This window comes from Fluviirhizobium alvei, assembly GCF_030551875.1.
Taxonomy (GTDB): Bacteria; Pseudomonadota; Alphaproteobacteria; order Rhizobiales; family Rhizobiaceae; genus Rhizobium_E; species Rhizobium_E alvei.
In genome coordinates, this window is record NZ_JAUOZU010000012.1 from 167,014 (window position 1) to 216,962 (window position 49,949).

45 protein-coding genes, 1 tRNA gene and 1 pseudogene (1 of these 47 running past the window's edge) are annotated in these 49,949 nt (G+C 58.3%); 22 read left to right on the forward strand and 25 right to left on the reverse strand.

What is annotated here, in order from left to right; genetic code table 11:
- A protein-coding gene (locus tag Q4481_RS16775; RefSeq protein WP_377352803.1) for a sensor histidine kinase crosses the window boundary here: on the reverse strand, window positions 1–166 show its 5' portion. Its footprint begins 1,337 nt before the window's first position; the window shows 166 of its 1,503 coding nt (coding positions 1–166); the start codon lies at window positions 164–166; its stop codon lies beyond the left edge, outside the window.
- A gap of 220 nt (window positions 167–386) precedes the next feature.
- Here Q4481_RS16775 and rpmH point away from each other — a divergent pair, with 220 nt between their 5' ends.
- The 6 genes from rpmH to yihA all read left to right on the forward strand — a co-directional run bounded on the left by rpmH (window position 387) and on the right by yihA (window position 5,994).
- A complete protein-coding gene (rpmH, locus tag Q4481_RS16780) occupies window positions 387–527 on the forward strand; it encodes a 50S ribosomal protein L34 (protein ID WP_304377554.1) in 141 nt (46 codons plus the stop codon).
- 20 nt (window positions 528–547) lie between these two features.
- Window positions 548–943 carry a ribonuclease P protein component gene (rnpA, locus tag Q4481_RS16785; RefSeq protein WP_377352805.1) on the forward strand — a complete coding sequence of 132 codons (396 nt, stop codon included), beginning with the start codon at window positions 548–550 and terminating at the stop codon, window positions 941–943.
- Window positions 927–2,705 carry a membrane protein insertase YidC gene (gene yidC, locus Q4481_RS16790; protein ID WP_304377555.1) on the forward strand — a complete coding sequence of 593 codons (1,779 nt, stop codon included), beginning with the start codon at window positions 927–929 and terminating at the stop codon, window positions 2,703–2,705. The genes rnpA and yidC overlap by 17 nt, the downstream gene beginning before the upstream one ends.
- Before the next feature lie 130 nt (window positions 2,706–2,835).
- The gene (locus tag Q4481_RS16795) at window positions 2,836–3,807 is read left to right on the forward strand and encodes a DMT family transporter (protein ID WP_304377556.1); all 972 of its coding nucleotides are present in this window, start codon (window positions 2,836–2,838) and stop codon (window positions 3,805–3,807) included.
- A gap of 104 nt (window positions 3,808–3,911) precedes the next feature.
- Window positions 3,912–5,255 carry a methyl-accepting chemotaxis protein gene (locus tag Q4481_RS16800; RefSeq protein WP_304377557.1) on the forward strand — a complete coding sequence of 448 codons (1,344 nt, stop codon included), beginning with the start codon at window positions 3,912–3,914 and terminating at the stop codon, window positions 5,253–5,255.
- Window positions 5,256–5,340: 85 nt separating this feature from the next.
- The gene (gene yihA, locus Q4481_RS16805; RefSeq protein WP_304377558.1) at window positions 5,341–5,994 is read left to right on the forward strand and encodes a ribosome biogenesis GTP-binding protein YihA/YsxC; all 654 of its coding nucleotides are present in this window, start codon (window positions 5,341–5,343) and stop codon (window positions 5,992–5,994) included.
- A 53-nt stretch (window positions 5,995–6,047) separates the two neighbouring features.
- Here yihA and Q4481_RS16810 read toward each other — a convergent pair whose 3' ends face one another.
- The 3 genes from Q4481_RS16810 to Q4481_RS16820 form a co-directional block, all read right to left on the reverse strand.
- Window positions 6,048–6,611: a fasciclin domain-containing protein gene (locus tag Q4481_RS16810; RefSeq protein WP_304377559.1), complete on the reverse strand. Its 564-nt coding sequence runs from the start codon at window positions 6,609–6,611 to the stop codon at window positions 6,048–6,050.
- Between the two features lie 114 nt (window positions 6,612–6,725).
- Window positions 6,726–7,448: an anti-sigma factor gene (locus tag Q4481_RS16815; RefSeq protein WP_304377560.1), complete on the reverse strand. Its 723-nt coding sequence runs from the start codon at window positions 7,446–7,448 to the stop codon at window positions 6,726–6,728.
- Complete coding sequence (locus Q4481_RS16820) at window positions 7,445–8,026, reverse strand: sigma-70 family RNA polymerase sigma factor (RefSeq protein ID WP_377352808.1); 582 nt, start codon at window positions 8,024–8,026, stop codon at window positions 7,445–7,447. Before Q4481_RS16820 ends, Q4481_RS16815 begins: the two co-directional genes overlap by 4 nt.
- Window positions 8,027–8,120: 94 nt before the next feature.
- Between Q4481_RS16820 and argB the strand changes: the two genes are divergently transcribed.
- Together argB and Q4481_RS16830 are read left to right on the forward strand one after the other, a co-directional pair.
- Window positions 8,121–9,008 carry an acetylglutamate kinase gene (gene argB / locus Q4481_RS16825; protein WP_304377561.1) on the forward strand — a complete coding sequence of 296 codons (888 nt, stop codon included), beginning with the start codon at window positions 8,121–8,123 and terminating at the stop codon, window positions 9,006–9,008.
- A 65-nt stretch (window positions 9,009–9,073) separates the two neighbouring features.
- Window positions 9,074–9,805, forward strand: coding sequence for a glycoside hydrolase family 16 protein (locus Q4481_RS16830; RefSeq protein ID WP_304377562.1), 732 nt, complete (start codon window positions 9,074–9,076; stop codon window positions 9,803–9,805).
- Window positions 9,806–9,828: 23 nt separating this feature from the next.
- On the opposite strand, the gene Q4481_RS16835 is transcribed toward Q4481_RS16830, so the two are convergent.
- The 3 genes from Q4481_RS16835 to mutS form a co-directional block, all read right to left on the reverse strand.
- Complete coding sequence (locus Q4481_RS16835) at window positions 9,829–11,319, reverse strand: MFS transporter (protein WP_304377563.1); 1,491 nt, start codon at window positions 11,317–11,319, stop codon at window positions 9,829–9,831.
- A gap of 2 nt (window positions 11,320–11,321) precedes the next feature.
- On the reverse strand, window positions 11,322–11,930 hold the full coding sequence (locus Q4481_RS16840; RefSeq protein WP_304377564.1) for a TetR/AcrR family transcriptional regulator: 609 nt from the start codon (window positions 11,928–11,930) through the stop codon (window positions 11,322–11,324).
- An 87-nt stretch (window positions 11,931–12,017) separates the two neighbouring features.
- Window positions 12,018–14,732, reverse strand: a complete 2,715-nt coding sequence (gene mutS / locus Q4481_RS16845) for a DNA mismatch repair protein MutS (RefSeq protein ID WP_304377565.1) — start codon at window positions 14,730–14,732, stop codon at window positions 12,018–12,020.
- A gap of 145 nt (window positions 14,733–14,877) precedes the next feature.
- Here mutS and Q4481_RS16850 point away from each other — a divergent pair, with 145 nt between their 5' ends.
- A complete protein-coding gene (locus tag Q4481_RS16850; RefSeq protein WP_304377566.1) occupies window positions 14,878–17,163 on the forward strand; it encodes an NADP-dependent malic enzyme in 2,286 nt (761 codons plus the stop codon).
- Here the strand turns inward: Q4481_RS16850 and Q4481_RS16855 are convergent.
- Entirely contained in the window at window positions 17,145–18,071 is a 927-nt protein-coding gene (locus Q4481_RS16855) for a LysR substrate-binding domain-containing protein (protein ID WP_304377567.1), read from the reverse strand. The genes Q4481_RS16850 and Q4481_RS16855 overlap by 19 nt on opposite strands.
- A gap of 99 nt (window positions 18,072–18,170) precedes the next feature.
- On the opposite strand from Q4481_RS16855, the gene Q4481_RS16860 reads away from it, so the two are divergent.
- A complete protein-coding gene (locus Q4481_RS16860) occupies window positions 18,171–18,425 on the forward strand; it encodes a hypothetical protein (protein ID WP_304377568.1) in 255 nt (84 codons plus the stop codon).
- Between the two features lie 31 nt (window positions 18,426–18,456).
- Here the strand turns inward: Q4481_RS16860 and olsB are convergent, their stop codons facing one another.
- The 5 genes from olsB to Q4481_RS16885 form a co-directional block, all read right to left on the reverse strand.
- Complete coding sequence (gene olsB, locus Q4481_RS16865) at window positions 18,457–19,335, reverse strand: l-ornithine N(alpha)-acyltransferase (RefSeq protein ID WP_377352813.1); 879 nt, start codon at window positions 19,333–19,335, stop codon at window positions 18,457–18,459.
- Window positions 19,336–19,443: 108 nt separating this feature from the next.
- Window positions 19,444–21,756 carry a hybrid sensor histidine kinase/response regulator gene (locus Q4481_RS16870; RefSeq protein ID WP_304377569.1) on the reverse strand — a complete coding sequence of 771 codons (2,313 nt, stop codon included), beginning with the start codon at window positions 21,754–21,756 and terminating at the stop codon, window positions 19,444–19,446.
- A gap of 59 nt (window positions 21,757–21,815) precedes the next feature.
- Entirely contained in the window at window positions 21,816–22,316 is a 501-nt protein-coding gene (lspA, locus tag Q4481_RS16875; protein WP_304377570.1) for a signal peptidase II, read from the reverse strand.
- Complete coding sequence (locus Q4481_RS16880) at window positions 22,313–23,173, reverse strand: TrmH family RNA methyltransferase (RefSeq protein WP_304377571.1); 861 nt, start codon at window positions 23,171–23,173, stop codon at window positions 22,313–22,315. Before Q4481_RS16880 ends, lspA begins: the two co-directional genes overlap by 4 nt.
- The gene (locus Q4481_RS16885) at window positions 23,170–24,249 is read right to left on the reverse strand and encodes a class I SAM-dependent methyltransferase (RefSeq protein WP_354542201.1); all 1,080 of its coding nucleotides are present in this window, start codon (window positions 24,247–24,249) and stop codon (window positions 23,170–23,172) included. The genes Q4481_RS16880 and Q4481_RS16885 overlap by 4 nt, the downstream gene beginning before the upstream one ends.
- 130 nt (window positions 24,250–24,379) lie before the next feature.
- Between Q4481_RS16885 and Q4481_RS16890 the strand changes: the two genes are divergently transcribed.
- Entirely contained in the window at window positions 24,380–24,832 is a 453-nt protein-coding gene (locus Q4481_RS16890) for an SRPBCC family protein (protein WP_304377573.1), read from the forward strand.
- A 23-nt stretch (window positions 24,833–24,855) separates the two neighbouring features.
- On the opposite strand, the gene Q4481_RS16895 is transcribed toward Q4481_RS16890, so the two are convergent.
- The 3 genes from Q4481_RS16895 to sppA form a co-directional block, all read right to left on the reverse strand.
- Window positions 24,856–25,200, reverse strand: a complete 345-nt coding sequence (locus Q4481_RS16895; RefSeq protein WP_304377574.1) for a DUF1049 domain-containing protein — start codon at window positions 25,198–25,200, stop codon at window positions 24,856–24,858.
- A gap of 144 nt (window positions 25,201–25,344) precedes the next feature.
- Window positions 25,345–25,656, reverse strand: coding sequence for an integration host factor subunit beta (locus Q4481_RS16900; RefSeq protein ID WP_304377575.1), 312 nt, complete (start codon window positions 25,654–25,656; stop codon window positions 25,345–25,347).
- Window positions 25,657–25,689: 33 nt separating this feature from the next.
- Window positions 25,690–26,652: a signal peptide peptidase SppA gene (gene sppA, locus Q4481_RS16905; RefSeq protein ID WP_304377576.1), complete on the reverse strand. Its 963-nt coding sequence runs from the start codon at window positions 26,650–26,652 to the stop codon at window positions 25,690–25,692.
- 173 nt (window positions 26,653–26,825) lie between these two features.
- On the opposite strand from sppA, the gene lptC reads away from it, so the two are divergent.
- From lptC to ptsN, 6 genes are all read left to right on the forward strand, one after another.
- A complete protein-coding gene (gene lptC, locus Q4481_RS16910; protein WP_304377602.1) occupies window positions 26,826–27,485 on the forward strand; it encodes an LPS export ABC transporter periplasmic protein LptC in 660 nt (219 codons plus the stop codon).
- 13 nt (window positions 27,486–27,498) lie between these two features.
- Window positions 27,499–28,041: an LptA/OstA family protein gene (locus tag Q4481_RS16915; protein ID WP_304377577.1), complete on the forward strand. Its 543-nt coding sequence runs from the start codon at window positions 27,499–27,501 to the stop codon at window positions 28,039–28,041.
- A 69-nt stretch (window positions 28,042–28,110) separates the two neighbouring features.
- A complete protein-coding gene (lptB, locus tag Q4481_RS16920) occupies window positions 28,111–28,860 on the forward strand; it encodes an LPS export ABC transporter ATP-binding protein (protein ID WP_304377603.1) in 750 nt (249 codons plus the stop codon).
- Between the two features lie 198 nt (window positions 28,861–29,058).
- Window positions 29,059–30,546 (forward strand): RNA polymerase factor sigma-54, encoded by a 1,488-nt coding sequence (rpoN, locus tag Q4481_RS16925; RefSeq protein ID WP_377352884.1) that lies wholly within the window; start codon window positions 29,059–29,061, stop codon window positions 30,544–30,546.
- Between the two features lie 386 nt (window positions 30,547–30,932).
- Entirely contained in the window at window positions 30,933–31,505 is a 573-nt protein-coding gene (gene hpf / locus Q4481_RS16930; RefSeq protein ID WP_304377579.1) for a ribosome hibernation-promoting factor, HPF/YfiA family, read from the forward strand.
- An 81-nt stretch (window positions 31,506–31,586) separates the two neighbouring features.
- Window positions 31,587–32,051, forward strand: coding sequence for a PTS IIA-like nitrogen regulatory protein PtsN (ptsN, locus tag Q4481_RS16935; protein WP_304377580.1), 465 nt, complete (start codon window positions 31,587–31,589; stop codon window positions 32,049–32,051).
- 42 nt (window positions 32,052–32,093) lie between these two features.
- On the opposite strand, the gene Q4481_RS16940 is transcribed toward ptsN, so the two are convergent.
- Window positions 32,094–33,038 (reverse strand): AEC family transporter, encoded by a 945-nt coding sequence (locus Q4481_RS16940; RefSeq protein ID WP_304377581.1) that lies wholly within the window; start codon window positions 33,036–33,038, stop codon window positions 32,094–32,096.
- Window positions 33,039–33,208: 170 nt separating this feature from the next.
- Here Q4481_RS16940 and Q4481_RS16945 point away from each other — a divergent pair, with 170 nt between their 5' ends.
- From Q4481_RS16945 to guaA, 3 genes are all read left to right on the forward strand, one after another.
- Entirely contained in the window at window positions 33,209–33,658 is a 450-nt protein-coding gene (locus tag Q4481_RS16945; protein WP_304377582.1) for a PaaI family thioesterase, read from the forward strand.
- Window positions 33,655–34,290, forward strand: a complete 636-nt coding sequence (locus tag Q4481_RS16950; RefSeq protein WP_304377583.1) for a 5'-methylthioadenosine/S-adenosylhomocysteine nucleosidase — start codon at window positions 33,655–33,657, stop codon at window positions 34,288–34,290. The genes Q4481_RS16945 and Q4481_RS16950 overlap by 4 nt, the downstream gene beginning before the upstream one ends.
- Before the next feature lie 61 nt (window positions 34,291–34,351).
- Complete coding sequence (guaA, locus tag Q4481_RS16955) at window positions 34,352–35,929, forward strand: glutamine-hydrolyzing GMP synthase (protein WP_304377584.1); 1,578 nt, start codon at window positions 34,352–34,354, stop codon at window positions 35,927–35,929.
- Between the two features lie 455 nt (window positions 35,930–36,384).
- Here guaA and Q4481_RS16960 read toward each other — a convergent pair whose 3' ends face one another.
- From Q4481_RS16960 to Q4481_RS16970, 3 genes are all read right to left on the reverse strand, one after another.
- On the reverse strand, window positions 36,385–37,707 hold the full coding sequence (locus tag Q4481_RS16960; RefSeq protein WP_304377585.1) for a GSCFA domain-containing protein: 1,323 nt from the start codon (window positions 37,705–37,707) through the stop codon (window positions 36,385–36,387).
- A gap of 592 nt (window positions 37,708–38,299) precedes the next feature.
- Window positions 38,300–42,661, reverse strand: coding sequence for an Ig-like domain-containing protein (locus Q4481_RS16965; protein WP_304377586.1), 4,362 nt, complete (start codon window positions 42,659–42,661; stop codon window positions 38,300–38,302).
- Window positions 42,662–42,813: 152 nt separating this feature from the next.
- Entirely contained in the window at window positions 42,814–43,872 is a 1,059-nt protein-coding gene (locus Q4481_RS16970) for a helix-turn-helix domain-containing protein (protein WP_304377587.1), read from the reverse strand.
- 381 nt (window positions 43,873–44,253) lie between these two features.
- On the opposite strand from Q4481_RS16970, the gene Q4481_RS16975 reads away from it, so the two are divergent.
- Together Q4481_RS16975 and Q4481_RS16980 are read left to right on the forward strand one after the other, a co-directional pair.
- A tRNA-Arg gene (locus Q4481_RS16975) sits at window positions 44,254–44,330 on the forward strand.
- A gap of 296 nt (window positions 44,331–44,626) precedes the next feature.
- Entirely contained in the window at window positions 44,627–46,363 is a 1,737-nt protein-coding gene (locus Q4481_RS16980) for a type III PLP-dependent enzyme domain-containing protein (RefSeq protein WP_304377588.1), read from the forward strand.
- A 48-nt stretch (window positions 46,364–46,411) separates the two neighbouring features.
- On the opposite strand, the gene Q4481_RS16985 is transcribed toward Q4481_RS16980, so the two are convergent.
- From Q4481_RS16985 to Q4481_RS17005, 5 genes and pseudogenes are all read right to left on the reverse strand, one after another.
- Window positions 46,412–47,113 (reverse strand): ParA family protein, encoded by a 702-nt coding sequence (locus Q4481_RS16985; protein ID WP_304377589.1) that lies wholly within the window; start codon window positions 47,111–47,113, stop codon window positions 46,412–46,414.
- 102 nt (window positions 47,114–47,215) lie between these two features.
- Window positions 47,216–48,295 (reverse strand): protein-glutamate methylesterase/protein-glutamine glutaminase, encoded by a 1,080-nt coding sequence (locus Q4481_RS16990; protein WP_304377590.1) that lies wholly within the window; start codon window positions 48,293–48,295, stop codon window positions 47,216–47,218.
- 8 nt (window positions 48,296–48,303) lie between these two features.
- A complete protein-coding gene (locus Q4481_RS16995; RefSeq protein ID WP_304377591.1) occupies window positions 48,304–49,155 on the reverse strand; it encodes a CheR family methyltransferase in 852 nt (283 codons plus the stop codon).
- A 19-nt stretch (window positions 49,156–49,174) separates the two neighbouring features.
- Window positions 49,175–49,669, reverse strand: coding sequence for a chemotaxis protein CheW (locus Q4481_RS17000; protein ID WP_304377592.1), 495 nt, complete (start codon window positions 49,667–49,669; stop codon window positions 49,175–49,177).
- 2 nt (window positions 49,670–49,671) lie between these two features.
- Window positions 49,672–49,949 (reverse strand): annotated as a pseudogene (locus Q4481_RS17005) (methyl-accepting chemotaxis protein); the annotation flags it as partial.

Genomic DNA, 49,949 nt, shown 5'->3' on the forward strand with positions numbered 1-49,949 from the left:
AGACGACAGTCATTGCGAGGATCTTGGTGGACAGTCGCGACGTTACCGGCACGGCAGCAATGCCAGTGGCTGCCGGTTCGTTCGATGACTGTGAGACGTCGGTCAAGATACACTCCGCGTTCGACTGTTGCGATTCACCTGCAACGGTTCGGAACTTCACTTTCATTCGGTAGCGCGAATATGTCCAAAGGGCAATTTCCACAATAGCCTTTCAGCCTTTCCGACGCGCAACATGCTGGCTCAGAGGCGTTCTTGACTTTCCGGACCCACCCCCCTATAAGCCCGGCCACGTTCGACAGGAACTCCGTTCGGCGGCGAAAGCTGTGTCGTTCGAAAACCCAAACACGCTCATCCAAGAAGGGCCGCACTCCGCGGTAATTAAATAAATGGCTACCAAGCGTACCTACCAACCTTCCAAGCTTGTTCGCAAGCGCCGCCACGGCTTCCGTGCGCGTCTCGCAACCAAGGGCGGCCGCAAGGTCCTTTCCGCTCGCCGCAACCGTGGTCGCAAGCGCCTGTCCGCCTAAAACCTTCGATCCGAAGGACCATGACGGAAAATCAAAAAGACATGACTGCCGGTCGGCTCAAGAGCCGGCCGGAGTTTTTGCGTGTTCGGGAAGGCGAAAGGCGGCGTGGCCCCTTTTTCATTCTCGAGGTTCTGGATCGCAAGGACGCGCCCCTGCCACCGCGCGCCGGCTTCACGGTGACCAAGAAGCAGGGCAATGCCGTCGAGCGCAACCGAATGCGTCGCCGGTTCAAGGAAGCGGTCCGGCATGCGGGACAGTTTGCAATGGCGCCCGGCCATGACTATGTGATCGTCGCGCATCGCGATGCGTTGACGGTATCTTTCGACGAATTGACAAAAGCGCTGGTGGAACGCATTGCAAGCCGGCAGAAATCCAAGGGACGGACATCGGGAAAAAGTGATGGAAAAAAACCGTAACTATTATATCGCGATCGTCTTTTCCGTGTTGATCGTTTTCGTCTGGCAGTTCTTCTATATGGGCCCGAAGATGGAGGCCGAGCGTCAGCGCGAAGCTGCCCAGCAGGCCGAACTCGCCAAGACCAAGAAGGCCGAACAGCCCGCAGCGGATATTGCGGCGGCCCCGGTACCGGGCATGGATGGCGCGGCGGTTGCCGTCATCAATCGCGACCAGGCGCTTGCCGAAGTGCCGCGCGTGACGATCGATACGCCTGCGCTCACCGGCTCCATCAATCTGATCGGCGCCCGCCTTGATGATCTCAAGTTAAAGAATTATCGCGAGACGATCGACAAGACGAGCCCGATCATCACGCTCTTCAGCCCCGGCAACACCAAGGACGGCTATTTCGTCGAACTCGGCTTCACCGGCGCCGCAGGCTCGGTGCCGAACAGCAAGACGCAATGGTCGGTCGAGGGCAATTCGAAGCTGACCGCCGATACACCAGTCACGCTGGTTTATACGAATGAGGCCGGCTCGGTCTTCACGCGCAAGATCTCGGTGGACAAGGATTACATGTTCACCGTCGAGGACTCGGTGAAGAACAGTTCGGCACAGCCGCTGGCATTGGCGCCCTATGGCCGCGTCGTTCGCTACAACCAGCCGACCCATGCTTCTGCCTGGGTTCTGCATGAGGGCTATATCGGCGTCATGGACGGCAACCTGAAGGAAGAGACCTTCGCTGATGCTTCGGAAGAGCCCTTCAAATTCGAGGCCACCAATGCTGGCTGGCTCGGGATCACGGACAAGTACTGGGCGGCGGCAATCGTTCCGCAGCCGGGCGCAGCATTTACATCGAACTTCTCGCATGTAACCAAGGGCCAACCGCTCTTCCAGGCTGACTATCGCACCAACGCCGCCGACACGATCGCTGCAGGCGAATCCAAGTCGTTCAAGACCCTCGTCTTCGCCGGTGCCAAGCAGGTTCCTCTCGTAGAAGCCTATGGCGAAAAGAACGGCATCGAAAGCTTCGACAAGCTGATCGATTGGGGCTGGTTCTACTTCTTCACCAAGCCGATGTTCTACCTGATGGACTGGCTGTTCCGCTATTTCGGCAATTTCGGTCTCGCCATCCTCGGCACCACCGTTATCGTGAAGTTGCTGTTCTTCCCGATCGCCAATCGCCAGTATGCGTCCATGGCCAAGATGAAGACGCTGCAGCCGAAGATGGAAGAACTGAAAGCCAAGTTCGGCGACGACCGGATGGGCCTTCAGACGGCCATGATGCAGCTCTACAAGGAAGAGAAGGTCAATCCGCTTGCCGGCTGCTGGCCGATCCTGTTGCAGATCCCGGTCTTCTTCGCGCTCTACAAGGTCATCTATGTGACCATCGAAATGCGGCATGCGCCGTTCTTCGGCTGGATCCAGGATCTTTCGGCTCCCGATCCGACGACGCTCTTCAACCTGTTCGGTCTCATTCCGTGGGATCCGCCGCAGGCGCTGATGCTGGGCGTCTGGCCGATCATCATGGGCATCACCATGTTCGTGCAGATGCGCATGAACCCGACCCCGCCCGATCCGACCCAGGCTATGATTTTCAACTGGATGCCGCTGATCTTCACCTTCATGCTGGGTTCGTTCCCCGCTGGCCTTGTCATCTACTGGGCCTGGAACAACACGCTGTCGGTCCTCCAGCAGGGCATCATCATGAAGCGTCATGGCGTCAAGATCGAGCTCTTTGACAATCTGAAGAACCTGTTCAAGCGCAAGCCATCATCCGCCTGAATGGATCGTCAGGATATTTCATGAATGACGGATGTCGCTTTTGGCGGCATCCGGCCTTACAAAATAACCTATATCTAGTGACCAAGGCTTTCCGGACCATCCGGGGAGCCTTTGTCTTTGGGGGGACCGGATGGACAAGGCGGGCGCAAACACAGCTCTTTCCCACGAGAGGCTCGGCGCAACGCTTGTTTTCCTCTCAGCGGTCATCTGGAGCTTCGGTGGGGCGATTGCGCGCTTCCTGACGATTTCCGACAGCTGGACGATTGTCTTCTGGCGGGCTCTGTTTGCAGGCCTCTTCCTGCTCGGCTTCCTTCTGCTGCGCGATGGGCCGCGCAAGACCTTCGCACTTTACCGCACGATGGGCATTCCCGGCCTCCTCGTCGCCTTTGGCTTTGCCACCGCCTCGACCTGCTTTGTCATTGCGATCAGCTATACGACGGTCGCCAATGTGGTGCTTATCCAGGCTGGCATTCCGCTCATTGCTGCGCTGATGGCCTGGATCCTGTTTCGCGAACGCATCGCGCCCTCGACCTGGATCGCGATTGGAGCCGTGATCATCGGCGTCGCGATCATGGTGCTCGGTGCGCCACTTTTTTCCGGCGGAGCGCTGAGCGAACCGAATACCGCTGCAGCAAGCACCTATCCGAATGCCTGGATCGGCAACCTGCTGGCTCTGACGATCGCCATCGTCTTTGCCATGACGACAGTCGTGACACGTCGTTTTCCCAATGTCCGGCAAACGCCCGGCGCATCAGCTGGCTGTTTTGCGGCAGCCCTCTTTGCCGCCAGCCAGGCCGGGAGCCTGTCGGTTACGACCGGAGAACTCGGAATTCTCTTCGTGTTCGGCGCCCTCAATCTCGGGTTAGGCATGGCGCTCTTCGTCACCGGTGCCCGGCTGATCCCGTCCGCCTTCGCCGCTCTTTTAGGCACGGCCGAGACCGTTCTCGGACCTGTTTGGGTCGCGATCATCCACGGAGAAATTCCCGGGATCGAAACGATGGTTGGAGGCGGCATCGTACTTGCAGCCCTGATTGCCTATCTTGCGTCGACACTCCGCAAGACGGCACCTGCGCTTTCAGGCCAGCAATCCCAAAAAGCGTAACCATCGATTAACCATATCTCAACTAAAACTATCCTTAGGGCAGGCAGCCGTTGGGCGGCCTTCCCACGAATTTTACTTTTCAAATTGGAAGCTGGAGCTAATTCATGAGTGCCAATGCCCTCCCCGAGCTTTTTGATGGAACCGAGGCGGGCATGGACGAGATCCTGGCGATCATCGAACAGGCCGGCAGTGGCGATTATATGCGGCTTCCGACCGGTTCGGACCAACTGTCCAAGGGGCTAGCCCGCTTCATCGGCGATGTGCGCGACAAGGGGTCCATCTCCCTTTCGAATGTCGTCAACATCTCTGTTTCAATGACTGAGACCGCCGTGATGGCGGCAAACCTGCTGCATTTCCTGCGCGGCGTCGACAATGAATCGCAATCGGTTGCGGCCGCTGCGGAAGAGATGGCATCGACCGCCACCGAAATCGGCAAATTCGGCGAGGCGATTGTCGGCAACACGAAGATCGCCAACGCCGCCGTCAAAGCGAGCGTGGAAGCGCTCGGCCAGTCGGATGCCCGCATGGGCGTGATCGCCGGCGCAGTGACCGAAACCTCGGAGCGGATTTCCTCCATTCAGGCGCTTGCCAACCGAATTGCCGAAATCTCCGACGGGATCAAAAAGATTTCCTCGCAGACAAACCTTCTGGCCATTAATGCCGCAGTCGAAGCCGCCCGAGCGGGCGATGCCGGTCGCGGCTTTGCTGTGGTGGCAATCGAAGTGAAGGCGCTGTCGGATCGTACCGCCGCGGCGACCGTCGAAATCAGCCAGATCATCCAGGATCTGCGCGGCGGCATGAGCAAGATGGTCGAATCCATGGGCAACAGTTCTGCTGCCGTGGCCGAAGGGTCCAACGCGATGGCGAAACTGCGCCAGGCCGTCGGCGACGTCGATCGCAGCATTTCGGATGTCTCCGACAACGCAACCCATATTGCGGAGGCCCTGCGCCAACAGAAATCCGCCTCTATGGAAGTGGCGACGTCGATCGGACGTATTGCGGAACATTCTGCCGAATCCGCCGATGCGCTGATGCCGATCGTCGATGCGATGGACAGTGCGCAAGAGGCCATTTCGCAGCAGCTCAGCGTGCTGGCCACCTGCAACCTTCCCAACAAGATTATCCGTCTGGCGCAGTCCGACCATGTCCTGTGGAAGAAGCGCCTCGCCAACATGGTCATCGGACGCGAGGGATTGAAGCCCAACGAACTGTCCGATCACCACAACTGCCGGCTCGGCAAATGGTACTATCAGGTCACCGATCCGACCATCAAGGGACGGCAGGAATTTGCCCAGCTCGAGGAACCGCATGCAGCGGTCCATCGTCACGGCATCGAAGCCGCACGCCTGTTCAACATGGGCGATCAGGCCGGAGCGCTGCGGGAAATCGCCAAGGTCAACCAGGCTTCTGAACAGGTTCTGGCGCTTCTCAAGCGTCTGGAGCGTTGAGTTTCAGGCGCCTGGGCCTCTGCCCTTGACAGAACGCTGAAAAACCCGGATGCCCCTCGCTCAGGAAAATCCGGGACGACAGGCCATGAGCAACACGCAGACCACCCTCGAGGCGGGCATTTTCAATCGACCGTGGATTTTCATTCGCGGCGTTCCATCGATGAAATTCCTGCCCCCGGCCGGCCCGGCGGAAATCGCCTTTGCCGGTCGTTCCAATGTCGGCAAATCGTCGCTCATCAATGCGCTCGTTCAGCAGACGGGCCTTGCCCGCACCTCCAATACGCCCGGCCGGACACAGGAACTCAACTATTTCGTTCCCGATGGCTACAATGGTGACATGGGCGATCTGCCGCCGATCGCGCTCGTTGACATGCCAGGCTATGGCTATGCCGAAGCGCCGAAAGCCCAGGTCGATGCCTGGACGGCCCTGGTGTTCGATTACCTGCGCGGCCGGCCGACGCTGAAACGCGTCTATGTGCTGATCGACAGCCGCCACGGCATCAAGAAGAACGATGAGGACGTGCTCAAGCTTCTCGACAAGGCCGCCGTTTCCTATCAGATCGTCCTGACCAAGACGGACAAGATCAAGCCGCCCGCCGTCGAAAAGCTTGTTCGCGATACGGCTGCACTGCTTGCAAAACACCCTGCCGCTTACCCGGAAATCCTCGCGACTTCGTCCGAGAAATCATCCGGGCTCGATGAGCTTCGCCAGGCAATCGTCACCGTCATCAACCAATAGGGCGCCCCGGCGAAAGCCGGAACGCCCCTTTTGCTCGTTTTCGATGGAGCCGATCAGCCCTTCGGCAGAAGCACCTTGTCGATGACGTGAATGACGCCGTTCGACTGTTTCACATCGGCGATGGTGACTGTCGCAGTACCACCGGTCTCATCGGTCAGCGTAATCATGCCGTTCTTTTCGGATGCCTTCAGAACGCAGCCACCGACGGTCTTGACGTCGTGCATGCCACCATCATCCTTGATCATCTTTTCGATGGCAGAGGACATCGCATCGGCGGCAACCACATGGCAGGTCAGCACCTTGGTCAGCTGATCCTTGTTTTCCGGCTTCAGAAGCGTATCGACAGTACCGGCCGGAAGCGCATCAAAGGCGGCATTGGTCGGTGCAAAGACCGTGAACGGTCCCTTGCCGGAGAGGGTGTCGACAAGGCCAGCAGCCTTCACAGCGGCCACCAGCGTCGTGTGGTCCTTGGAATTGACGGCATTCTCGACGATCGTCTTGTTGTCATACATCGGCGCGCCGCCGACTTCCGGATTGGACGACGCCTGAACCGAAACGGCAGTGCCGGCGACCAGAGCCAAGATCAAGCCTGAACGAAGCGTAGTGGAGATAGACATCGGTTTTCCTTCCTCTCGTTTACGCACCGGTTCTTCCGGTGGTCCACCCTTTCAGGGTTGGTAAAAACTGTTACGGGAGGGCGTTCGGAAAAGTTTCAGTCCTTTTTGCTTTTTTCAGAGCAATTGCATTTTTCCGGATGCAACGACCGGACCATGCGGCTTGCCATCCGGTGAACCGCCGAACGTTTCAAGCGTGATGGCGACGACGACATCCTTGCTGACCTTCTGGCGCAAGGATTCGGGGATGTTCAGGTTTCCGCCGGATCCTTCGGCGAGAATCCCGACCGAGATCGGCACCTGGTCGGGGCCGATCACCCAGACTTCAAGTGACTTCGGTGCGGTTTCGCGCTGGGCTGCAGGCGAAATGTTGAGAAGGCCCGTCGATGCATCATAGGAGGCAAGCAGCCGGAGGCCGCCCTCGTTCGACGAAAGTTCGGCGACCATGGCGGGCGCCGGCCTCTCGTTTCGTGCGGAGATCCTGTCCACCGACAGTCCGATCACACCGGCCAGAAGGGTGACGCCGAAGGCCGCGCGCCAGAACGACGCCGACGACCAGAGCCAGCGAAGCATGGAGGTTTTCGTCTCATCGACCGCAGGTTCAAACAGCCGGACCTCGATCTTGCGAAAGAGATCGGCGGGGACCGGCTGATCCTGATAGTCCTCGTTGAACTGGCTGAGGTTGCGCTGCCAGCGGCGAACCTGACGGGAAAAGCGCTCGTCGACGGCCATACGCTCCTCGACCTTGCGCCTGTCAGCCTCGGAGAGAACACCGAGCACATATTCGCCCGAAATGATCTCGTCGCGGCTTGAATCCCAATCTTCCGGTCGTTCGCTCATGAGCCAAGACACTCTCGCAGTTTCAGCAGGCTTCTCCTCAACCATGTCCGCATCGTGTTGAGCGGCACGCCGTGGAGATTCGCCAATTCAAGATAACTCAAACCCTCGACATAGGCACGTCGTACTGCATCGGCTCGCGATGCCTCGAGGGTCTGCATGCAGTTTTCAATTCCGGACGCCACGGAGCGTCGCTGGGCATTTTCTTCCGGGCTCGGGTCGAGCGAAGCCAGGTCGAACGCTTCATCCAGCGTTTCGGTCTGTGGCTTGCGGGCCCTGAGCTGGTCTATGGCATGATAACGGGCAATCGAGCACAGCCATGCCATGGCAGAACCGGCTTCCTCATTATAACGTCCGGCATTCCGCCAGATTCGGATATAGACCTCCTGCAGGGCTTCTTCCGCGTCGGCCCTGCTTTTGAGCATACGGAGCAGGATCGAAAAAAGTTTCCCCGAGGTCGCCTGATAGAGTTGGGAAAATGCATTGCGGTCGCCGAGAGCGATCCGGCCAAGGAGATGAGGGAGTTCTTGCATGACCCTGCTTTCCGGCACGTGCTGAACGGTTCTGGTCGCTTGAAACATTCTTCATTTACGTCGCGACCGCACAAAAGGATCATTCCAACCGACATAAAGTTCGGCTAAAGAGGCCGTGAGTTTCGATCCGAAAGGCCCGCCCATGTCCCAATCCGAAAGCGAAATCCAGGCTCGTCTGCTTGTCCAGGCCCTGCCCTTCATGCAACGTTACGAAAACAAGACGATTGTCGTGAAATATGGCGGGCACGCCATGGGCAACCCGGAACTGGGCAAGGCCTTTGCAAGCGACATCGCCCTTCTCAAGCAATCCGGCGTCAATCCGATCGTCGTGCATGGCGGCGGACCGCAGATCGGCGCCATGCTGGCCAAACTCGGGATCGAATCCCGCTTCGAGAATGGCCTGCGGGTGACCGACCAGAAAACCGTCGAGATCGTCGAGATGGTGCTTGCCGGATCGATCAACAAGGAAATCGTCGCGCTAATCAACCAGACTGGTGAATGGGCGATCGGGCTTTGCGGCAAGGATGGCAACATGGTCTTCGCCGAGAAGGCGAAGAAGGTCGTGACCGATCCCGAATCGAACATCGAGCGCGTTCTGGATCTCGGTTTCGTCGGCGAAGTGGTGGAAGTCGACCGCACGCTGATCGATCTTCTGGCCCGCTCCGAAATGATTCCCGTCATCGCTCCGGTCGCTCCGGGCCGCGATGGCCATACCTACAACATCAATGCCGACACGTTCGCCGGTGCCATTGCCGGCGCGCTCAATGCCGTGCGCCTGTTGTTCCTCACGGATGTTCCCGGTGTGCTCGACAAGGATGGCAAGCTCATCAAGGAACTTTCCGTCGCCGATGCCCGCAAGCTCATCAAGGACGGCACCATCTCCGGCGGCATGATCCCGAAGGTCGAAACCTGCATCGAAGCGATCGAAGCCGGCGTTCAGGGTGTGGTCATCCTGAACGGCAAGACATCGCATTCGGTTCTGCTCGAACTCTTCACCGAAGGCGGTGCCGGCACGCTTATCGTGCCCTGACCAGCTTCGCGAGAGGTTTGAGGCGAATAACCGGCGAAAGAACAGTCTTTCGCCGGGAGCCGATCGTGTCCACTCGCCTTTTCCTGTCCGCCTTCCTGACATTCGGCCTCCTGGCGGCTTCCGCCGAGGCCAAGCAACTGCGCTTTGCCGGCTACGACTTCACAATCAAGGAAGGCAACGGTCTCGGACCGGGTCCGAACAGCTGGGCAGCATCGCAGGTGTTCGTCGATACAAAGGGGCGCCTGCATCTGCGCTTTTCCAAGAAGAAGAACCGCTGGTTTGCCGGCGAGGTGCGCAGCGTCAGCCGGCTGGGTTTCGGCACCTACGAGATGGAATTTGAAGGTGATATCGGCGGGCAGGACAAGAACGTCGTTTTCGGCTTCTTCAATTACCCGACAGCCGATGTCGGGCCCGATGCGACCAACGAGATCGACGTCGAATTCGCCCGCTGGAGCGATATGCGGAACAAGCCGCTGAACTACACCGTCTGGCCGGTCAAACCGGGCCTCCGAAACGCCCACAAGACCTTTTCCTTCCCCAAAGGTGTTACGCGCAGCATTCATCGCTTCACCTGGAAACGCGACCGCGTCTTCTATGTCACCGAGTTGCTGGATGCGGATGGTGAAACAGTCAAACGCTACAGTTGGCTGTTTCGCCCGGATGACTACAAGAACCGGATCGGCTCAAAACCGATGTCGATCTTCTTCAATCTGTGGGGCTTTCGCGGACAGACGCCTTCCGATGACAAGCCGGTCGAGGTGATCATCAACAAATTCACCTTCACGCCGGCGCCCTGAGGCGCCAGCGGTCGGCGATAGGGTCATTCCATCGGCGGAGCGGCATGCTGGATGCCAGCGCTCTGGGATGCCTTCAGGAATAGAACAGACCCTGCGACAATCACATAACAGGCGATATTGTACCAGAGCGATGTTTCAAGCGCGGTCTTGAACGCCTCGTGCTGGGACAGGCCGGTTGCGAGATTGCGCCCGATCCCCGAAAAGAAAATTTCAGAGATAATGGCGACCCCGAAGGCTCCGCCCATCTGCTGGATGGCCTGCAGCGCACCCGATCCCGATCCTGTATCCTTCGGCGGCACACTGGCGAGCACCATCTGGAACATCGGGGCGATGGCAAAGCCCGTCCCGATGCCGCCGATGATCATGGGCAGAATGAAGTCCGACTTGATGATCTCCTCACCGATGCCTGACACGATATGTCGGAGCAACAGGATCGACCCGATCAGCATTGCGGCGCCGAACACCATGCGCTGACGCGGATAGCGTCCACCAAGGCGTCCGGTAATTGCCGAGGCGAGGAGCACGCCAACCGGAAAGCCGAGCGTCGTCAGACCCGACTGCAGGGGTGACAGGTTGTAACCGCCCTGAAGAAAGACCGCGAGCACAAGGAAATAGCCCGGCATCGCCGAAAAGAAGACCATAGTCGCCGCGGCGCCGAACAGATAGTTGCTGTTTGCCATCAAGGCGGTAGGCAAGAGTTCTGCTCCACCCACGCTTTTCTGTCGACGCTCCCAGAGAACGAAGGCAATAGCCAGCGGCAGGAAGGCCAGCATCATGGCGAAACACCAGACCGGCCAGCCGAACCCGCGACCTTCCACCAACGGGAAGATCAGGCAGAAAATAGCCAGAGCGGCGATACCGATGCCGACCCAGTCATTGCTCAGGCTGGGGTTGCCCTTGATATCCGGAATCAGGCGTCGACCGGCAATAACCGCTGCAATGCCGATGGGAATGTTGATGAGGAAGATCGGTCGCCATTCCAGACCGAACAGATTGGCATCAATGAGAAAGCCACCGGTAACCGGACCCGCGACCGAAGCAAGACCGGCGGTCAGGCCGAAAAGAGAGAAAGCCTGGGCGCGCTCGTTGGCCGGAAACATGGTCTGGGCGATCGCAAGGACCTGCGGCGTCATGATGGCACCGGCAATGCCCTGGATGATACGAGCTACAATGAGCATTTCGACGTTGACCGCCAGGCCGCAAAGCGCCGAGGCGATGGTGAAGGAAGCGACGCCGATCAGGAACATGCGCTTCTTGCCGGCGATGTCGCCATAACGACCGAAGGGCAGCAACCCGAGCGCAAAGGCCATGATGTAGCCGGCAACGATCCATTCGATCGCGCTTTCCGTCGCCTGGAGGCCTTTCTGCAGGCTGGGCAGGGCGACATTGACGATCGTGACGTCGATCATGTTCATAAAGCTCGCCATCAACAGCACGAACATGGCAATCCAGCGATTGGCATAGGGTGCAGGCGGCTGTTGAGCGGCTTGGGCCATTGGATGTGGTGCAGACATGGTCAGGTTCCCGATGGATTGGCGCCTAGCGCCCGGAGGAGTTCGACAGAAACGCGATCCAGCGGATCGTCGCTTCCGATTTGCATGGATGCGGTTGCGATGAGAGCGCCGATCACCAGATAGGCGCCGGCGACCGGATCGAGGTCTGGACGAAAACTGCCGTCGTTGCGACCTTCGTCAAGGATGGAGACAAAGCCTTCAAACCATCGGATCCGCAGGGGAATAATCTCATGCGCGACATTGTCGTCATACTTTGCACGCCGCGTCATTTCCTCCATCACCTTCAGCAATTCGGGATTGTTGTCGCGGGTTTCGCGGAATTCGGTGATCTCGATTTCCAGTTTCTGACGCGCCGTGAGGCCCTTCCGGTCGCGCTGGAGATGTTGCGCCACGAATTCGTCGCGCATCGATTGCGCCACGAGAGCGATCAGCGCCTCCTTGCTCGGTACGTGATAGTGAAGAGTCGCGATGTTGATCCCCACCCTTTCGGCGATCTCACGGGTGCGCAGGCCCTCAAAACCCTTCTCGATGATCAGCGAGCGCGCAGCCGCGGCGATTGCGCGCTTGCGGTCATCATGCGGCAGATATCTTGGCGACGGCGTTTCGGACATGTCTCACTCAATTCATCAATCAATCACTTGATTGATTTTAGTCGTACAGTCAAGACATCGGTAACCGCCGACTGAGACAAGGTTGTTTCAGACCAGGTGCGATTTGAGACGGTAAAGCGCCTCGAGCGCTTCGCGCGGCGTCATCTCATCGGGGTTGATGGATTTCAGCGCCTCTTCGAGTTCGGTGTTCTTGGCGGGCTTCGGCTCATCGCGCCGCACAGCAGCCTGGAACAAGGGCAGATCGTCGATCAATGTCGTTGCCGGGTTCTTGCGATCCGCATCTTCGAGGAGACCCAGAACTTCCTTGGCGCGCGAGACGACGGCAGGAGGCAAACCGGCAAGGCGGGCCACCTGGATACCGTAGGAGCGATCGGCAGCACCTGGCCCGACCTCATGCAGGAAGATGACCTCGCCATCCCATTCCTTCACCCGCATCGTGGCATTGGAGAGACGCGCGAGCTTTTCCGACAGGGCGGTGAGCTCATGGAAATGGGTGGCAAACAGCGACCGGCAGCGATTGACCTCATGCAGATGCTCGACCGCGGCCCAGGCGATCGAAAGACCATCGAACGTTGCGGTGCCACGACCGATTTCATCGAGGATGACGAGCGAGCGCGGTGTAGCCTGGTTGAGGATGGCTGCGGTTTCGACCATCTCGACCATGAAGGTCGAGCGACCGCGCGCCAGATCGTCAGACGCCCCGACGCGGCTGAACAGCCGATCGACCACGCCGATTTCTGCTGCTGCTGCCGGCACATAGGAGCCCATCTGCGCCATGATGGCAATCAGCGCATTCTGGCGCAGGAAAGTCGATTTACCGCCCATGTTCGGACCTGTGATCAGCCAGATGCCGCCGTTCTTTCCTTCGCCGACCGGCGACAGATCGCAGGAATTGGCCACGAAAGCCGGGCCGGCGTTGCGACGCAGCGACTGCTCGACCACCGGATGGCGGCCACCCTCGATCCGGAACCGCATCGAACCATCGACGTGAGGCCGGCAATAGGCCTGCTCATCGGCGAGATGGGCAAGCCCCGCCGAAACGTCAATGATAGCGAGCGCCTCTGCAGCTTTCTTGATCGGTTCGGCGGCCGCCACCACGGCCTCCACCATACGATCGAAGGCTGCCAGTTCGATGGCGAGGGCCTGTTCGGCGGCATTGGCAATGCGGCTTTCGAGATCCGACAGTTCCACCGTGGTGAAGCGCATCGAATTGGCGGTCGTCTGGCGATGGATGAAGCGCGCCTTCATTTCCGGCGTCGAGGTCATCGCGCCCGATGTGCCGGCTGTCAGCTCGATGAAATAGCCCAGCACATTGTTATGCTTGATCTTCAGCGATTTGACGCCCGTCTCGTCGATATAGGACGATTGCAGGCCGGCAATGACCCTGCGTGACTGGTCGCGCAATTCCCGCAGCTCATCGAGTTCAGGCATGGCGCCGTCCCTGACGAAACCGCCATCGCGCTTGAGTAAGGGCAGGTCTTCGGCAAGATGTTCGCCAAGCAGCTTTTCGAGTTCGGCCGGAACCGCCCCAAGAGCACGCTGCGCCTGCTCAAGTTCGGGCGGGAGATAGAGCCCGGAAAACAGGGCCGCGATGGCACGGGCAGCCTCCAGCCCCTTGAGGATGGCGGCGAGATCGCGCGGGCCACCGCGTGCAAGCGCAAGACGCGAGAGCGCGCGCGGCATATCGGGAACATGCCGAAGTGCCCGCCGCATCTCTTCCGCAAGACGCGGTTCATCAAGAAGGAAGGCGATCGCGTTCAGTCGCTCGTTGATAGCATCGGCATCGGTCAGGGGCGACATCAGCCGTTCCGACAACAGACGAGCGCCGCCGCTGGTAACCGTCCGATCGATTGCCTTGAGCAGCGCACCATTGCGATCACCCGAAAGCGTGCGGACCAGTTCGAGATTGGCGCGGGTCGCCGGATCGATGAAAAGGGTTGAGGCCGAACTCTCGCGTTCGGGTGCGCCCAGCGCTGGCCGTTCGGCAATCTGGGTCTTTTCGACATAGGCGATCGCCGCGGCACCCGCCGCCATTTCCGCCCGGGTGAAACCGCCGAATCCATCGAGTGTCTGTAGATTGTAGTAGCGTGCAATCCGGTTTTCGGCCGTGCTGGAATCGAAGAGAACCGACGGCTGCGGGCTGACCACACGACCCAGCACATCGAAAACGCCGCGCAAATCAGGATCCGAGAATAGCGTATCGGGAACGATCAGTTCCTTGGGATCGATGCGCAGAATGTCGGCCAGCAGACGCGGCAGATCGGACTCGGCCAGACGGAAGACTCCGGTCGAAATATCGATCCAGGCCAAGGCATATTGCGGCTTGTCGCCACCACGAATGCGGGCGAGCGCCATCAGGTAGTTGCTGTCACCGGGATTGAGGAGCTTTTCCTCGGTAATCGTTCCCGGCGTGACCAGACGGATGACATCGCGGCGAACGACGGACTTGGCGCCACGCTTCTTGGCTTCGGCCGGATCTTCGACCTGTTCGCAAACCGCAACCCGATATCCGAGGCCAATCAGTTTCTGCAGATAATCATCCGCCGCATGCACGGGAACACCGCACATGGGGATATCGATGCCCATATGCTGGCCACGTCGCGTCAGCGTGATCCCGAGAGCGCGCGAGGCTTCCAGCGCATCTTCGAAAAACAGTTCGTAGAAATCGCCCATGCGATAGAAAAGCAGACTATCGGGATTGTTGGCCTTGATTTCGATGAACTGTTCCATCATCGGAGTGGCCGTCTGGCGGCTTTCTTCCGAGGCGAGCTGGGCAACAGTGAGCGCTTCCACGATGGACATATCTGACTTTGACAAAATTGGTCGGCTGTTCAATAAAGACGCTTGAGCGGCGTGTTGCTTGAACATTAGAGTGCGCCATGCATGAATGACAATAACGGGCTCACCAAAAAAACAACGAGCCCACAAAAGCTTCTGGGGAGTTAGGATGCCAGCCAACGACAAGACCGAACGTAATATGCCGACCGTCACAAAGCAGGAGGCCCTCGATTTTCACTCGCGCGGACGCCCGGGCAAACTTGAAATCACGCCGACCAAGCCGATGGCGACCCAGCGCGACCTGTCGCTCGCCTATTCCCCAGGCGTTGCCGAACCGGTAAAAGCCATCGCCGAAGATCCGGCCACTGCCTATGATTACACGGCGCGCGGCAACATGGTGGCCGTCATTTCCAACGGTACGGCCATTCTCGGGCTCGGCAATCTGGGTGCACTGGCCTCCAAGCCGGTCATGGAAGGCAAATCGGTTCTTTTCAAGCGCTTCGCCGACGTCGATTCCATCGATCTCGAAGTCGATACCGAAAATGTCGACGAGTTTATCAACTGCGTCCGCTATCTCGGCCCATCCTTCGGCGGCATCAATCTCGAGGATATCAAGGCTCCGGATTGCTTCATCATCGAGAGCCGCCTGCGCGAACTCATGGACATTCCGGTCTTCCATGACGACCAGCATGGCACCGCCATCATTGCCGCTGCCGGCCTCATCAATGCGCTCGACCTGACCGGTCGCGACCTGAAGACGACGAAACTCGTCTGCAACGGCGCCGGCGCGGCTGCCATTGCCTGCATCGAACTCATCAAGGCCATCGGTTTCAACCCGGAAAACGTCACACTGTGCGACACCAAGGGTGTGGTCTATCAGGGCCGCACCGAGGGCATGAACCAGTGGAAATCCGCCCATGCGGTGAAAACCGACAATCGGACGCTGGCCGAAGCCATCAAGGGGGCGGACGTGGTTTTCGGCCTGTCGGCCAAGGGCGCGCTTTCGGTGGACATGATCCGATCCATGGCGCCGAACCCGATCATTTTCGCCATGGCCAATCCCGACCCGGAAATCACGCCGGAAGAGGTCTCCCGCATTCGTGACGATGCGATCATGGCAACGGGTCGGTCGGATTATCCCAACCAGGTCAACAATGTCCTCGGCTTCCCCTACATCTTCCGGGGTGCGCTGGATGTGCGCGCCTTCACTATCAATGACGAGATGAAGATCGCGGCCGTCATGGCGCTGGCGAAGCTCGCAAAGGAAGACGTGCCGGACGATGTTGCCGCCGCCTATCAGGGCATGCGGCCGCGGTTCGGGCCGCAATATATCATTCCGGTGCCGTTCGATCCGCGCCTTCTGTCCTCGATCCCGGTTGCCGTGGCGAAGGCAGCGATGGAGTCGGGTGTCGCACGCAAGCCGATCGAAGACCTCGAAGCCTATGGACGCGAGCTCAATGCCCGCCGCGATCCGATCGCATCCACGCTTCAGCGCATCTATGAGCGCGTTCGCCACCAGCCCAAGCGCGTCGTCTTTGCCGAAGCCGAGGAAGAGCAGGTCATGCGGGCCGCGATCTCCTACGTCAATCAAAGGCTCGGCACAGCAATCCTGCTTGGCCGCGACGAACAGATCTACCAGACGGCGGAAAAGGCGGGGATCGACCTCAACCGTCCCGGCATCGAGCTCATCAATGCCAGGACCTCGACCCGCGTCGATGCCTATACCGACTTCCTCTATGGCAGGCTGCAGCGCAAGGGCTATCTCCATCGCGATTGCCTGCGGCTTGTGCGCACCGACCGTAACCATTTCGCCTCCTGCATGGTGGCGCTGGGCGATGCCGATGCCATGGTCACCGGCACCACGCGCAATTATTCGACCGCGCTTCAGGATGTCCGTCGCTGCATCGATGCAAAACCGGGACATCGGGTCATCGGCGTGTCGCTGGCGCTTTGCCGTGGCCGCAATGTGCTTGTCGCCGATACGGCTGTGCATGACATGCCGACGTCGGAAGAACTGGCCGATATCGCCGAGGAAGCCGCAGGCCTTGCCCGTCGCCTCGGCTACGAGCCGCGGGTGGCTATGCTCGCCTATTCGACCTTCGGTCATCCGGAAGGCGAGCGGTCGGAACGCGTCCGTGAAGCCGTCAAGATCCTCGACAAGCGCCGTGTCGATTTCGAGTATGACGGCGAAATGGCAGCCGATGTGGCGCTGAACCCGCGCATCATGGAGCAATATCCGTTCTGCCGCCTCTCCGGCACAGCCAATGTGCTGGTCATGCCGGCCTTCCATTCGGCATCGATCGCCACCAAGATGCTGCAGGAACTGGGCGGCTGCACCGTGATCGGGCCGCTGCTGGTCGGCCTCGACAAATCGGTCCAGATCGCCTCGATGGGCGCCAAGGACAGTGATATCGTCAATATGGCGGCACTCGCCGCCTACAATGCCGGCTCCTGATAACCGATGACGGCGTCAAGCGCCGCCATACTCTCGGCGAGCTCCGCCTTGAGCCAGGTCTTGAATGCCCTGGCCTTGGCGGTTTCCCGCCGCCCCTTCGCCGTGACGATATAGTGGGCGAAGCCGGTCGTCGCCCTGATCGGAAAGGGCGCTAAAAGACAGGAACCCAGAATGGCATCGACCGTGAGGGTCTGCCAGCCAAGCATCACCCCCTGGCCGGCGATCACCGCATCCAGGCACAATGACGCTTCGTTGAGGTGATGGCGCGGATTGATCGAGGCGCCGGTCAAGCCGGCGGCTTGCAACCACAGGCTCCAGTCAAACATCGCCTGGCTATCGATCACAACCGGTAACGCAAGAAGATCGCGCGGTTCTCTCAGTTTCTCCGCCAGCGCAGGGGCAACCACCGGAAAAATTTCCTGGGCGAGAAGAAGTTCGGCATCGACGCCCGGCCACTCCCCGCGTCCGACACGAATTGCGAGGTCGATATCGGACGTCGCCGGGTCAATGAGACGGCTGGTGGCGTCGATGCGGATATCGATATCCGGATGGAGCCGGAAAAAGCCATCGAGCCGCCGGACAAGCCAACGCGCGGCAAAAACAGGCGCGACCGAGATCGTCAGCGTTCGGTCATCGTCACCTCGCACGGTCGCCACCGCCTCCGACAGAAGACCAAAGCCCTGACGAAGCTTGGGCAGCATGGACCGACCTGCCGCCGTCAGGACAAGCCCTTTGGGGCGACGTTCGAAAATCTGCTTGCCGAGTTGCGCCTCTGCCTTGCTGATCTGCTGGCTGATCGCACCGGCGGTGACACCCAGCTCCTCGGCCGCGGCCTGAAGTGAGCCGGTCCGACCCACCGCTTCAAGCGCTCGCAGACCGTTGAGATGGACGAGGTTGAGGTTTCGCATTTAGAATTCCTAAAACGATGGCCTGGAATGCTGCATTGAAGCAAGGCAGAGAAAGGAGAATATCTAAAACATCTGATCCAGACCAGCCGGAGAACGAACATGATCGACGCAACAGGGAAACTTCTGTTTTCTGTCACCGAGGCCCTGCGGGGCTCGCTATCGGCTGCTGTCGGGCGACTTCTTCAAACGGAGAGGTTCGATGCGGATCCGTTCCTGGATCCGGTGTTCCGGCGCATGAGCGAACGCGAACTCGCCGATCTTCCCTCGGTTCACTGGCCGGAAAAAGACGAAACCTCCCCGGCGATCATACCGGAGAGGCCTTGTAAAATACCGGAGCCGCGCATTGCTGCCTAGGCTCCGGACCTGCCGAAGGAGGGGTGGATGTTCAGCAGGCGAAACGCTGGGCGTCAGCGCCGTAATAGTTGAGATAACGGCCGGAAATGCTTTCGATCGGCAAGACCACGAGCACGTCCGTAGTGCCAAAGGCACGATCGACGACGGCGCCGTCGCCGATCATGGCGCCCAGCCGCAGATAGCCCTTGATGAGCGGCGGCAAAGCCATCAGCGCCTGCTTGGCATTGATCGCCTCTTTGGGCATCAGATCCATGTTGCGATGCAGGTGCTCAAGAGCGCTCACGCTCCATTCCCCTTTGGCCAGCGTGTTGTGGTAGAGGAACGACAGCGCCAGCGCGTGCATTTCGGGGAAGGTGCCCGGCAGCGAACCGCAGCCGAACATCACATCTAGACCATGGCGCAGCGCATAGGCCCAGTTGCCCTGCCACAGAAGTTCGACAGTCCGCTTGGTCCGATAGGCGGGCAGCACGCAGGAGCGCCCGAGCTCCATGAATTTCTTGTTCGGATGGCGCGCCATAAGCGGCTCGATGTCGAATTCGGACGCGGAGTAAAAGCCCGAATGCCGCTCTGCCACATCCTGTCGCAGCAGGCGGTAGGTACCGACGATCTGGTCGACCGGCTCACCTTCGATCGAGGTATCGAGAACCAGCAAGTGATCGCAGATTTCATCGAAGGCGTCGAAATCGAGACCAGCGCGCATGGCTTCCGCCGGCAGTTCGGCACCCATCTCTTCCACGAAAACGCGATAGCGAATCAGTTGCGCGGCCCTGATTTCGGCTGCAGTGACGGCCAGGCGGGTCTCGAGCGACCCGATACGGCCCAACACGGAAGCCGTGCCAATGGCGCGTTCGCGCGGATTTTCCATCCGTGGCATGATCTCGGCTTTGGGGTTCAAGAGTTCAAGGGTCATAGCCGGCTCCTCTTTTCGTCACCGGCCAATAATCACAATTTCAAGACAAGATCATGACATGCGTAGATACGCAGTCGCGGTCATATCAAAACCTTTGATAGAAGTCCTTCAGGCTGCCTGATGTTGCCAGCCGGCGAGGCGTTCGACCGTTGCAATGAGGATATCCGGCGGCGCGGGCTTCAAAAGCACGAGATCCGCACCGGCCTGCAGGAGACGGCGACGCACATCGTCCGATCGATCAGCCGTCAGCACGATCACGGGAATCGAGGCCACCAGATTGTCCTCTTCCGCCTGGCGCAGCGCAACGATGAAGGTTTCGCTGGTGCCATCCGGCATCGAGAAATCGGTGAGGACAAGATCCGGACGGTTCTCTGAAAGGCAAGCGTTCAGCCGGGCGAAATCAGTCGCAAGGCGCACATGATGGCCGGCTTTTTCGAGGGCCGCCTGAGCGAGCATTCCATTCACCGGATCATCCTCGCCAACAAGAATGTTGAGGCCTGTTTTCGGTTCCGGCTTGGAAGCAGATGGCAGGGACGCCGGCTCTTCGGCTTCGGCTGCCAATATGGGGAAATCGTCGTTGGCGACAGGGCGTGCTTCGAGACCGCGGAACCGGCCCGTCAGGACATCGAGAAGCGACTGTTCCCGCAACGGCCGGATCAGCCAGCTGTCGTAGTTCGTTCCGGACATTTTTGCAGGGCGCGATTCCGGATTGACGAGATAGATCCGCTTGGCCGTGGCGAGGACCGGATGGCGCGCCAACCGTTCGCAGTAAAGCGCATCCAGTCGATGGTCGACAATAACGGCGGTAAAGGCTGCCGCCCTTTCAGCGAGATCCGAAATTCCGTCTGCATCACAAATGGAGCGAACATTGGCGCCAAGGCCTTCCAGCGTACGAACCAAAGCGCCAGATGCTGGACCTTCTGGGGCCAAAACGAGGATTTCGGCACCCGACAGTTCGTGGCCGGATCGCATCGCCAACCCTTCCGCCTTTACCGGAATACGGATCGTGAATGTGCTACCCTCACCCAGTTTGCTTTCAACCGACAGCGAGCCGCCGGCTTCCGCGACAATGCGTGCCGAAATGGCAAGGCCCAGGCCGACGCCGCCTTCACGGGCGCGGCTGAGATCGCCCTGTTCGAATTCGCCGAAGATGCGCTTGAGTTCGGCGTCATTCATGCCAGGCCCGCTGTCGTTCACCGCGATCTCGAGATTTCCGCCGACATGATCGACAGCGACGAAAACGCCACCCTTCTCGGTGAACTTCACTGCATTGCCGATGACATTGTAAATCACCTGGCGCAGGCGAGCCGGGTCGAACACCAGGATTTCCGGGATCGTGGGCGCGATATGCGCACCGATTTCGACGCCTTTTTCATGGGCGCGGCTGGCAATCAGTTCGACAACGCCTTCGATCATCGGCCGCACAGCTTCCTGGCGCGGGCGCAGCTGGAAGCGACCGGCAGCCAGGGTCGAAAAATCAAGAAGGTCTTCGACCAGCTGGGCAAGTGCGGTCCCGGACTGACGGATACCCTCGAGGTAATTGCGCTGCTCTGCCGTCAGCGAAGTGTTGGCAAGCAGATGCCCCATGCCGAGGAGTCCACTGAGCGGCGTCCGTATCTCATGGCTGACAGTTGCGATGAGGCGCGATTTCAGCAGACTGTCTTCTTCGGCAGAACGTCTCGCCGCTTCGCGCAGCAGCGCATCTTCGCGCTCTGCCGTGACGTCGCGGGCGATGGATTGAACGACAAGATCGCCCAGCAGCGGATCCGGCGTGATCACATCATGCCAAAGATAAATGCGCGGCTGGCCCCCGGACCGCAATTCGACATCGTAGCTATGTTCGGTCGCACCCGGGCGAAATACGAGACCAAGCTGCTCGCACGTCTTGCCTTCCGGCGACCTTACGCCGGTGACATCGCGGAACGTATTGTTGGCCGAGAGAATGATTCCGGACAGATTGCGGCAGACCGTCAAGTCGCCTAGGGAATCATGAATCGATGCGAAAAGATCACCGCGCGCGGCAAAGTCCTGATCGGCAGCGGCTGCCACGACCGGGGACATGGCCGGTGTCACAGGCTCATCGAAATTCTTCTCAAGCCGGGTTTCGACCTTCTCGGCGAAGCTAAACAGAAGGCTTGCGACACCGATGGCGGCCGCACAGACCGCGAGGAGGGTGACGCTGGAATCCATCCCCGCAGCGAGCGCGAGCGCGCAGACGATGAGGCCGCCACCCACCAGCCAGTAGCGCAACACGCCGTGGCGGCTGGTTTCTTCCGGTGCAGCCTCGTCGAGATCAGGCTCGATCGGCGGCAGATCGCGTTCGGACAAGGTAAAGGCGCCGCCGCTATCCCCATAGGACTCGGCAGGTCTGGCGGAAAATGCCATCGCAACGCGATGCTGGAGGTGCTTGGGCTCGGTCATGCCTTCCCAATAGCACGGAGGCAATTACGAAAGCCTTGCCCTTCGTCCTTAACAGAGTCTCAATTCGAGCCGCCTGTATCATTCCGATGCAGGAAGATCTCGGCGATACCAACCGCTACCGCACCGACCGTAATGAAACTGTCGGCAAGGTTGAAGACGGCGAACGACCAGCTTTCGGTGTGGAACAGCACGTAATCCACCACATGGCCATAAACGAAACGGTCGATGATGTTTCCAACCGCACCTGCAATGATCAGCGCGAAACCGAAATGCGCCAGCGTCGGCATATCCTTGCTCGTGCGCCACCACCACAGAATGAAAGCCACGATCGCAAGCCGCATGACGACGATGATCCAGCCATCGACATCCGACAGGAAGGAGAAGGCGACGCCTTCATTCCAGGTGCGGTAGAGCGCCAGATAGGGAATGACCGGCACCGCCTCGCCAAACGGCAGATAGAGTTCCACCGCCAGCTTGATGACCTGGTCGAGCGCTACGAGCAAGAGGATGAAAATCGCCGCCAGAAGCGGTCGCGACAGTGCGGAACGGTCTGCACTCATGCCCGCGGCTCCAGCGCGAGCAGGCGACGGCGGGCCTCGAAAAGCATGATGCCGGTTGCCACAGCCAGATTGAGGGAATCGGCCAGACCCTGCTGCGGAATCCGCACCCGGGTATCGGCGGCCTCGGCAAGCTCGTCGGGCAAGCCAGCCTGTTCATTGCCCATCAGAAGCACTGTCGGCCTGGAACGATAGTCGGCCGTGCGGTAATCGACCGAGCCCTTGAGATGGGTCGCGATGACTTCAACGCCCGCGCCCTGCTTCCATTTCAGAAATTCGGCGACGGAGGCGCGCGCAACCGGAACCGCGAAAACGGAACCCATCGTCGCCCGCACCGTCTCGATCGAGAAGGGATCGGTCGTTTCGCCGATGAGGATGACAGCACTTGCGCCTGCGGCATCGGCCGTGCGGATGATGGTGCCGAGATTGCCGGGATCGCGGACGCGATCAAGTGCCACGATCGTGTCGTCGTGTTTCGGGCGAATATCGACCAGTCGCTTCCAGCGCACTTCGAACAGGCCCACCACCATCTGGGGATTGTCGCGGCGGGTGATCGAGGAAAGGACCTTCTCGCTCACCTCGAGAACGCTGCCGCCGGAGGCGATGGTGCGTGCGGCCGTGGTATCGACGATCGGCTTGCCCTTCGCCGATTTCGCATAGATCAGGGTCCGGATCGTCCAGCCGGCATCGATCGCGTCGACGACGAGCTTGAGACCTTCGGCCAGAAAGGTGCCGCTTTCCTCGCGGTTCTTCTTCTGCGACAGCGCCTTGATATCCTTGATGATCGGATTGGAAAGCGATGTGATTTCCTTGACCTGTCCCGGCCGGATGCTGTCCGTTTCACTGTTTCTGAGCGTCATGGCCGCGTCCATCGGCTGAAGAGGGAGGTCGAAAGGGCCCGGCCGGTCTCGGCAGCCGCAGGCATTTCACGAATGATCAGCTCGCCGGATTCGATGAGGCCGCCCTTGCCGCGCATCGTTTCCATCATCAATTCATGAATGGAGTAGAAGCTTGCGCGGATCGAATAGGCCGTCAACACCAGACCGATCGGCTGCGGGGACAGAAGATCCCGGCAGATATCGAGCATCTTCGGCAGATGGTCGAACAACTGCCAGACTTCGCCCTCCGGGCCGCGTCCGAATTTCGGCGGATCGGTCAGGATAATGTCGTAGTGGTTGCCGCGACGGAGTTCGCGTTCGATGAATTTCATCGCATCGTCGAGAATCCAGCGGACCGGACGGTCCGTCAGCCGGGCGAGACCCTGGTTTTCCTTGCCCCAGCCGATTGCCTTCTTGGATGCATCGACATGGGTGACTTCGGCGCCGGCTGCAGCCGCAATCAACGAAGCAACGCCGGTATAGCCAAAAAGATTGAGCACTTTAGGCCGGTTCTGGCGACGACGGATCTCCTGATCCATCCATTGCCAGTGGACGATCTGCTCCGGAAAGACGCCGACATGCCGGAAAGAGGTCAGACGTCCGAAGAAATCGACTCCCATAAGCTGCATAGGCCATGTCTCTCCCATGGCCGCATGCGGAAAATGCCAGCGACCCAGCCCTTCCTCATCGGTATCGCCGGTGAAGACGGCATCGGCTGCAGCCCATTCGCGCTCTTCAAGCTTCTGCGGCCAAAGTGCCTGCGCTTCGGGGCGGACCACCCGGATCGAGCCATATTGTTCCAGCTTCAAACCGCAACCGCTGTCGAGCAGGCGATAGCCCGCCTCGCCGCTGGTTTCGAGAATGACAGGCACCTTTTCCTGTGGACGATCGCCGGTGCGCGCGGCCATGAAGATCGGGCTGGTTGCCGAAGCCGCGGGCTTTGGCTTGCGCTCGTTCCGCTGTGGTTCCCGCGCTTCTTTCGCCATCGGTCCACGCGACGCCGCTGTGGTGGGCCGCGAAGGCTGCGATCCCGAACGGGGCCTCTGTTTGTTCTTCAAGCTTGCTCTTCTTCTCAAATCTGCGACAAGGGCGTTCAAATAGCATCCTTGCACCTCTTGGCAAAGCGCTTTGAGACTGCATAGCTATGTCGATCGTCGATCCATAAGAAACGAGATGAGGGAGAGTTCCATGGATATGAGTGGAGAAGAGCGTATCGCAGCAAGCCGGGAGACGGTTTGGGCCGCTCTGAACAACCCCAAGATCCTGCGCAAATGCATTCCGGGCTGCAAATCCCTGGAGCGGAAATCGGACAATGAGCTTGTTGCGACCGTTAAGCTGAAGCTTGGACCGGTCTCGGCAACATTCCTCGGCAATGTCACGCTTGAAAACCTCAATCCGCCGGTCAGCTATACGATTTCCGGTGAAGGTTCCGGCGGCATTGCCGGTTTTGCCAAGGGGGGAGCGGATGTCACGCTTGCTGAAGATGGTGACGGCACCATTCTGACCTACACCGTCAAGGCACAGATCGGCGGCAAGCTCGCAATGTTGGGTTCACGACTGATCGATTCGAGCGCCAAGAAGCTGGCAGCTCAGTTCTTCCAGGATTTCAATGAACTGCTGAGCGAGAAAGACTCTGCCTGAGCGGGCAGTTTTTTACTGCAGCCTCAACGTGACGACGCAGACAGAAGCTTCTGCGTCGTGGCATCCTCGATCTTGTTGCGCTGACGATCCGCCTCTTCCCGCCATTTGCGGGCCTCATGGGCTTCGTCCTTAGCGCGTTTGCGATGCTTTCCCTGCGCAAACCAGGTCGCTACCGACCCGATCAGCATGCCAACCACCAGCGCCGCAAACAGAAACAGGAAAAAAGGCAGCGAGACCGACAGAACGCTGTCCTGCGGCTCGAATGGATTAAGCGCCAAAGTCACCAGATGGCGGTTCGCGACTGACAGAACGACCAGCAATATTGCGATCGGTACGATAATCACGATTTTGATCAGACGCATCACCATGGCGCGCTCGTCTCCTGAGATTGTTTCGTCAGCAGTTGGCCTTGTGGGACTCTCTGGACAGTTCCGGACAGCAAATCAAGTGCCTTGACGAATATGGTCCGGGCGAAGGCGAAATGTCGCGATGCGTTCCGCCCGGTGCCGATCTCAATCCTCGTCGTCATCTTCCTCGTCAGCGAGGTCGGGATTGAGCCGTTCGCGCAGCTCCTTTCCCGTCTTGAAGAACGGAACCCACTTTTCCTCAACGAACACGGCATCGCCTGTCCGCGGGTTGCGACCCGAACGCGACGGGCGGTTCTTGACCGAAAATGCGCCAAATCCACGCAACTCGACACGATTTCCGGCCGCAAGCGCATCCGTGATCTCATCAAGCACCGCATTGACGATATTCTCAACGTCGCGATGATAAAGATGCGGATTCTTCGCAGCGACAATCTGCACCAGCTCAGACTTGATCACGAATGCCCCCTCTGACAGTCATGTGGTCTTGTTTTAACGGCCTTCAACCTGCCAAACAGAGACTAGACCGTCAAGCAACAACTTGTCTTCCTTGAGATTTTCGATGGCACTGCTTGATGCAAGCCAACTCAAACCCAGTGAATCGAGAACCTGTTTTGCCACAGAGCCAAACAGGAACGGAGTAGAGGTTCGCGGTGCGGCCCAATCCAGGATAGCGAGATCGGGATCGACCTTACGTTCCTTAAGGTAGGATTTGATGGCCTCCATGCCGCCGAGACTGTCAATCAGCCCGGCGGAAAGAGCCTGGCGACCGGTATAGACGCGACCATCAGCCAGCGACTGCGCCTTAGGACGATCGAGTTTCCGGCGTTCGGCAACGATCGAGACGAACCAATCGTAAGAGTCGAGCACCATCGCCTGAATGGCGCCCTTGGCCTCCTCGCTCGCAGGATGGAACGGCGACGGCTCGGCCTTCAGCGGAGCCGATTTGATTTCCTCAAGCGAGACGCCGAGCTTGTCGAGAAGTCCCTTCACCTGCGGATACTGATAGATTACGCCGATGGACCCTGTAATCGAGGTCTCTCCGGCAACGATATGATCCCCGGCGATGGCGATCATGTAACCGGCAGAGGCCGCAAGCGTGCGGACATCGGAAATCACCGGCTTCTTTTCGCCCACCTTGCGAATGGCTTTGTAGATGGCCTCGCCGCCGTAAGTGGTGCCGCCCGGCGAGGAAATCGAAACGATCAATGCCTTGGCATTGTCGTTCTTCGCAATCTTGTTGATGCGTTCGAGAAGCTCGACATCATCCTGGATCAGGCCGGAGATGGAAATCCGGGCAATATGCGGACTTTGCCTGTCATCGGACAAGGTGCCGCCGTTGGCGCCGATCCAGACCGAAACAATAACCAGAGCGATCAGGATGAAGGCTGCCACGCGCCAGAAAGTCAACTTTCTGCGAATCCGGCGCCGGTCCGCGATATCGCTCATGGTCATGGCCGATACTCCATATCCTGATTGGGTCTTGACCCTAGATAGCTCGCAACGGTTAAGACGCAAGTCAAATCGAACGCCGTTGGCACGCAAACGCATATTATCGCCGGCGGTGATTGTTTTTAATGGTTGCCTTGCCTATTTGTTGTGGTCATGTCGGCCAGAAATAGCGGATAATCATGAACACGATAACAGGCACAGGTCCGGCCCGGCATGATATGTCGGCGCAATATGGGCAGGCGCTTGCCCATTCGCGCCGCGTTCGCCGCTGGAAAATCCTGCTGCCGATCATGGCGCTGGTGATTTCACTAGGCTTTATCGCCGTTTCCTGGGTTCGGAGCTTTTTTCCGGAAAATCTCGAGATTTCCGGCGCCAGGATCGAAAATGGCAAGGTGGTGATGGAAAAACCCGCCATTTCCGGCCGCAATGACAACGGCATTTCCTACTACATGAATGCCGCGCGCGCGCTTCAGGATATCGCCAATCCCAACGACATCATGCTCGAAGACATCGATGCGTCGGTGCCAATCCGCGGCAACCTCATCGCCAGAGTCAAGGCGCTTTCGGCACAGTTTGATCGTTCGAACGACCGGCTCGAACTGACGCAACCGTTTACCGTCAATCTCTCATCAGGGCTCGATATTCATTTCAAGTCCGCCCGACTCGATATTCCAGGGGGAGAAATGTCGACATCCGAGCCGATAGCCATAAAGGCGGAAGGCATGTCGATGGTTGCGAACCAGCTGAATATAACTGATAAGGGCAAAGTGATAAAATTCAGTGGTCAGGTTCGGCTGAACGTCGAACCGGCGCTCGTTCGCAAAATTCAAAAATAAGGTATCGCCCGTCATGAGGCCCTCTTTCGTCCTGACTACCATGGCATGTGCTCTCCTGTGCCTGTCGGCCGTTTCCGCCACGGCTCAGGACCGAACGAGCAAAATGTCCGGCCTCGCTCTTTCCAATGACAAGCCGATCCAGATCGAGAGCGACAATCTCGAAATACGCGATCAGGAAAAGCGCGCGCTTTTCGATGGCAATGTCAGCGTCACGCAGGGAACGACCAACCTGAAGGCCTCAAACATGATCGTCTACTACAAGGGTAGCGGCGATTCGATTTCGAGCGGCAACAGTGGCGACATCGATCGCATCGAGGTCAAAGGCAATGTCCGGCTTGTCTCCGGGACGCAGAGTGCGCGCGGGGAAACCGGCGCTTTCGACATGACCACGGAAATTCTGACATTGAAAGGCAAGCAGGTCGTCCTGGCTGATGGCGCCAATGTTTTTACCGGTTGCAAACTGACGGTCTGGATGAAGAACGGCGAGGCCAAGCTCGAGAGTTGCGGGGGCCGGGTTCGCATTCAGTTGGATCCCAAGTCGCGCAAGACCAACTGACCGGACCTGCATTTCGTGAAGATACCCTTCCTAAAATCCGGCGCGAATGACACACTCGCCCCGTCGCAGATTCCCCCGGAGCAGCTCGAGCGCTATCGGGGCACGCTGATTGCGCGCGGAATCACCAAGACCTATCGTTCCAGGCGCGTGGTCAATGGCGTTTCCCTGATCGTCCGGCGCGGTGAAGCGGTCGGTCTGCTCGGACCGAATGGTGCCGGCAAGACAACCTGCTTCTACATGATCACCGGGCTCATTCCGGTCGACCAGGGAAAGATCGAGATCGACGGGCACGATGTGACGTGGATGCCGATGTACCGGAGGGCCCGCCTCGGCGTCGGGTATCTGCCACAGGAAGCTTCAATCTTTCGCGGCCTGTCGGTCGAGGACAATCTGCGCGCCGTGCTTGAAGTGCGCACGAAGAACAAGACAGAGCGCGAGGACAAGCTGGCCGAACTTCTGGAGGAGTTCTCCATCTCGCATCTTCGCAAGTCGGCAGCGGTGGCACTCTCAGGCGGGGAGCGGCGGCGGCTCGAGATTGCGCGCGCATTGGCCACAGACCCGGCCTTCATGCTGCTCGATGAACCCTTTGCCGGCGTCGACCCGATCTCGGTTGCCGATATCCAGGAACTCGTCCGTCATCTCACCCGACGCGGAATTGGCGTGCTGATCACCGACCATAACGTCCGCGAAACCCTAGGCCTGATCGACCGTGCCTATATCATTCATGCCGGTGAGGTTCTCACGCATGGGCGGGCATCCGACATCGTCAGCAATCCCGATGTCCGTCGGCTCTATCTCGGCGACAACTTCAGCCTTTAGCGGACGATTTCCCGGGCCAAACCAGCGCATTCGAAAGATTGCTTGACCTGGAGGATTTAATAAGCAATTTTTGGGCCAGTTGACTGAAGGCTCTGTGCCTTTGACAGAAGGACGCCCGCGGTCAGCCTATCAGGGAGTATCGCGTCCGCCATGGCCCTATCCGCCAGTCTGCATTTGCGACAAACCCAGTCGCTGGTGATGACCCCGCAGCTGATGCAATCGATTCAGCTTCTGCAGATGACGCATCTGGAACTCAATCAGTTCATTGCACAGGAACTGGAGAAGAACCCGCTTCTGGAAGTCACCATGCCCGGCTCCGACGACGGCGTCGCACCGATGCCTTCGGGTGAAGACAGGTTCCAGCAGGCCGAGACCGGCAGCAATGACAGTGACATCCCATTGGGCGGCCGCCAGACGGAACGGCTGACCGAGGCGCTCGATACCGGCTTTGAGAATGTCTACCAGGATGATGCCGGCCCCCGCAAAGCCGATGCGCCCGAGCTGCTGCAGCAGTGGAAATCAATGCCGGGAAGCCTGGGAGAAAGCGGAGAATCCTACGATCTCGACGATTTCGTCGCGAGCAGGATCACACTCAAAGAGCATCTCACCCAGCAGATCCCGTTTTCCGTCAGCGATCCGGTCGAACGTCTTATCGCCGCCCATCTGGTCGACATGGTCGATGATGCCGGTTACCTCCCGGCTTCCCTGCACGACATCGATGACAAGCTGGGAGCCGATCCGGACCTGATCGAAACGGTGGTGACCAAGCTTCAGATGCTGGACCCGCCGGGCGTATTTGCCCGCTCCCTGAGCGAATGCCTTGCCATTCAGCTCAAGGCCAAGGATCGTTTCGATCCGGCCATGGAAGCGCTGATTTCACATCTCGACCTTCTGGCGAAACGTGATTTCGCGTCGCTCAAGAAAATCTGCGGCGTCGACGAGGAAGATCTGCTTGACATGCTGTCGGAGATCCGGTCGCTCGATCCGAAACCGGGCAGCGGGTTCGAGACCAGCCATTCTGAATCGATCGTGCCCGACGTCATTGTCCAACCCGCCCCGGATGGCGGCTGGATGGTGGAACTCAATACCGATACGCTTCCCAAGGTTCTGGTGAACCAGGACTATTTCCAGAAAGTGTCGACCTCGGTTTCTGCGCAACCGGCCGACCAGGCCTTCCTGTCCGAATGCCTTCAGAATGCGAACTGGCTGACGCGCAGTCTCGACCAGCGCGCCAAGACCATCGTCAAGGTGGCAAGTGAAATCATTCGCCAGCAGGATGCATTTCTGGCGCATGGTATAGGCCATCTGCGGCCCCTCAATCTCAAGACGGTGGCCGAGGCGGTGAAAATGCACGAATCGACGATCAGCCGCGTGACGTCGAACAAATATATGATGACCCCGCGCGGCCTCTTTGAATTGAAATTCTTCTTCACCGTCTCCATTGCCTCGATCGAGGGCGGCGAGGCGCATTCTGCGGAATCGGTCCGCCATCGCATCCGCAGCCTGATTAACGAGGAAACTGCAGCCAATGTGCTGTCCGATGACGATATCGTCGATATTCTGAAAAAGGATGGCGTCGAGATCGCGCGACGAACCGTGGCCAAATACAGGGAGGCGATGAACATTCCCTCATCCGTGCAACGCAGGCGCGAAAAGCGCGCCGTGGCAAAGGCATCTACGGCCTGACTGTGACGCAAGCACTGGAATACCCGTTTTATTAGAAATCTTTTGTGTTCTTTTTGGTTGTCCACATGCCGGCAACTTGACTTTCGACCGACCCGCGAATAGAGCCCGCGGCCATATGAGAATACGTGCAGCGCGGAAAGAAAGAGGCCGAACTGTCCGGCCGTAAGCATGAAACGCTTGGATCGGGCAGCATGATGGAATAAACTGCAGGCAATTGCTCATTGGCGTCACCGGGGGGATGGTCGGCTACACGGGTCTCAGAGAGCCTCAAAAAGTCGAAGGCCGCTTCCTATATACGCTGAAAAGCTGCCTGCCCGGAAGCCGGAAGCCGTTCCGCGCAGGTAACACAGCGGGCTTCCATTTTTGACTGCAGGAAGGAAACCACCATGAGCGTGCGTGTAACCGGCAAGCATATGGATATCGGCGATGCGTTTCGGATGAAGATCTCCGACAAGATCCACGAAGCGATCGACAAGTATTTCGACGGCGGCTTTTCAAGCCAGGTGCTCGTGGAAAAATCCGGTTCGCGTTTTTCAGCAGATTGCAAGATCCATCTCGATTCCGGCGTCCACCTTCATGCGGAAGGCGAAGCCAATGACCCGCAGCAAGCGTTTGAATCCGCTTTCGAACGGGTTGAAAAGCGTCTGCGGCGCTACAAGCGCAAGCTGCGCGATCATCATCATGGCGAAAGCCGTTCGGCACAGGAAGTCGCCTATGCCGTGATCGATTCCCCGGCGGAAGAGGTCGAGGAAGTGGCCGAGGATTTCGCACCAGTCATTATCGCTGAAACCACGAAGAAGCTCTCGACCATGTCGGTTGCCTCCGCGGTGATGGCGCTTGACATGACCGACGAACCAATTCTGATGTTCCGCAAGCCCGGCACAGCCGAGCTTAACATTGTCTACCGCCGCAACGACGGCAATATCGGCTGGATCGACCCGGCAAACATAAAAAGCTAAAGCGGTACTGTAAAAATTTTCGAGGGGAAGAGCCGGCGGCTTCGCCGGCTCGAAGATCCGGGCCGAAAAAGGACAAAATGAATGGCTTTGGCAGACATTTTGCTTACGGAAGGGATTCTTCCGGCGCTTCGCGCGCAGACAAAAAAGCAGCTTCTGATGGAGTTGGCGACCTGCGCAGCGAAGATCACGGGCATTCCGGAGCGGGAAATTTTTGAAGTCGTTCTCCAGAGAGAAAAACTCGGCTCAACCGGCGTCGGCGGCGGCATTGCCATTCCGCACGGCAAGCTGAAATCGCTCGACCGGATCGTCGGCGTTTTCGCGCGGCTGGAAACGCCTGTCGATTTCGAAGCGCTCGATGACCAGCCTGTCGATCTTGTCTTCATGTTGCTCGCGCCGGAAGGTGCCGGTGCCGACCATCTCAAGGCGCTGTCGCGCATCGCCCGCCTTATGCGCGATCAGGACTTGGTGACCCGCCTGCGAGCATCCGATTCGGTGCCGGCGATCGAAGCCTGCCTGAACCAGGAACAGGCATCCAACGCCGCTTGAGCGGCTTTCCGGATCTCTATGAAACCGGGCGGCGTGGCAGCTTCAGGTCAGAAGCCACGCCCAGAAACTCACCGTCAGCGCCCCCACTCCCGTCGTCAGCGTAATTGCCGAGGCTGCCAAAGGTTCGGCTGCCTTGAACTGTGAGGCAATCAGCCAGGCATTGACGCCGGTGGGAACTGAAGCCGTCAGCACCAGCGCAGCTATCCATTCCGTACGCAGGCCGAGCCCGTGCGCCGCCAGAAAGACCAGACCGGGAAGCGCAAAGAGCTTGAGGACTGACACGCTAGCCGCGAGACCGAGATTGCCGGCAAATCCGTAACGCCGCATGGCCATCCCGAGCGAAATAAGGGCTGCCGGGCCCGCAATCGCCGAGATCTGATCGACGAGGATTTTCGGCGGACCGGCCAGTGGCAGGCCGGTAAGATGCCAGAAGACACCGCCCACAATGCCGAACATCAGCGGATTGCCCGTCATGTTGCGCAGAAACGTCTTCAATAGAGTTAAGGGCCCGTCCATGGCCTTGCCGGTATCACCACGTTCAGCGCGCTCCATGAGGACGGAGCTTGCGATCATCATCACCGGCAGATGGATGGCAATCAGGATCGACAGTGCGACAAGGCCATTCGGGCCCACGATCCGGTCGACCAGCGGCAGGCCGATGAAGACATTGTTGGCGAATGCCGACGATACGCCAGCGACCGTGCCGGTGCGCCGATCGGTCCCAAATCCGAAACGGGCCAGACAATGTGCTGCAGTCCAGGTGACCGCGACAGCGGAGAAATAGGCGATCCAGAGCCTGACGGGAAAGGCACCGTGGAAATCCGCTTCCGCCAGCGTCCGGAACAGCAATACGGGAACGGCGAGCTTGAAGACGAACTCGGCCAGTGCATCGCCGGCGGACGGGCGCAGATAGGTTGAGGCGACGAGAAGCCAGCCAACAAGAATCAGCAGGAAGACGGGCAGGACATTTTGTACGACAGCGAGCATAGGGGGTCGCCAAGAGACAGTTTCTCCGGCTATGGCGCCATTTTTGCCGGACGACAAGTTCCATTGGCGCCGGATTGGTTCGTTGACGAAAGAAAAACACTCGTTGTGGAACATCGCGCTTGTTATCATGCAGGCGCAGTGGCAGTTTCGCACCTGCGAAAGGAACCACGATGCTGGACAAGGGCAACAACGATTTCAGGGAACGGATCGAGACTTCGTTCGCGCATCAGGGCGCCATGGCGCTGATCGGGGCAGAATTGACACGGATCCAGAAAGGCACCGTGGAGATTGAACTGTCCTATGATCAGAAACTCACACAGCAGCATGGGTTTCTGCATGCCGGCATCATAGCTGCAGTTCTCGATTCCGCCTGCACCTATGCAGCCTATACGATGATCGAGCCGGAAGCCTCGATTCTCACCATCGAGTTCAAGGTCAACCTGATGTCACCCGGCAAGGGCGACCGTTTTCTGTTTCGCGGCGAAATCACCAAGCCCGGTTCCAACATCATTGTCGCCGACGGTCGCGCCTATTCGATCGGCGATGGACCCGCCAAGCTGATCGCCTCGATGACAGGCACCAAAATGGTGCTGCGCGGACGTGAGGAGCTCGCAGGATGAGCAACCGTATCAAAACTGTCGCTGGTCGCTCCATCCTTTATGTCATGGCGGCGGAAGCCGAATATGGCCCGCATCTGCAAACGCTTTTCACACCGGTCATGACAGGCGTCGGCCCCGTGGAAGCGGCCGTATCGCTGACCCGTGTGCTTACCGAACTCGCTCTCGATGGACGTCGTCCGGATCTCGTCGTCTCGCTCGGCTCGGCCGGATCGGCCCGCCTCGAGCAGACAGAAATCTATCAGGTCACTTCGGTCTCCTATCGAGACATGGATGCTTCACCGCTGGGATTTAAGAAGGGGATGACCCCGTTTCTCGATCTCCCCGCCACCGTCGAACTGCCGTTCCGGGTTAGTGGGATCGAAGCTGCTTCCCTATCCACCGGCGGCGACATCATATCGGGTGACGCCTATAACGGCATCGATTGCGATATGGTCGACATGGAGACATTCGCCATTCTGCGCGCCACCATGGCGTTCGATATTCCGCTCGTCGGATTGCGCGGCATTTCCGACGGCAAGGCGGAACTGCGCCATGTCGGCGACTGGACGGAATATCTGCATGTGATTGACGAAAAACTGGCAAGCGCCGTCAACCGGCTCGAACAGGCGATCCTGTCCGGCGAAATCCTCTAAACGCCGGATTCGCGCGCAGGGCGGGCTTGCGAAAAGGCTCTGTTTTCTTTAAAGGCTCGCCATGACCCAGACAGCCCATCACGACACCATCCTCATCATCGATTTCGGCAGCCAGGTGACGCAGCTGATCGCGCGTCGCGTCCGCGAAACCGGCGTTTACTGCGAGATCCATCCTTTCAATTCCGCGGCGGCCGCCTTCGAGCGTCTGAAGCCGAAGGGCGTGATTTTCTCCGGCGGCCCTGCTTCGGTGACAACCGAAGGCAGCCCGCGTGCCCCGCAGGCGGTATTCGATAGTGGCGTTCCGATCCTCGGCATCTGCTACGGCCAGCAAACGCTATGCACCCAGCTCGGCGGCGTGGTGGAAGGCGGACATGCGGCGGAGTTCGGTCGTGCCGACATTGAGATCAAGGCTTCGAGCCCGCTGTTCGACGGTTTCTGGGAGATTGGCAAGTCCTACCCGGTCTGGATGAGCCACGGCGATCGCGTCACCAAACTTCCGGAAGGCTTCAAGGTCATCGCGACCTCGGAAAATGCACCTTTTGCCATCGCAGCCGACGAAAACCGGCACTACTATTCGACGATGTTCCATCCCGAAGTGGTTCACACGCCGGATGGAGGCAAACTGCTCGCCAATTTCGTGCACAAGATCGTCGGACTGAAGTCGGACTGGACAATGTCAGCCTATCGCGCCGAGATGGTGCGCAAGATCAAGGATCAGGTCGGTTCCGAACGCGTCCTTTGTGCGCTGTCGGGCGGGGTTGATTCCTCGGTTGCAGCGATCCTCATCCACGAGGCAATCGGCGACCAGCTGACTTGCGTCTTCGTCGATCATGGCCTGATGCGCATGAACGAGGCCGACGAAGTGGTCTCGATGTTCCGCGACCATTACAACATTCCGCTGGTCCATGTGGACGCGTCCGACAAGTTCCTCGGCGAACTGGAAGGCGTGTCCGATCCGGAAACCAAACGCAAGATCATCGGCCGGCTCTTCATCGAAGTGTTCGAGGACGAAGCAAAGAAGATTGCCTCCGATGGCAAGGGCGCCCCAAGCTTTCTCGCCCAGGGCACGCTCTATCCGGATGTTATCGAAAGCGTTTCCTTCTCCGGCGGCCCCTCGGTCACGATCAAGAGCCACCACAATGTCGGCGGCCTGCCCGAGCGCATGAATATGAAGCTCGTGGAACCGCTGCGCGAACTGTTCAAGGACGAAGTGCGCGCGCTTGGTCGCGAGCTCGGCCTTCCGGACCGCTTCATCGGTCGCCACCCCTTCCCCGGCCCCGGTCTTGCGATCCGCTGCCCGGGCGGTGTCACGCGCGAGAAGCTCGACATCCTGCGCAAGGCCGATGCCGTCTATCTCGACGAGATCCGCAAGGCAGGCCTTTACGACAAGATCTGGCAGGCTTTCGCCGTTCTGCTGCCGGTGCAGACCGTTGGTGTGATGGGCGATTACCGTACCTACGATTTCGTCTGCGCGTTGCGGGCAGTCACCTCGGTCGATGGCATGACCGCGGATTTCTTCCCCTATGACATGAACTTCCTCGGCCGTGCGGCCACCCGCATCATCAACGAGGTCAAGGGCATCAATCGCGTGGTCTATGACATCACGTCGAAGCCACCCGGCACGATCGAGTGGGAATAAAGCCCTGACGGCTCCTTCGTCTGAAGAGACTATAGATTGCAAAAGAGCGGCGAACCATTTTCGTCGCTCTTTTGTTTTGGGGCGCGTACGGTCTGTCGGAATGAGTGGCAGGATCTGAAAAAAGGGATCTCCCGATCAACAGCATGGCACCGTCGATCAGGAGATCCCACGCAATGACAATGGGGACCATAGCGGGCACAACGGTCGCAAGATGGCATGATCGTCGATGCGCTACTGAGCCCCGTTGAACTGCATCACGAAGTCCGCCTTCGCATCGCCATCGCCGCACATGTGGGTGCTCGATCTTGAACGTTCATAGCGCAGTTCGCCGGAAGCCTTGTGGAAACGCCACAGGATCAAGCAATCCAAACAACGCAAACCCGCCTAGAAAAACAGCGGATCTGTCCGCAGCCTGTTGATGATTGGTTGTCGACGCTTTTCACAGGCTGAGGCAATCAATCCCTTGTCCGGCTTTGAGCAATCCATTTCTGGCTCGCGGCATCGCATTTTTGCTTTGCTTCCTCTAGAATTGCTGCGGCTTCATCTTTGCGTGCCAATTTACCAAGCGCCTTGGCGGCGAGAGTGTATCCTTGCGCCTTTGTCGGCCGCAAACTCCTGAGTATCTCACAGAATTTCAGGCTTTCCTCAAATCGTCCCTGACGGATCAAAAGGCTAGCTGCATTCCGGTGAAACTCTGGCAAACCGCTTGCAGACGCGCGACTTCCGATTTTTTTCAACAGTTCCTCCGCAAGAGCAAACTGCTTTTCATCGAAGGCTGCGTTGAACTGTCCAACCAATGTTTGCAAATCGTCAAGTGCCCGGCCAGTGCCCTCAGCAAAGCTGGCGATGATGGTGGCAATGAAGCCACCCGCCACGTGCCTGAGATCGTTATTCCAGACTGATGGGGACTTGGTCAGCATGACACGTTCGTAGCTCGGCACATATTTAAGTCGATCATCCTGCTGGCAGAGCAGACCTACAGCCGATCGGATCGTCGATTTGGAATACATGTTGGCGATCAGAATGTCCTGGCTCGTCATCGTGCGCGCAAGGGGAACAGGCGAAACGGTAAACGCGATCTGTTTTGCACCGCGGGAAAGCAAGAGATCGGCGCACTCCTTGAGCATTGCGTAACATTGGTGAAAATCAATATTGACGAAGCTGAACCGTCCCGGATGTGCAGAAGCCATCGCTTTGTCGGGCATGTTTTGGATGAACATGCCTGTCAACTCATCAAACCAGGCCTCTGTAAGGCCGGGCGTAATAATGATGAGATCACAATCGAAAAACATCTTATGGGTGTCGAAAATCTGCTGACGACGTTCGAGGAATCTTTCTTTCGTTACCGCCACCGGGCTCGATAGCTGCAAGTCGAGGTACCGCCCGTCCGGCATCTCGTAGGCCATTTTGTCGACCAGATCCCAGGAAACCGACCCGCCAGCATCAATGATTTCGCTCACCCAGCGAATTTCTTGAAAGATCGAGGCAACCGTATATTTGTTGAGGATCCCTTGCGGGCGTTCACGCGCGCCAGCTTCCTCTATCGGTGCGGTAAAAGCGAGCACTGGAACATCATAGCCGGCTTCCCCGAGATATTCCTCGATATTGCGTGCAAAGCAGCTACCGATGGTCATCACTCGGGCACCCTCGGTCAGCGAAATTCCGCAGTCAAATGAAGGCGATGCGACAGGCTCCAACCGACCCGATTCGCGATCTGGAAATTTGGCAAGTTTGTTTCGGCTGGTGGTGCGGACAGCATCTTGATAACTGAGTTTCATGGGTATTCCCTCTTTCGGCATGGCGCATCTAAACGCCGCCACCCGTAAATTACAAGCGCCATCCCCAAATTGGTCCATCGTCGGGAGAGGCAATTTACGGTCGCGCGGGAAATCAAATATCGTGATAGAACTCACTGGTCGCAATATTGACTTGTTTGACAGAAAACTTGCGAAGACGTTATCGACCGAAATCAATCCAGCCTGCCTAAGAACCTGGTCTGTATAACTACTTTCAGAGTTTTGCCAGTTCCCCCCGCTGTGCCAATCGCTTCCTCCTGTCAGGATCACAGTTCCAACCAGAATAACACTGGAGCACCGGCAGGATCAAAACGCCGATGGGCGGCGCGACTGTCAAAGCGCGAAAAAACAACGGCCAGATCACACTTGTGAATGCAAAGCGCCGGCAGAATTATGTGACAATAACATCTTTGCGAGCCTCAGTATGAGGTGCAACCGGCCGAATTGTCGCAAAGTCCTACCCGCACATGTCGGAGAGTCCAGGATCAAAAAAGGGATCTCCCGATCGACAGCATGGCACCATCGATCAGGAGATCCCACGCCATGGCAATGGGGACCATGGCGGGCGTAACGGTCACAAGATGAAATGATCGTCGATGAGCTTCAGAGCCCCGTTGAGTTGCAGCACGAAGTCCGCCTTCGCATCGCCGTCCGTGTCGCCATAGACATAGGTGCTCGATCCTGAACGTTCATAGCGCAGTTCGCCGGCGGCCTTGTGGAAATCGTCGGTCCCGATGAAGGTGAACGCCTGGTTTCCACGCCGGTTCTCGTTCGCATCGATCGCAGACAAATGCAGATGGTCCCCCTTGGCGCTCTCAAAATCGGCAATCAGGTCGGCAGCCGCCTTTGATGTTCCGATCTCGGAAGCCGATGCGAAGACGAATGTATCCTTGCCCGCTCCGCCATAGAGTTCATCGCGCCCTGCGCCACCGGTCAGGGTGTCGTCGCCATTGCCGCCATAGAGACGGTCGTTGCCACCCAACCCGAACAGTTTGTCGTTGCCGCCAAGACCGCTGATCTTCTCGCCATAGGCGCCGCCTGTGAGACGGTCTGCCTTGCTGGTGCCGAGGATATCTTCGGTCACGGCCTCAAACGTGACTGTGAGGGCTGCATTGCGCGATTCCAGCCCATCGGTGGCCGTGTAGGTAATCTTGACCTTGGCGGACTGGTCGCCGTCGATATCGGCGCCCGTATATTTCACGGTCAGGCTGCCATCGCTGTTGAGCTTCACCGTTCCGTTGGCCGATGTCACGGTTGCCGCAGAGAGCGAAAGCGACAGATCATCATAGGCCGTGTCATTGGCAAGGACGCTTACCTTGACAGATGCGCCCTCCTTGCCGGTTGCCTTGTCCGCAACGAGTTTCGGCGCCGTATGCTCGGTCACTGTGTCGCCATCGGCGAAATCGATTCCGGCATCGGCAAAGGCCGTCACCTGTGCCGATGTCAAAAGCACGGCATTGGTGGAAATATCGATACGATCTATTCCGGCTGCCCCCAAAGCGGCGATCTCGGCAACGGTAAGGGCTTTCACCTGGTTCGCCGTCATCCCGGCTTCGATGATGTCGACACCGGCATTCCGCAAGCTGGCCGCCGTTGCCGTATCAAGTGCGTCCGCCTCGCTCTTGCTCAGCGATACCGTGATCAGGTCATCGGCAACGAAACCGATACCCGCATTGATGTAGGTTTCGATCTGTGCAAGCGAAAATGTCAGCGCATTGTCGGACAAATTGATCTGATCCACGCCCAGCGCCGAAAGGCCCGAGAGGTCGAGCAGGTCGGGATCCGCAAACGTGGAACCCGCACCGGTGACGATGACCGTATCCTTGCTTTCAAACGACATCTCGTAAGAAGCGAACGTCTGGGCTTTCAAGAGACTGATGCTGATCGTGCCATCGGTGACGTCGATCAGAGTTACACCCTTGCCGGAGAGGGTCTCGATGTTTGTTGTCGTCAGATTTGAAATCACAGCTGCCGTGTCGGACAGCCGAACCAGATCGATGCCAAGGGCAGCGGCGTCCGTCAGGTCGTTGCTGGACAGAGCCATCAGGTTGGCCGCGGTATCGGAAAGACGGGCATCGTACTCGCTTGCAAACAACAATCCGGCCGCTTCAACAGTGGCGGCAGTCGCAGCAGACACATCGAGTGCCGTATCCTCTGTCGTCAGAAGAGTCGCGCCAAAGCTCACCACATTGGAAAGAGCATCAGCATCGATTGTTGCAAGCGAACTGCTATCGACCACCAGACGTACCGTATCGCTGGTATCGAAGCGCGCACTGATCTCCTGCAGGGCAAGCAGCTGGGCATGGGTCAGGTCAGCCAGATCATCGCTCGCATCGAGAGCACGGATCCCGAAATCGGCCAGATGTTCGATCTGGCTGTCCGTGAGGGCGGCGAGATTGGCGCCGGTGTCGGCAAGGGTCACATCTTCAATGCCGGCATCGATTTCAATTCCATATTCGAGGTAAGCAAGGAACTGGCTGACGTCGATCGATATCGCACCACTTGCAAACACCCTGTCGATATTGAAATCCGCCAAAGTGGCGATATCGTCGCTATCAAGCGATTGCGCTTCAGAGGCCGTCATCGACACGGTGACGCTGTTGTCTGCCGCAAAAACAATGTTCTCAGCGATGAAGGCTTCCGCCTGCTCCAGGCTGAGCCAGAGCGGCGTTGTGTCTGGATCGTCCGTCAGATCGATCCTGGTCACGCCATGGCCGCCGAGGGCAGCGATTTCCGTCAAGGTGAGGACCGAAACATTGATCTGATTGTCGGCGATCGTCAGCGTATCGGAACTGTCGAAGGAGAAGCCCTGGCCAGTGATGAGATCGAGCTGTTCTAGTGTGAGCGCAAGTTCATCGCCCGCGACATCGAAGATCGTCGCACCCATGGATGCCAGATCGGAGAGATCGCTGGCCGACAGGGACAGTAGGTCCGATGTCCCGATCGTGATCGTGACGACATCCTCGGAAGCAAAGGCAAGCCCCGCCGTGGCATAGGCGCTCGCCTGCTCGAGCGTGAGAGAGACAACGTCATCGGACGCATTGACTGCGGTAACGCCCAGATTGGTCAGGTCTGCGATTCTTGTAACCCCGATCGCAGCAATCGCGGAGCCGCTGTCTGCGAGCGTGACTGAAGACGCGCCATCGATCGTCAGTCCGGACACGTTCAAGAGGCTGACGGTTAGTTCCTTCGAAAGTGAGACCGCTCCGCCATCGGAGACCGTAATCGTCGAAATGCCGACGGCGTCAAGATCCGAGACATCTGCTGTCGTAAGGGCGGATATGGCAGATGCTGTGCCGCTCAAAAGCGCAAGATCCGAATCGTGCTGGAACACGCGCGTGTAGTATTTGCCGCTGTCAGAATCGTACCATGTTACGGAGAAGCCGCCATCCGGTAGCGCAATGATCTTTTGGTAAGACTGTGTTCCGCTCTCGCCGGCATTGATTTCGATCTCAGTGCCGATCTTGTTGCCATCGGCATCAAATACCTGGGCATTGATCTCGATGCCATCGTCGCTCCCGCTGATGTTTTCCGACCAGACGACGACATAACCGCCGCCCTTGAGGGCAACGGTCTGCGGATCGTACTGGCTGCCAACAGTGGTCGTGTTGACGACACTGGTATCGGCTACCGTATTGCCATCGGCATCGATGATCTTCGAAAAAACACCCTCATGCTGCCCGTTCGTCGAGTTTGGATTGTCGACCGCAAGCCAGGTCCAGGTGACGACGAAATTCCCATTGTCGAGTGCAGTGATCTGCGCATCCATCTGACCATAGGCGCTTGTACTGATCACAATCTCGCCGTTGACCTTATTGCCCTGATCATCAAAGATCTGGGCAACGATGCTTGAGCTACTAAGATCTCGCCAGACAATGGCAAAGTTGCCCTCTGATGTATCGGAGACCGCCATCAGATACTGGTTGCCGGTGGTCGTCTCGCTGATGACGAACAGATCATTGACCTTTTCCCCCGACGCATCGAGAATTTGGCCGATCAATCCGTAGCCCGAGCCATCTGTGTTGTCGGCATCGATCCATGTCACCAGGATACTACCGTCTGCGAGTTCGACAATCTGAGTTGCGGCCAACCCCTCGGTGAATGAACCCAAGCCCAAGCCCGAGATGTTGGCAGATGTCAGGGATTGCGCACTGCCGACCGGATTTCCATCCGCGTCGAAACGTTCAACGATCAGTTCCTGTCCGTTTGCGCGTGAAAACTGCTGGTAGGTTAGCACATATCCGCCGTCGGAAAGGCCAACGACGCTTGGGCCATCCTGCGCGTAGGCGGCATCATCAATCGTTTCAACCGAGACCTGAACGCCGGCTGCAGTGTAACGGCTCAAGGAAACTGACGTATAGTTGTTGGTCCAGCAGACGATATAGCCTCCATCCGCCAGGGCTGTGATCGAAGCCTGCTGGATCGAGTCTCCCGTTGCGACTGCGACCGTTCCTGTTGCATTGCCGGCAGCGTCAAATGCATAGACATAAATGCCTTCGCCATTTCGCTGCATGACCACCCAGGACCCATCGGACAATACGACAGGTGTCATGCCATTGGCCGTCGAGGCAGATCCGCTACCGACCTCGATATCCGCCGCGGTCGTCGCACTCAGCGTGGCATAACGGGTGGAAGCCACCATGCCGGCATCGGCCAGCGCGTTGATCTGCGCCAGAGAAAGGGTCAGACCGCGATCGGAAGCCAGCATTTCGCTGGCGCCAAGTATTGAAAGCGCTTCGATTTCGGACGCACTCAAAGCCTCGACCGTATCGGCTGTATCAAGAATTGAAACAGCATCATCGGCAGCAAAGCTCACGCCCTCCGCGGCCAAGGCCTGCGCCTCAGCGACCGTGAGGTAGGCATAGTCATCCGACAGATCGATTGTCGTGGAGGAGGTGGAAGACAGGAGAGCCTGAATTTCGGCGTAAGTGGTCACAAACCGCTCCTTCGCAACGCGTGAGATCACCAGCCGGCGCCAGCAATCCGATGTTTCGAAGGAGACTAAATATACGACCTCACGGCTGGTGCGTGAGATTTCAATGCGCAATCCGTCTCATTTCATGCGCAAGATGTCTCTCCAGTCGTCACCTATAAGGACGCCGACACCGCCCTGTCGGCAATTTCGATCCAGGACCGCAGGATGGAGCCCTGCGGTGAACCGGCTGCAGGAATGGATTGCATGGCGCCCCTCTCCAGCGTCTCGCCCGGGGTTATGCCATATTTTGCCTTGAATGCCCGGATGAAGCTCGAAACGCTTCCGAATCCACTCGAAAAACCGATTGCCGAAATGTTGGGTCGGTCCGTCGAGGTCAAGCGACGAAATGCAAAGCGCAGGCGGCGCTCGCGAATGTAATTGGCAACGCCGTCGGTCTCGGAGAAGAGACGATAAAGTGCGGCGCGGGAAATGTTGAAGCGATGGGCCAGCATGTCCGGTCCGAGATCCGCATCTCCGAGATTCAGATCGATGAACTGGCAGATCTGCAGATAGCGCGAGGCGCTGGCATAAGAATCATTGCCGCGTGAGCCGCCGCTGGAAAGAAATCCCGCAAGCAGCCCAGCCGTTGCGGTCGTCACGCCCACGGTTTCCTGTTCGGCAATCTCGTGGCGCGCCGCCCATACCATCTTGATATGATTGAGGATCAGGCGCGCAGCAGCACTTTCGGCCGGCAGATAGTGGTCATGCAGCCGATCAAGCTCAACCTCTTGCAGACCAAAGGCTGCCCGCGGCACGACAAAGCTGAAATTTCCGCAATGCTCGGCATGGGTCCGCATGGTCCGGGTGAGATCGGCGATGAAAACATCGCCTGGCCGCGACCGGATCTCCACGCCGTTGACCAGACGGGTGTCGCTGCCTTGCGTGATGATCTGGACGAAGATCAGATCGAGGCCGCTTGCCGCGATCAGCCGGGAATCCCGTTCATAATGGAAGCTGCCACCCGTCATCAGCACCTTGCTCAGCACCAGCGGGCCAAGTTGCGTGCCAGCAAGATTTACCTTGTACTGACGATTCTCGTCGCGCTGCTCGAGTTCGCCACGAAAAATCGACCCGCAAGCATCGAAAAAATGTGCGATCTGGTCAGCGCCGTCTTCACCACGCACCTTGATTTCGAGATCGGGGTTCGAAAGCGGTTTGCCGTTGGTATCCATTAAGTACGATGACAGTTGTTACTGGTCCCCAAAACTAGAGGAAAACCCACAACTTGTCTTGCGGAAATTCCGTGACTTGTGACGCAATCGTCGAGCCTGCGTCGGACTGATGTCATCTGGCTTCGCCCGTTTGATTCTGCTGCCGGCAAGGCGCCGAGGCGCCAACCAAATTCGATCACGCCGAACTTTGGCATCAGAATAGAAAACATTATCTTATCTATATGAATTTTATAACTTATTTGTGACGAAGCCTAAAGCGCGGCCACGCTTTTCCCAACTCCTGCGCAGAAGAATGCAGTTTTTTCGGATTTTAGGCTTGCAATTATCGGCGCAACGAATTAGTGACCTGCCTCGCGGCCGACGATATCGGATCCGCCGAAAGCACCCGTAGCTCAGCTGGATAGAGCACCAGACTACGAATCTGGGGGTCAGGAGTTCGAATCTCTTCGGGTGCGCCATTTTCTCTTTCATTTCAGAGTGTTGACAAGACATTTGCCAAGGACGGCGGTCTTGAGATCGCGTTTCTTGCGATCCGCTGACCCTTTGGAGAGTTACAGAACAGACCTCCCCGTTCTTCTCGCCAGCCACCTTTATTCGGCTTCGCAACGAAGCGGCACCGGCCGGGCAAAATCCATTTCTCACTCCGAAAAGACTCGCCGTAAGACTCCATAAACCAATTAAAAGTTTTGCCGGCGGCATTTACACGTTTTTCGACAAATTCGATTAGATTGTGCTCGACATATTGGGGACCATAATGAGCACTGCGTTCAAAATCGATACTTACAGCCACCCGACCCAATCCGCACTGAGTGGAAAGCTGGCCATCGCCCAGGCGCAAATCGAGCGATCGTTTCTGGAGGGCGGCAATGTTCTCATCGCCGTCATGGACTCGGTGACGGGGTTGACTGAAATCCTCGATCAGGTGGTCAATCTTCTGAATCCAGAGGCGACAAGACGCGTTTTCGACGGCATGCGCAAGGTCGTCGATGATCTCGCAGATCTGCCTGACGCGGCAAGCCGCAAGCAGGAAGCGCTGACACGCATCGCGGGCCTTTGCACGAACGTTTACAAGCGTGTCGAGGATATGCAGGAGATTATCCGCTATCTGCGCACCATCGCCATGACGGTGAAGATCACCGGTGCCGGTATCCCGGAATTCTCCGGATTTGCCGATGAAATCCGCGAGCGCATCCAGTCGGTCGGTACAGAGATCGATCATTTCGGCAGTCAGCTGAACGCCATGCGCACGCGCCTGGCATCGGCCAATACGAGTTCGGAAAGCGTCATCCGTGATTTTGCATCGGCCATTCCGGAACTGGTCGCCAGCATGGACCGCAGTTCGCTTGCGCTTGCCGAACAGCAGAAACGCATGGCGGCCTCTGCCCAGCAACTGCAACAGATTACCGGCTCGATCCAGCTGAAGATCGCCTCCGTGCTCTCCGCCTTGCAGATCGGCGATGTCACCCGTCAGCGGATCGAACATATCATGTCGATGTTCGCAGCACTTTCGGAGTTCCGGGCTTCCGATGGGACCAAGACGATGGCGGCTAGCGATCTAGCCTCCATCGAGGCGGCGATATCGGGCCTCGCTCGCGCGCAACTCGAGGAAAGCGCCAGCGATTTCAATGAAAAATGCGCGAGCATTTCAGCCAATATAGCGAGCTTCACCGCCGATGCCAGCCAGGTCCTGATGCTACGCGATGAGCTTGCGGGGCATGGGCAACCCTCCGATGCCCGGATCTTCGACACAATGAAATCGGACCTCGAGCGGGCGACTTCCCTTTCGGTCAAGGTGGCGGAGCGCACAGGCGATCTCGATCGCGTCGTTACCAGCGTCGGAGACTCAACCCAGTCTCTGATTGCCGGCATCGCCAACATTCGCAAGATCAAGCTCGACATCTTCTATATGGCGCTCAATTCCAACCTGGCCTGCACCCGTCTGGGTGACGCCGGACGTTCGGTCAATGTTGCCAGTGGCGAGCTGCGCGTCTTTGCCGACAAGCTCGAAGTCCCGGCCGAAGGTATCGTTCTGCAGATGCAGGAAATCGAAACGGCGCGCGATCTTCTGAACATCGACAACAACCGAAGGGTTGAAAGGATCGACGAACCCCTGGCCGAAGCCCACAAGGCGATCGAGACAGTGGCCGAGCAAATGTCGAGTGGACTTGCCCTGCTTGCCGAAAAGGGCGGGTCGGTGTTCGAATCGATCGAAAAGGCGATCCGCACGCTGGATTTCCGAAGCGATCTCGGTGACGTGATCGATGACTGCCTGCGGATTGCTGCGGAAGAAGATCAGGGTGTGACCGCACCAATTGCTGCGGGATGCGATGTGATCAACGCGTTTTCGGCCCGAATCTACAAGACTTATACGATGGCGCAGGAGCGCGTCATTCACCAGAAATTCCTGCCAGTCGTCGAAAGCGCGGCGGCAACCGCTGCAAGTGGGACTTCGGCAGATGACGATGATGATCTGATGTCGGCTCTGTTTTAATGCCTGTACGCCGGGGGCTTCCGCCCCCGGACGTCATGCGCAGAGCCATCAAGCAGCGCGGAAGCGATTGGCGAGATGGCTGCTTCTCTTTTCGACCAGGCTCATGACCTCATCGGCAAAGGCCGCGGAATTGGCAATCGCCTTGTCGAGGTTTGAGACTTTTTCGGGATCCATCAGATGAAGATAGGTCTTGAAATCGAACATATCGCGAAATGCGGCGCGTTCGATCAGCGGCGTATCGAGAACGCGCACCGAACGCTGTGCGAGGAGCCCTTTGACCACCAGCATGGCGCGGGTCGTGATCATCGAATTGACGCGTGACAGCACCACCGAATGCGGAATGGAAATATTGGCGCGTTCATTGAGATAGGCGAGGATTTCGAGCACCTGGGCTCCGCCCTGGGCATCCATGGAACTGCCTTGAATGGGAATCAGGATGTGGTTCGACAGTCCGATCGCCGTCGCCAAAAGCGGGGATTGCGATCCAGGCAGATCGATCAGCACATAATCATACTGCGGCGCATGATGCTCGACCGTCCGCTGAAGCGAATTCGCATTGATATAGGTGGCGAGCGTGACACGGTCATGCGGCGAACTCGCGCCCTCGAACCAACGGCTGATCCAGCGCTGGGGATCGGTGTCCACCACACAAACACGGTTTCCACGACGGAGGAGTTCCGTTGCGAGCAGCAGCAAAGCCGTGGTCTTGCCGGCACCGCCCTTGGTGTTCGCGAAGGATATGACGGTCATTCGGGGTCCTCGACAGCCGTTTGAGGCCACTCATGGCCCGGTACCGCACCCCGCATGGTGCCCTCCCATAGTCCCGAAATATGGTTAAGAAACCGTCAAATTCTATCTACGGCGGTCGGCCGAAAGAATTTCGCGCGCGATATGATCCAGCGACACGACCTTGTCGACACCACCATGGGCGATTGCTTCCTTCGGCATGCCGAAGACAACCGAACTCGCTTCATCCTGGGCAATGGTATAGGCACCGGCGGCATGCATCTCAGCCATCCCGCGCGCACCGTCGTCGCCCATGCCGGTCATGATCACGCCCATGGCATTGGCACCAGCGGACCGGGCTGCCGAGCGGAACAGCACATCGACGGAAGGCCTGTGGCGCGACACGAGCGGACCTGTGCGAACCGAGACATGGTAGCGTGCCCCCTGCCGTTCGAGCAGCATGTGCCGATCTCCCGGGGCGATGAGCACATGACCCCTGAGGACAGGATCGCCGTCCTCCGCTTCCTTGATCTCGACCTCACAGAGCGAATTGAGACGCTTGGCGAAGGCGGCCGTGAATTTCTCCGGCATGTGCTGGACGATAACCATGCCGGGCGCGTTGGCGGGAAGCTGTTCCAGCATAACGCGGAGCGCTTCCGTTCCCCCGGTTGATGCCCCGACACAGGCCACCATTTCGGTGGTCTTGGCCATCGCGCGACCGGACGGCGGCGGCAGCACCGCATCCGCGGTGAGTTTCGTGCTTGCGCTCGAACTTGCGGTCGCACGCCGGACAGCACCCAGCCGCGCGGCGGCAGCACCCTTGACCGCCTCCCGGATCCGCACCCCGGAATCCGCAAGATAGTCCGCCGCCCCGATCTTCGGTTTCAGGATCACGTCCACCGCACCGGCCTCGAGTGCCTGCAGCAGCGTCTCGGACCCCTGCTCCGTCAGCGAGGAACACATGACCACCGGAATGGGGCGTTGCGACATGATCTTGCGCAGGAAGGTGATCCCGTCCATGCGCGGCATTTCGACATCCAGGGTTATGACATCTGGAAGCTGCTCCTGGATCTTCTTGGCGGCCATGAAAGGATCGGACGCCACACCCATGACTTCAATCTCGGGATCGTCTTCCAGAACCTTTGTCAGCGCCTGCCGGACGCTGGCAGAATCGTCAATGATGAGAACGCGGATTTTGCCAGCCATCTTTACCTTCAGATTTTGCGAAACACCGTATTGGCCACCTGCTTGACCGGGAGAGGAACCCCCGTCACGCTTTCCGAATGACCGACGAAGAGATAGCCGCCGGGCAACAGGCAGTTGCAAAGACGGGTCAGGACTTTCGCCTGCGTTTCCTTGTCGAAATAGATCAGGACATTGCGACAGAAGATCATGTGCATGGCTTCCCCGACCGGATAGCTTTCATCCATGAGATTGAGCCGCGCAAATCCGACCCTTGCTCTCAGTTTCGGAGCGATGCGGATGTCATGGCGTGTCCTGTCGCGCGCCTCCATCACGTATTTCTGCCGCATCCGTGCCGGAACGGGTGCCACCATATCGCGATGATAGATGCCACGACGCGCCGTCTGCAGAACTTCGGTCGAGAGATCCGTCGCATAGATACGGTAGTCCAGCTCGCGGCGTGATGCGAGAAACTCCTCCATGACCATGGCGATCGTATAGGGTTCGGCTCCTGTCGAGCAGGCCGAACTCCAGATACGCAGCCTCGTATGGCCATTGGACAGGAGTTCGGGAAGAGCCAGCCGTTCCACATATTCGAAATGCTTCGGCTCGCGGAAAAAGTCCGTCTTGTTTGTGGTGACGGCATCGATCAGATAGGTCGATTCCGTCGCCAATCCATTACGCTTGAACAGATACTCGCAATACTCGTTGAGCGAACCAATTCCGGTGGCGCGCAGTCTGCGGCGCAGACGCCCTTCCAGCATCGTAATCTTCGTGATCGGCATCTTTATGCCGCTGTAATCATAGATATATCGAGATAAAGTCTGAAAATTCTTATCGCTCAGCCGTTCGTCTATCGGCTGTAACTTGGGTACTGCTGCCACGGTCTGCTACTCCAACCAATTACGCGACTTGTGGAACGGGGCGGCCCAGGCCGCCGAGAACATCACCGGAATCCGAGAAAAGACGGGCGAGATCGACAATCACGACGAAGCTGCCATTGCGACGCACAACACCAGCGATGTAGTCCGACCGCCAGCTGACACCGATATCCGGCGCGCCTTCGATTTCATCCTTGCGGAAAGGCGTGACTTCATAGACGCGATCGGCAACCAGCCCAAGGGTAAGCTGTTTTTCACCGATGCAGATGTCGAGCACCAGAATGCGCGTATGCGGGGTCTTCTCCGTCTTGGTCATGCCCAGCCTGAGCCTGAGATCGACCACCGGGACGCCCTGGCCGCGGACATCGCGGAGACCAAGGAGATAGTCCGGACCATGAGGAATCTTGAACGCTTCCTCATGGTCAAGGATTTCACGAACCACCCCGACCGGGACAGCGAAAATTTCGCTGCCCAGGCTGAAGGTGACGAATTGCGATTCTGATTGCGGTGCAGCCATGATCAAGCACTTTCCCTGAAATCGTCGTCATCGGAATCTGGTCCGCCCATGGACATGTCGAGGGCGAAGCCACGCGCACGCGCCTGCTGGGCGCCAACACTGTTGTCCGGCTTGCGGATCGGGGCCGATCCTGCCTTCTGTGCCGGACGAACCGGAGCTGCAGCAGAACGACGGACCTGATGATCGGCCGGCTTCGTTCTGGCATTGTCGACCTTGAAGAAGGCGATGGACGCCTGCAGCTCTTCTGCCTGGGCGGCGAGCTCTTCGGAGGTGGCCGACA

What these genes read in the sequence shown, in the direction of transcription:
- rpmH (WP_304377554.1), top strand. Translation starts at nt 387, where the DNA reads ATGGCTACCAAGCGTACCTACCAACCTTCCAAGCTTGTTCGCAAGCGC.
- rnpA (WP_377352805.1), top strand. Translation starts at nt 548, where the DNA reads ATGACGGAAAATCAAAAAGACATGACTGCCGGTCGGCTCAAGAGCCGG.
- yidC (WP_304377555.1), top strand. Translation starts at nt 927, where the DNA reads ATGGAAAAAAACCGTAACTATTATATCGCGATCGTCTTTTCCGTGTTG.
- Q4481_RS16795 (WP_304377556.1), top strand. Translation starts at nt 2,836, where the DNA reads ATGGACAAGGCGGGCGCAAACACAGCTCTTTCCCACGAGAGGCTCGGC.
- Q4481_RS16800 (WP_304377557.1), top strand. Translation starts at nt 3,912, where the DNA reads ATGAGTGCCAATGCCCTCCCCGAGCTTTTTGATGGAACCGAGGCGGGC.
- yihA (WP_304377558.1), top strand. Translation starts at nt 5,341, where the DNA reads ATGAGCAACACGCAGACCACCCTCGAGGCGGGCATTTTCAATCGACCG.
- Q4481_RS16810 (WP_304377559.1), bottom strand. Translation starts at nt 6,611, where the DNA reads ATGTCTATCTCCACTACGCTTCGTTCAGGCTTGATCTTGGCTCTGGTC.
- Q4481_RS16815 (WP_304377560.1), bottom strand. Translation starts at nt 7,448, where the DNA reads ATGAGCGAACGACCGGAAGATTGGGATTCAAGCCGCGACGAGATCATT.
- Q4481_RS16820 (WP_377352808.1), bottom strand. Translation starts at nt 8,026, where the DNA reads ATGTTTCAAGCGACCAGAACCGTTCAGCACGTGCCGGAAAGCAGGGTC.
- argB (WP_304377561.1), top strand. Translation starts at nt 8,121, where the DNA reads ATGTCCCAATCCGAAAGCGAAATCCAGGCTCGTCTGCTTGTCCAGGCC.
- Q4481_RS16835 (WP_304377563.1), bottom strand. Translation starts at nt 11,319, where the DNA reads ATGTCTGCACCACATCCAATGGCCCAAGCCGCTCAACAGCCGCCTGCA.
- Q4481_RS16840 (WP_304377564.1), bottom strand. Translation starts at nt 11,930, where the DNA reads ATGTCCGAAACGCCGTCGCCAAGATATCTGCCGCATGATGACCGCAAG.
- mutS (WP_304377565.1), bottom strand. Translation starts at nt 14,732, where the DNA reads ATGTCCATCGTGGAAGCGCTCACTGTTGCCCAGCTCGCCTCGGAAGAA.
- Q4481_RS16850 (WP_304377566.1), top strand. Translation starts at nt 14,878, where the DNA reads ATGCCAGCCAACGACAAGACCGAACGTAATATGCCGACCGTCACAAAG.
- Q4481_RS16855 (WP_304377567.1), bottom strand. Translation starts at nt 18,071, where the DNA reads ATGCGAAACCTCAACCTCGTCCATCTCAACGGTCTGCGAGCGCTTGAA.
- Q4481_RS16860 (WP_304377568.1), top strand. Translation starts at nt 18,171, where the DNA reads ATGATCGACGCAACAGGGAAACTTCTGTTTTCTGTCACCGAGGCCCTG.
- olsB (WP_377352813.1), bottom strand. Translation starts at nt 19,335, where the DNA reads ATGACCCTTGAACTCTTGAACCCCAAAGCCGAGATCATGCCACGGATG.
- Q4481_RS16870 (WP_304377569.1), bottom strand. Translation starts at nt 21,756, where the DNA reads ATGACCGAGCCCAAGCACCTCCAGCATCGCGTTGCGATGGCATTTTCC.
- lspA (WP_304377570.1), bottom strand. Translation starts at nt 22,316, where the DNA reads ATGAGTGCAGACCGTTCCGCACTGTCGCGACCGCTTCTGGCGGCGATT.
- Q4481_RS16880 (WP_304377571.1), bottom strand. Translation starts at nt 23,173, where the DNA reads ATGACGCTCAGAAACAGTGAAACGGACAGCATCCGGCCGGGACAGGTC.
- Q4481_RS16890 (WP_304377573.1), top strand. Translation starts at nt 24,380, where the DNA reads ATGGATATGAGTGGAGAAGAGCGTATCGCAGCAAGCCGGGAGACGGTT.
- Q4481_RS16895 (WP_304377574.1), bottom strand. Translation starts at nt 25,200, where the DNA reads ATGGTGATGCGTCTGATCAAAATCGTGATTATCGTACCGATCGCAATA.
- sppA (WP_304377576.1), bottom strand. Translation starts at nt 26,652, where the DNA reads ATGACCATGAGCGATATCGCGGACCGGCGCCGGATTCGCAGAAAGTTG.
- Q4481_RS16915 (WP_304377577.1), top strand. Translation starts at nt 27,499, where the DNA reads ATGAGGCCCTCTTTCGTCCTGACTACCATGGCATGTGCTCTCCTGTGC.
- rpoN (WP_377352884.1), top strand. Translation starts at nt 29,059, where the DNA reads ATGACCCCGCAGCTGATGCAATCGATTCAGCTTCTGCAGATGACGCAT.
- hpf (WP_304377579.1), top strand. Translation starts at nt 30,933, where the DNA reads ATGAGCGTGCGTGTAACCGGCAAGCATATGGATATCGGCGATGCGTTT.
- ptsN (WP_304377580.1), top strand. Translation starts at nt 31,587, where the DNA reads ATGGCTTTGGCAGACATTTTGCTTACGGAAGGGATTCTTCCGGCGCTT.
- Q4481_RS16940 (WP_304377581.1), bottom strand. Translation starts at nt 33,038, where the DNA reads ATGCTCGCTGTCGTACAAAATGTCCTGCCCGTCTTCCTGCTGATTCTT.
- Q4481_RS16945 (WP_304377582.1), top strand. Translation starts at nt 33,209, where the DNA reads ATGCTGGACAAGGGCAACAACGATTTCAGGGAACGGATCGAGACTTCG.
- Q4481_RS16950 (WP_304377583.1), top strand. Translation starts at nt 33,655, where the DNA reads ATGAGCAACCGTATCAAAACTGTCGCTGGTCGCTCCATCCTTTATGTC.
- guaA (WP_304377584.1), top strand. Translation starts at nt 34,352, where the DNA reads ATGACCCAGACAGCCCATCACGACACCATCCTCATCATCGATTTCGGC.
- Q4481_RS16960 (WP_304377585.1), bottom strand. Translation starts at nt 37,707, where the DNA reads ATGAAACTCAGTTATCAAGATGCTGTCCGCACCACCAGCCGAAACAAA.
- Q4481_RS16970 (WP_304377587.1), bottom strand. Translation starts at nt 43,872, where the DNA reads ATGGATACCAACGGCAAACCGCTTTCGAACCCCGATCTCGAAATCAAG.
- Q4481_RS16980 (WP_304377588.1), top strand. Translation starts at nt 44,627, where the DNA reads ATGAGCACTGCGTTCAAAATCGATACTTACAGCCACCCGACCCAATCC.
- Q4481_RS16985 (WP_304377589.1), bottom strand. Translation starts at nt 47,113, where the DNA reads ATGACCGTCATATCCTTCGCGAACACCAAGGGCGGTGCCGGCAAGACC.
- Q4481_RS16990 (WP_304377590.1), bottom strand. Translation starts at nt 48,295, where the DNA reads ATGGCTGGCAAAATCCGCGTTCTCATCATTGACGATTCTGCCAGCGTC.
- Q4481_RS17000 (WP_304377592.1), bottom strand. Translation starts at nt 49,669, where the DNA reads ATGGCTGCACCGCAATCAGAATCGCAATTCGTCACCTTCAGCCTGGGC.